The sequence below is a fragment of the Candidatus Dormiibacter sp. genome, assembly GCF_050999135.1.
Lineage (GTDB): Bacteria > Chloroflexota > Dormibacteria > Dormibacterales > Dormibacteraceae > Dormiibacter > Dormiibacter spiritus.
On record NZ_JBPCPN010000039.1, the window covers coordinates 1 to 49,063 of the forward strand.

At 67.5% G+C, this 49,063-nt stretch carries 54 protein-coding genes, 1 tRNA gene and 1 pseudogene; 28 read left to right on the forward strand and 28 right to left on the reverse strand.

Features of this window, described 5'->3' with window-relative positions; translation table 11 throughout:
- Nucleotides 1-961: glucosyl-3-phosphoglycerate synthase (locus ACR2MZ_RS10010; protein WP_434004906.1), on the forward strand; the 961-nt coding region annotated here is incomplete at its 5' end.
- Here ACR2MZ_RS10010 and ACR2MZ_RS10015 read toward each other — a convergent pair.
- Nucleotides 958-1,437 (reverse strand): hypothetical protein, encoded by a 480-nt coding sequence (locus ACR2MZ_RS10015; RefSeq protein ID WP_434004907.1) that lies wholly within the window; start codon nt 1,435-1,437, stop codon nt 958-960. The genes ACR2MZ_RS10010 and ACR2MZ_RS10015 overlap by 4 nt on opposite strands.
- A gap of 31 nt (nt 1,438-1,468) precedes the next feature.
- Here ACR2MZ_RS10015 and ACR2MZ_RS10020 point away from each other — a divergent pair, with 31 nt between their 5' ends.
- Genes ACR2MZ_RS10020 through ACR2MZ_RS10035 form a run of 4 tightly spaced genes read left to right on the forward strand, consistent with a single transcriptional unit; the run spans nt 1,469 to nt 6,471 of the window.
- Nucleotides 1,469-2,320: an FAD binding domain-containing protein gene (locus tag ACR2MZ_RS10020; RefSeq protein WP_434004908.1), complete on the forward strand. Its 852-nt coding sequence runs from the start codon at nt 1,469-1,471 to the stop codon at nt 2,318-2,320.
- Complete coding sequence (locus tag ACR2MZ_RS10025) at nt 2,311-2,784, forward strand: (2Fe-2S)-binding protein (protein ID WP_434004955.1); 474 nt, start codon at nt 2,311-2,313, stop codon at nt 2,782-2,784. The genes ACR2MZ_RS10020 and ACR2MZ_RS10025 overlap by 10 nt, the downstream gene beginning before the upstream one ends.
- Complete coding sequence (pucD, locus tag ACR2MZ_RS10030) at nt 2,784-5,102, forward strand: xanthine dehydrogenase subunit D (protein WP_434004956.1); 2,319 nt, start codon at nt 2,784-2,786, stop codon at nt 5,100-5,102. The genes ACR2MZ_RS10025 and pucD overlap by 1 nt, the downstream gene beginning before the upstream one ends.
- 7 nt (nt 5,103-5,109) lie before the next feature.
- A complete protein-coding gene (locus tag ACR2MZ_RS10035; RefSeq protein WP_434004909.1) occupies nt 5,110-6,471 on the forward strand; it encodes an 8-oxoguanine deaminase in 1,362 nt (453 codons plus the stop codon).
- On the opposite strand, the gene ACR2MZ_RS10040 is transcribed toward ACR2MZ_RS10035, so the two are convergent.
- The 4 genes from ACR2MZ_RS10040 to ACR2MZ_RS10055 form a co-directional block, all read right to left on the reverse strand.
- Nucleotides 6,468-7,379: an NAD(P)-dependent oxidoreductase gene (locus tag ACR2MZ_RS10040; protein WP_475392957.1), complete on the reverse strand. Its 912-nt coding sequence runs from the start codon at nt 7,377-7,379 to the stop codon at nt 6,468-6,470. The two genes, ACR2MZ_RS10035 and ACR2MZ_RS10040, sit on opposite strands and share 4 nt — an antisense overlap.
- Nucleotides 7,380-7,425: 46 nt before the next feature.
- Nucleotides 7,426-8,073 (reverse strand): class I SAM-dependent DNA methyltransferase, encoded by a 648-nt coding sequence (locus tag ACR2MZ_RS10045; RefSeq protein ID WP_434004911.1) that lies wholly within the window; start codon nt 8,071-8,073, stop codon nt 7,426-7,428.
- Nucleotides 8,074-8,278: 205 nt separating this feature from the next.
- Nucleotides 8,279-8,758, reverse strand: a complete 480-nt coding sequence (locus ACR2MZ_RS10050; RefSeq protein ID WP_434004912.1) for a type II toxin-antitoxin system VapC family toxin — start codon at nt 8,756-8,758, stop codon at nt 8,279-8,281.
- Complete coding sequence (locus ACR2MZ_RS10055) at nt 8,755-9,093, reverse strand: helix-turn-helix domain-containing protein (protein ID WP_434004913.1); 339 nt, start codon at nt 9,091-9,093, stop codon at nt 8,755-8,757. Before ACR2MZ_RS10055 ends, ACR2MZ_RS10050 begins: the two co-directional genes overlap by 4 nt.
- Before the next feature lie 80 nt (nt 9,094-9,173).
- On the opposite strand from ACR2MZ_RS10055, the gene ACR2MZ_RS10060 reads away from it, so the two are divergent.
- Nucleotides 9,174-10,670, forward strand: a complete 1,497-nt coding sequence (locus ACR2MZ_RS10060) for a hypothetical protein (protein ID WP_434004914.1) — start codon at nt 9,174-9,176, stop codon at nt 10,668-10,670.
- 336 nt (nt 10,671-11,006) lie between these two features.
- Here the strand turns inward: ACR2MZ_RS10060 and ACR2MZ_RS10065 are convergent.
- Nucleotides 11,007-11,080: transfer RNA gene (locus ACR2MZ_RS10065), tRNA-His, on the reverse strand.
- A gap of 163 nt (nt 11,081-11,243) precedes the next feature.
- Between ACR2MZ_RS10065 and ACR2MZ_RS10070 the strand changes: the two genes are divergently transcribed.
- Genes ACR2MZ_RS10070 through ACR2MZ_RS10095 form a run of 6 tightly spaced genes read left to right on the forward strand, consistent with a single transcriptional unit; the run spans nt 11,244 to nt 14,963 of the window.
- On the forward strand, nt 11,244-12,185 hold the full coding sequence (locus ACR2MZ_RS10070) for a Phenylacetic acid catabolic protein (RefSeq protein ID WP_434004915.1): 942 nt from the start codon (nt 11,244-11,246) through the stop codon (nt 12,183-12,185).
- On the forward strand, nt 12,185-12,502 hold the full coding sequence (locus ACR2MZ_RS10075) for a metal-sulfur cluster assembly factor (RefSeq protein WP_434004916.1): 318 nt from the start codon (nt 12,185-12,187) through the stop codon (nt 12,500-12,502). The genes ACR2MZ_RS10070 and ACR2MZ_RS10075 overlap by 1 nt, the downstream gene beginning before the upstream one ends.
- 8 nt (nt 12,503-12,510) lie before the next feature.
- Nucleotides 12,511-12,738 (forward strand): hypothetical protein, encoded by a 228-nt coding sequence (locus ACR2MZ_RS10080; protein ID WP_338176881.1) that lies wholly within the window; start codon nt 12,511-12,513, stop codon nt 12,736-12,738.
- A complete protein-coding gene (locus ACR2MZ_RS10085; protein WP_434004917.1) occupies nt 12,735-13,445 on the forward strand; it encodes a Phenylacetic acid catabolic protein in 711 nt (236 codons plus the stop codon). Before ACR2MZ_RS10080 ends, ACR2MZ_RS10085 begins: the two co-directional genes overlap by 4 nt.
- Nucleotides 13,345-13,617 carry a PaaD-like zinc ribbon domain-containing protein gene (locus tag ACR2MZ_RS10090; RefSeq protein WP_434004957.1) on the forward strand — a complete coding sequence of 91 codons (273 nt, stop codon included), beginning with the start codon at nt 13,345-13,347 and terminating at the stop codon, nt 13,615-13,617. The genes ACR2MZ_RS10085 and ACR2MZ_RS10090 overlap by 101 nt, the downstream gene beginning before the upstream one ends.
- The gene (locus ACR2MZ_RS10095; RefSeq protein ID WP_434004918.1) at nt 13,614-14,963 is read left to right on the forward strand and encodes an aspartate aminotransferase family protein; all 1,350 of its coding nucleotides are present in this window, start codon (nt 13,614-13,616) and stop codon (nt 14,961-14,963) included. Before ACR2MZ_RS10090 ends, ACR2MZ_RS10095 begins: the two co-directional genes overlap by 4 nt.
- On the opposite strand, the gene ACR2MZ_RS10100 is transcribed toward ACR2MZ_RS10095, so the two are convergent.
- Both ACR2MZ_RS10100 and ACR2MZ_RS10105 read right to left on the reverse strand, forming a co-directional pair.
- Nucleotides 14,960-15,739 carry a hypothetical protein gene (locus ACR2MZ_RS10100; RefSeq protein WP_434004919.1) on the reverse strand — a complete coding sequence of 260 codons (780 nt, stop codon included), beginning with the start codon at nt 15,737-15,739 and terminating at the stop codon, nt 14,960-14,962. The two genes, ACR2MZ_RS10095 and ACR2MZ_RS10100, sit on opposite strands and share 4 nt — an antisense overlap.
- Entirely contained in the window at nt 15,736-16,305 is a 570-nt protein-coding gene (locus tag ACR2MZ_RS10105) for a CPBP family intramembrane glutamic endopeptidase (protein WP_434004920.1), read from the reverse strand. The genes ACR2MZ_RS10100 and ACR2MZ_RS10105 overlap by 4 nt, the downstream gene beginning before the upstream one ends.
- 43 nt (nt 16,306-16,348) lie before the next feature.
- On the opposite strand from ACR2MZ_RS10105, the gene ACR2MZ_RS10110 reads away from it, so the two are divergent.
- Complete coding sequence (locus ACR2MZ_RS10110) at nt 16,349-17,149, forward strand: dihydrofolate reductase family protein (protein WP_434004921.1); 801 nt, start codon at nt 16,349-16,351, stop codon at nt 17,147-17,149.
- Nucleotides 17,150-17,278: 129 nt separating this feature from the next.
- On the forward strand, nt 17,279-17,680 hold the full coding sequence (locus tag ACR2MZ_RS10115) for a VOC family protein (protein WP_434004922.1): 402 nt from the start codon (nt 17,279-17,281) through the stop codon (nt 17,678-17,680).
- Here the strand turns inward: ACR2MZ_RS10115 and ACR2MZ_RS10120 are convergent.
- The 4 genes from ACR2MZ_RS10120 to ACR2MZ_RS10135 form a co-directional block, all read right to left on the reverse strand.
- Nucleotides 17,677-18,369: a helix-turn-helix domain-containing protein gene (locus ACR2MZ_RS10120; protein WP_434004923.1), complete on the reverse strand. Its 693-nt coding sequence runs from the start codon at nt 18,367-18,369 to the stop codon at nt 17,677-17,679. The genes ACR2MZ_RS10115 and ACR2MZ_RS10120 overlap by 4 nt on opposite strands.
- Nucleotides 18,370-18,443: 74 nt before the next feature.
- On the reverse strand, nt 18,444-19,274 hold the full coding sequence (gene fdhD, locus ACR2MZ_RS10125; RefSeq protein WP_434004924.1) for a formate dehydrogenase accessory sulfurtransferase FdhD: 831 nt from the start codon (nt 19,272-19,274) through the stop codon (nt 18,444-18,446).
- On the reverse strand, nt 19,271-20,164 hold the full coding sequence (locus tag ACR2MZ_RS10130; protein WP_434004925.1) for a pyridoxamine 5'-phosphate oxidase family protein: 894 nt from the start codon (nt 20,162-20,164) through the stop codon (nt 19,271-19,273). Before ACR2MZ_RS10130 ends, fdhD begins: the two co-directional genes overlap by 4 nt.
- 27 nt (nt 20,165-20,191) lie before the next feature.
- Entirely contained in the window at nt 20,192-20,647 is a 456-nt protein-coding gene (locus ACR2MZ_RS10135; protein WP_434004926.1) for an SRPBCC family protein, read from the reverse strand.
- A gap of 84 nt (nt 20,648-20,731) precedes the next feature.
- Between ACR2MZ_RS10135 and ACR2MZ_RS10140 the strand changes: the two genes are divergently transcribed.
- The 4 genes from ACR2MZ_RS10140 (at nt 20,732) to ACR2MZ_RS10155 (ending at nt 22,520) form a co-directional block, all read left to right on the forward strand.
- On the forward strand, nt 20,732-21,469 hold the full coding sequence (locus ACR2MZ_RS10140; protein ID WP_434004927.1) for an RDD family protein: 738 nt from the start codon (nt 20,732-20,734) through the stop codon (nt 21,467-21,469).
- Nucleotides 21,466-21,846 carry a cupin domain-containing protein gene (locus ACR2MZ_RS10145; RefSeq protein WP_434004928.1) on the forward strand — a complete coding sequence of 127 codons (381 nt, stop codon included), beginning with the start codon at nt 21,466-21,468 and terminating at the stop codon, nt 21,844-21,846. Before ACR2MZ_RS10140 ends, ACR2MZ_RS10145 begins: the two co-directional genes overlap by 4 nt.
- 64 nt (nt 21,847-21,910) lie before the next feature.
- On the forward strand, nt 21,911-22,129 hold the full coding sequence (locus ACR2MZ_RS10150) for a hypothetical protein (protein ID WP_434004929.1): 219 nt from the start codon (nt 21,911-21,913) through the stop codon (nt 22,127-22,129).
- A gap of 37 nt (nt 22,130-22,166) precedes the next feature.
- Nucleotides 22,167-22,520: a dienelactone hydrolase family protein gene (locus ACR2MZ_RS10155; RefSeq protein ID WP_434004930.1), complete on the forward strand. Its 354-nt coding sequence runs from the start codon at nt 22,167-22,169 to the stop codon at nt 22,518-22,520.
- Nucleotides 22,521-22,551: 31 nt separating this feature from the next.
- Here the strand turns inward: ACR2MZ_RS10155 and ACR2MZ_RS10160 are convergent, their stop codons facing one another.
- The 5 genes and pseudogenes from ACR2MZ_RS10160 to ACR2MZ_RS10180 all read right to left on the reverse strand — a co-directional run bounded on the left by ACR2MZ_RS10160 (nt 22,552) and on the right by ACR2MZ_RS10180 (nt 26,985).
- Nucleotides 22,552-23,499 carry a glutamate cyclase domain-containing protein gene (locus ACR2MZ_RS10160; protein ID WP_434004931.1) on the reverse strand — a complete coding sequence of 316 codons (948 nt, stop codon included), beginning with the start codon at nt 23,497-23,499 and terminating at the stop codon, nt 22,552-22,554.
- Between the two features lie 283 nt (nt 23,500-23,782).
- Nucleotides 23,783-25,042, reverse strand: coding sequence for a D-arabinono-1,4-lactone oxidase (locus ACR2MZ_RS10165; protein WP_434004932.1), 1,260 nt, complete (start codon nt 25,040-25,042; stop codon nt 23,783-23,785).
- Nucleotides 25,039-25,665 carry an aminoglycoside adenylyltransferase domain-containing protein gene (locus ACR2MZ_RS10170; RefSeq protein ID WP_434004958.1) on the reverse strand — a complete coding sequence of 209 codons (627 nt, stop codon included), beginning with the start codon at nt 25,663-25,665 and terminating at the stop codon, nt 25,039-25,041. The genes ACR2MZ_RS10165 and ACR2MZ_RS10170 overlap by 4 nt, the downstream gene beginning before the upstream one ends.
- 30 nt (nt 25,666-25,695) lie before the next feature.
- Nucleotides 25,696-25,902: pseudogene (locus tag ACR2MZ_RS10175) on the reverse strand (nucleotidyltransferase domain-containing protein); the annotation flags it as partial.
- A 30-nt stretch (nt 25,903-25,932) separates the two neighbouring features.
- A complete protein-coding gene (locus ACR2MZ_RS10180) occupies nt 25,933-26,985 on the reverse strand; it encodes a glycoside hydrolase family 130 protein (protein ID WP_434004933.1) in 1,053 nt (350 codons plus the stop codon).
- A 2-nt stretch (nt 26,986-26,987) separates the two neighbouring features.
- Between ACR2MZ_RS10180 and ACR2MZ_RS10185 the strand changes: the two genes are divergently transcribed.
- On the forward strand, nt 26,988-28,922 hold the full coding sequence (locus ACR2MZ_RS10185) for a cellulase family glycosylhydrolase (RefSeq protein ID WP_434004934.1): 1,935 nt from the start codon (nt 26,988-26,990) through the stop codon (nt 28,920-28,922).
- On the opposite strand, the gene ACR2MZ_RS10190 is transcribed toward ACR2MZ_RS10185, so the two are convergent.
- Genes ACR2MZ_RS10190 through ACR2MZ_RS10205 form a run of 4 tightly spaced genes read right to left on the reverse strand, consistent with a single transcriptional unit; the run spans nt 28,892 to nt 34,077 of the window.
- Nucleotides 28,892-30,928 (reverse strand): hypothetical protein, encoded by a 2,037-nt coding sequence (locus ACR2MZ_RS10190; RefSeq protein ID WP_434004935.1) that lies wholly within the window; start codon nt 30,926-30,928, stop codon nt 28,892-28,894. The genes ACR2MZ_RS10185 and ACR2MZ_RS10190 overlap by 31 nt on opposite strands.
- A gap of 18 nt (nt 30,929-30,946) precedes the next feature.
- Complete coding sequence (locus ACR2MZ_RS10195) at nt 30,947-31,852, reverse strand: carbohydrate ABC transporter permease (protein WP_434004936.1); 906 nt, start codon at nt 31,850-31,852, stop codon at nt 30,947-30,949.
- 2 nt (nt 31,853-31,854) lie between these two features.
- Nucleotides 31,855-32,730, reverse strand: a complete 876-nt coding sequence (locus tag ACR2MZ_RS10200; RefSeq protein WP_434004937.1) for a carbohydrate ABC transporter permease — start codon at nt 32,728-32,730, stop codon at nt 31,855-31,857.
- 60 nt (nt 32,731-32,790) lie between these two features.
- Nucleotides 32,791-34,077: an extracellular solute-binding protein gene (locus ACR2MZ_RS10205; RefSeq protein ID WP_434004938.1), complete on the reverse strand. Its 1,287-nt coding sequence runs from the start codon at nt 34,075-34,077 to the stop codon at nt 32,791-32,793.
- Between the two features lie 439 nt (nt 34,078-34,516).
- On the opposite strand from ACR2MZ_RS10205, the gene ACR2MZ_RS10210 reads away from it, so the two are divergent.
- Genes ACR2MZ_RS10210 through ACR2MZ_RS10225 form a run of 4 tightly spaced genes read left to right on the forward strand, consistent with a single transcriptional unit; the run spans nt 34,517 to nt 37,838 of the window.
- Complete coding sequence (locus ACR2MZ_RS10210; protein WP_434004939.1) at nt 34,517-35,464, forward strand: EamA family transporter; 948 nt, start codon at nt 34,517-34,519, stop codon at nt 35,462-35,464.
- The gene (pruA, locus tag ACR2MZ_RS10215) at nt 35,461-37,107 is read left to right on the forward strand and encodes an L-glutamate gamma-semialdehyde dehydrogenase (RefSeq protein WP_434004940.1); all 1,647 of its coding nucleotides are present in this window, start codon (nt 35,461-35,463) and stop codon (nt 37,105-37,107) included. The genes ACR2MZ_RS10210 and pruA overlap by 4 nt, the downstream gene beginning before the upstream one ends.
- On the forward strand, nt 37,017-37,598 hold the full coding sequence (locus ACR2MZ_RS10220; protein WP_434004941.1) for a 3-keto-5-aminohexanoate cleavage protein: 582 nt from the start codon (nt 37,017-37,019) through the stop codon (nt 37,596-37,598). Before pruA ends, ACR2MZ_RS10220 begins: the two co-directional genes overlap by 91 nt.
- A gap of 51 nt (nt 37,599-37,649) precedes the next feature.
- A complete protein-coding gene (locus tag ACR2MZ_RS10225; RefSeq protein ID WP_434004942.1) occupies nt 37,650-37,838 on the forward strand; it encodes a 3-keto-5-aminohexanoate cleavage protein in 189 nt (62 codons plus the stop codon).
- Between the two features lie 27 nt (nt 37,839-37,865).
- Here ACR2MZ_RS10225 and ACR2MZ_RS10230 read toward each other — a convergent pair whose 3' ends face one another.
- Nucleotides 37,866-39,062 carry a VIT1/CCC1 transporter family protein gene (locus tag ACR2MZ_RS10230; RefSeq protein ID WP_434004943.1) on the reverse strand — a complete coding sequence of 399 codons (1,197 nt, stop codon included), beginning with the start codon at nt 39,060-39,062 and terminating at the stop codon, nt 37,866-37,868.
- Nucleotides 39,063-39,134: 72 nt separating this feature from the next.
- Between ACR2MZ_RS10230 and ACR2MZ_RS10235 the strand changes: the two genes are divergently transcribed.
- The 3 genes from ACR2MZ_RS10235 to ACR2MZ_RS10245 are packed head-to-tail and all read left to right on the forward strand — an operon-like array spanning nt 39,135 to nt 41,404.
- On the forward strand, nt 39,135-39,809 hold the full coding sequence (locus ACR2MZ_RS10235; RefSeq protein ID WP_434004944.1) for a metal-dependent transcriptional regulator: 675 nt from the start codon (nt 39,135-39,137) through the stop codon (nt 39,807-39,809).
- Nucleotides 39,810-39,819: 10 nt separating this feature from the next.
- Complete coding sequence (locus ACR2MZ_RS10240) at nt 39,820-41,157, forward strand: NRAMP family divalent metal transporter (RefSeq protein ID WP_434004945.1); 1,338 nt, start codon at nt 39,820-39,822, stop codon at nt 41,155-41,157.
- Between the two features lie 4 nt (nt 41,158-41,161).
- Nucleotides 41,162-41,404, forward strand: a complete 243-nt coding sequence (locus ACR2MZ_RS10245) for a hypothetical protein (protein ID WP_434004946.1) — start codon at nt 41,162-41,164, stop codon at nt 41,402-41,404.
- On the opposite strand, the gene ACR2MZ_RS10250 is transcribed toward ACR2MZ_RS10245, so the two are convergent.
- The 6 genes from ACR2MZ_RS10250 to ACR2MZ_RS10275 form a co-directional block, all read right to left on the reverse strand.
- Nucleotides 41,401-42,369 (reverse strand): S1C family serine protease, encoded by a 969-nt coding sequence (locus tag ACR2MZ_RS10250; RefSeq protein WP_434004947.1) that lies wholly within the window; start codon nt 42,367-42,369, stop codon nt 41,401-41,403. The genes ACR2MZ_RS10245 and ACR2MZ_RS10250 overlap by 4 nt on opposite strands.
- Nucleotides 42,370-42,416: 47 nt before the next feature.
- Complete coding sequence (locus ACR2MZ_RS10255; protein WP_434004948.1) at nt 42,417-42,878, reverse strand: hypothetical protein; 462 nt, start codon at nt 42,876-42,878, stop codon at nt 42,417-42,419.
- Between the two features lie 42 nt (nt 42,879-42,920).
- Entirely contained in the window at nt 42,921-44,450 is a 1,530-nt protein-coding gene (locus ACR2MZ_RS10260; protein WP_434004949.1) for an FAD-binding oxidoreductase, read from the reverse strand.
- Between the two features lie 117 nt (nt 44,451-44,567).
- Nucleotides 44,568-45,233, reverse strand: a complete 666-nt coding sequence (locus ACR2MZ_RS10265; RefSeq protein ID WP_434004950.1) for a histidine phosphatase family protein — start codon at nt 45,231-45,233, stop codon at nt 44,568-44,570.
- A complete protein-coding gene (locus ACR2MZ_RS10270; RefSeq protein WP_434004951.1) occupies nt 45,226-46,140 on the reverse strand; it encodes a P1 family peptidase in 915 nt (304 codons plus the stop codon). The genes ACR2MZ_RS10265 and ACR2MZ_RS10270 overlap by 8 nt, the downstream gene beginning before the upstream one ends.
- A 106-nt stretch (nt 46,141-46,246) precedes the next feature.
- Entirely contained in the window at nt 46,247-46,882 is a 636-nt protein-coding gene (locus ACR2MZ_RS10275; protein WP_434004952.1) for a hypothetical protein, read from the reverse strand.
- A 171-nt stretch (nt 46,883-47,053) separates the two neighbouring features.
- Here ACR2MZ_RS10275 and ACR2MZ_RS10280 point away from each other — a divergent pair, with 171 nt between their 5' ends.
- Both ACR2MZ_RS10280 and ACR2MZ_RS10285 read left to right on the forward strand, forming a co-directional pair.
- A complete protein-coding gene (locus tag ACR2MZ_RS10280) occupies nt 47,054-48,220 on the forward strand; it encodes a M20 family metallopeptidase (protein WP_434004953.1) in 1,167 nt (388 codons plus the stop codon).
- 442 nt (nt 48,221-48,662) lie between these two features.
- The coding region (locus tag ACR2MZ_RS10285; RefSeq protein ID WP_434004954.1) for a helix-turn-helix domain-containing protein at nt 48,663-49,063 on the forward strand (401 nt) is incomplete at its 3' end.

Consider the following 49,063-nt stretch of genomic DNA (forward strand, 5'->3'; position numbering starts at 1 on the left):
CGTCTGCCGCTCGCCCCGCGTCCCCGCCGTCGACCTGCGCTGGGCCGGTGGGAGGGAGGCACGGCGCTACCGCGCCGGGGACGTCGAGGTCGCCGCGCTGGTCGAGCGCAAGGACGTCACGGTCAGCCTCGTCCTGCCGGCGCGCGAGGTGGCCGGGACGATCGGCCGCGTGCTCGGCGCGATCGCGCCGCTCGAGCGCGCCGGCCTCGTCGACGAGGTGCTGGTCGTCGACGCGGCCTCGCGCGACGGGACCGCCGCGGTCGCAGCCGCCCACGGCGCGCGCGTGGCCGACGAGTCCGAGCTGCTGCCGGAGCTCGGCCCCGCGCTCGGCAAGGGCGACGCCATGTGGCGGGGGCTGGCCGCGAGCTCCGGCGAGATCGTGGCCTACCTGGACACCGACACGGAGGACTTCCACGCGGGTTTCGTGACGGGCCTGCTCGGGCCGTTGCTCAGCGACCCGGGGGTCGACTTCGTCAAGGGCGCGTTCCGCCGCCCGCTGCGGGTCGGCGACACAGTGCTGCCCGACGGCGGCGGGCGCGTCACCGAGCTGGTCGCCCGCCCGCTGCTCAACCTCCACGTGCACGAGCTCGCGGGCTTCCTGCAGCCGCTGGCGGGCGAGGTCGCCGCGCGGCGCGGGCTGCTCGAGCGGCTCCCCTTCCCGGTCGGCTACGGCGTCGAGCTCGCGATGCTGATCGACGCGCTGCGCGCCGTCGGGCTGGAGCGGATGGCGCAGGTGGACCTCGGCACGCGCCAGAATCGCCACCAGTCGCTGCAGGACCTCAGCGCCATGGCGCTCGCGGTGCTGGTGGCGGCCGAGCGCCGCATCCACGGCACGGAGCGGATCGACGCCGCCGCGCCGGGGCCGCTGCTCGTCCCGGCCGGCGGGGAGCTCGAGGTCCGCTCCGTGGTGCTCGACGAGCGCCCGCCGCTCGCCCAGCTGCTCCGCGCCGCGTCTACCTAGCGGACCAGCCGCGCGCTCCAGCGCAGCCCGCGGACGCGGCAGGTGTCGACGTAGCGCCCGCGGCGGGTCACGAGCACCTTGACGCGGAACGTGCCGCGCCAGCGTTCCCGGCCGCTCGCGATCCGGCGCCCGCGCACGGTGGCGGTGAAGCGCAGCCGGAAGCCGCCGCTCTGCCGGCGGCGGTAGGTCCCCGTGTCGAAGAAGGCGTCCGGCGTGCTCTGGGCGTGTGGACGCAGGAAGAAGGTCCGGCTCACGACCCGGCCTCGGCGGCAGCGGGCGCGCCAGTTGATGCGGGCGGTGCGCAGCAGGTTGTCGGAGCCGACCACGAGCGACGTGTGCCTCCCCTGCGACGTGTCGCCGCGGAAGACCCTGGCCTCGGCGGTGGCGCCGGCGGCGAGCAGCAGCGCGACGGCGAGCAGCGGAGCAGCGACGCGCCGGAACATGAAGTGCTGGTCGCCGCGAGCGGCGGGCTTCAAACCTGAGGGCGCCCGGCCCTAAGCTGCGCCGATGGAGTTCCTGCAACCGGACGGCTGGCGCGAGGCGCTGGAGGCGAAGGCGGCCCACCCGGGGGCGCTGCCGCTGTGGGGCGGCCCCGACGTGATGGTCGACGTCAACTTCGGCCGCGCGCGCCCGGAGGCGATCCTCGACCTCACGCGGGTGCGCGAGCTGGCCGGGTGGGACGAGCACGACGGCGAGCTGCGCGTCGGCGCCGGCGTGAGCTACGCGCGGGCGATCGCCGAGCTGGGCGACCGGCTGCCCGGGCTGGCCGCGGCCTCGCGCACCGTCGGCTCCCCGCAGATCCGCAACCGCGGGACGGTGGGCGGCAACCTCGGCTCCTCCTCACCCGCCGGCGACGCGCTGCCGCCGCTGTACGCGTCGGACGCCGAGATCGAGCTGGCCTCGGTGCGGGGCACGCGCCGGGTCCCGATCGCCGAGTTCATCACCGGGCCGAAGCGCAACGTCCTGGCCGGCGACGAGCTGATCGCCGCATTCCACGTCCGCCTGGCGACCGGCTCGCAGCAGTTCTCGAAGGTCGGCACGCGCAACGCGATGGTGATCGCGGTCTGCTCGTTCGCGCTCGCCCTGGACCCGGACGAGCGCCGCGTCGGCACCTGCGTGGGCTCGGCCGCGCCGACGCCGTTGCACGCCTCGGAAGCCGAGCGGTTCGCCGCCGGGGCGCTCGACTGGGACGGCGGCGCGCCGCTCGACGACGCCTCGCTCGCCCGCTTCGGGGAGCTGGTGGCCGGAGCCGCCAGCCCGATCGACGACGTCCGCGGCAGCGCCGCCTACCGCCGGCACGCGCTGGCCGTGCTCGCGCGGCGCTCGCTGGCGTGGGCCTGGGGCGAGCAGTGCGCCTGACCTGCACGATCAACGGCGAGCGCCGCGAGGTCGACGGCCTGTGGGAGGGCGAGAGCCTGCTGCACGTGCTGCGCGAGCGGCTCGGCCTGCCCGGGGCCAAGAACGCCTGCGAGCAGGGCGAGTGCGGCTCCTGTTCGATCTACCTCGAAGGCAACCTGGTCTGCGCCTGTCTGGTACTGGCCGGTCAGGCGCAGGACAGCGACATCATCACTGTGGAAGGTCTGGCCGAGCCGGGTGCTCTCCACCCGATCCAGGCGGCTTTCCTGGAGACCGGAGCTGTGCAGTGCGGCTTTTGCACGCCTGGACTCATAGTGGCGACCCACGACCTGCTGCGGCGCAATTCAGAGCCGTCGGACGCGCAGATCAAGGAAGCTCTGGCGGGCAACCTCTGCCGCTGCACCGGCTACGCCAAGATCATCGCCGCAGTGCACCTGGCCGCCGGTCGGCTCGTGTTGGCGCCGTGATCGAAGCTCGCCCGCTGCCCACCCGCCAGCGTCCAGTGGCGCAGAGCGCGATCACCGGCGGCATCGGTGAATCCGTCAAACGCCCAGAGGGCGTGCTCAAGGTCAGCGGCGACTTCCCCTATTCCTCCGATCTCTGGGCGGAGGGCATGCTCTGGGGCAGCACCTTGCGCAGCCCCCATCCTTATGCCCGGATCCGCGCCATCGACACGACCCAGGCCGCCGCCATGCCCGGCGTGCACTCAGTCCTCACCCACGCCGACCTCCCCGGCCGGAAGGTCTACGGCCTGGAGATCGCCGATCAGCCGGTGCTGGCCTTCGACTGCGTCCGCTACCAGGGCGAGGCGGTGGCCCTGGTGGCTGCCGAGCACCCCGAGCAGGCCCGCCGAGCAGCGGCCAAGGTGAGGGTGGACTACGAGGTGCTGGAGCCACTTTCCGATCCGGAGCTGGCGATCAGCGGTGAGGGCCCAAGCCTGCACGAAGGCGGCAATATCCTGCGCCGGCTGCGCATCGAGCACGGCGACCAGAACGCTCGCGCGGAGGTCGTGGTCAGCGGCGAGTACGTCATCGGGATGCAGGATCAGGCTCCACTTGGGCCGGAGTCAGGGCTTGCCGTGCCGGATGGCGAGGGGGGCGTTGACCTCTACATCGCCACCCAGTGGCTGCATGTCGATCGAGATCAGCTGGCAGCTGTGCTGGCGCTTCCGCCGGAGCGGGTGCGGCTCACGCTGGCCGGCGTAGGCGGGGCCTTCGGCGGCCGGGAGGATCTCTCGATGCAGGCGCACGCCTGCCTGCTTGCCCTGCGCACCGGCCGACCTGTGAAGATCGTCTACGGCCGCCAGGAATCCTTCGTCGGCCACGTCCACCGGCATCCCGGCCGGCTCCGCTACGAGCACGGTGCCGATCGCAACGGCAGGCTGGTCTACGTCAAGGCGTCGATAGTGCTCGACGGCGGCGCCTACGCCTCCAGCTCAACAGCCGTGATCTCCAACGCCTGCTCCTTCGCGTCGGGGCCCTACGCCGTCCCCAACGCCACCATCGAGGGTTGGGTGGTCTACACGAACAACCCGCCCTGCGGCGCCATGCGGGGGTTCGGCTCGGTGCAGAACTGCTTCGCCCACGAAGCTCAGATGGACAAGCTGGCCCAAGCGCTGGGTCTGGACCCTGTCGAACTCCGGCTGCGCAACGCCTTTCAGACCGGCGACACCCTCGTCACGGGCCAACCGCTGGAGGGTCCGATCCCAGTCGCCGAGCTGCTCCAGCGCGTGCTCTCGATGCCGCTGCCCGAGACAGCCGATGCCAGCCGCCGTGATCTCCGCGAGCTGCCGGGTGGCGTCTCCAACACCACGCACGGTGAGGGTGTGAGGCGGGGCGTTGGCTACGCCGCCGGGTTCAAGAATGTGGGCTACTCCGAGGGCTTTCCCGACTACTCGACAGCGCGCGTGACGCTGCGGGTGGTCGAGGGCAGGGCCCAAGCCGAGGTGCACACGGCGTCAGCCGAGGTCGGACAGGGCCTGGTCACCATCCAGGGTCAGATCGCCCACACCGAACTTGGCGTCTCCCAGGTGGTGGTGCTGAATGCTGACACCCGGGTCGGCTCGGGTGGTTCGTCCTCGGCTTCCCGGCAGACGTACATCACTGGCGGCGCCGTCAAGACAGCCTGTGAGGCAGTGCGCCAGCGCGTGCTCGAGATGGCGCGCTCCGAGCTGGGAGACCAGGCTGGCAGTGGCGAGAACTGGAGGTTGGCAGATGACAGCCTGATCGACACGTCAGGTAGGACCGTCATCGACCTGGTAACGCTGCTGGGCGACGAGGTGGTGAGCGAGGAGCGGGAGTACAGGCCACGTCCGACCGAACCGCTGGACGAGCGGGGTCAGGGGAAGGCGCATCTGCAGCTCGCCTTTGCCGCCCACCGGGCGGTGGTCGACGTGGACGTCGAGCTGGGCCTGGTCCACGTGGTCGAGCTGGCCACCGCCCAGGACGTCGGCAAGGCCATCAATCCCCTGGCGGTGGAGGGACAGCTCGAGGGCGGCGCTGCGCAGGGCCTGGGCCTGGCGATCATGGAGCAGGTTCTGGTCAAGGACGGCAAGATCATGAACCCCTCCTTCACCGACTACCTGATCCCCACGATCCTCGACATGCCGCCGGTTCGCATGGAGGTGTTGGAGCTGGGCGATCCCCGCTCGCCCTATGGCCTGAAGGGCGTCGGCGAGCCGCCGGCCATCTCCTCCGGCCCCGCCGTACTGGCGGCGATCCGCGCCGCGACAGGCCGGGAGGTGAGCCACGTGCCCGTCCGGCCGGACGATCTTCTCGACCTCTAGTGACGGTATGTCGCTGCTGATTCGGGCGGCCATGATTGTCACCGGCACCGGCGAGAAGCTGGAGGACGGCTGGCTCCTGAGCCAAGGCGGCGAGATCAAGCAGATCGGCGCAGGTCCGCCGCCCGAGGCCGACGAGCATCTGCACGAGCCGAACTGCGTGGCGATGCCGGGCCTGGTCAACGCGCACGACCACATGTATCAGTGGGCGACGCGCGGCTATGAGCCGGACGGCACGCTGTTCGAGTGGCTGACCACGCTCTATCCGGTCTGGGCCAACCTGGACGCCGAGCTGGTGCGCTGCGCGGCGCGGGCCGCGATGGCGAAGCTGCTGCTGGGCGGCTGCACCCTCTCCACCGACCACCACTACGTGTTTCCGGCCGGCCGGTCGGGGATCTTCGCCGCCCTGGTCGAGTCGGCGCAGGAGCTGGGTCTGCGCTTTCATCCCTGCCGCGGCTCCATGTCGCTCGGCCGCTCCCAGGGTGGTCTTCCACCCGACCATTTGGTCGAGCCGGAGGACGACATTCTGGCGGACACCGAGGCGATGATCGCCCGCTACCACGACCCGGCCCCAGGCTCCATGTGCCGGCTGGTGGTGGCGCCCTGCTCGCCGTTCTCGGTCAGCCCTCAGCTGATGCGGGAGTCGGCCGAGCTGGCTCGGCGAAAGGGCGTCCGCCTGCACACCCATCTCGCCGAGACCCTCGACGAGGAGCGCTTCTGCCAGGAGAGGTTCGGCCTACGGCCGGTAGAGCTGATGGAGGAGCTGGGCTGGGCGGGTCCTGACGTCTGGTACGCGCACTGCATCCACCTGAGCGATGGTGAAGTGCAAGGCGTCGCCGCCCACCAGTCGGGTATCGCCCACTGCCCTTCCAGCAACCTGCGCCTGGGGTCAGGCGCCTGCCGGGTCGAAGACCTCCTGGCGGCTGGGGTTCAGGTCGGCCTGGGCGTTGACGGTGCGGCCAGCAACGAGGACTCGAACCTCGCCGGCGAGGTTCACCAGGCTCTGTTCGTGGCCCGTCTGCGGGCCGCGCTGCAGGGCCGCCTGGATGCGCCCCACGCACTGCGCGCCCAGAGCGCCTGGCGGCTGGCGAGCGCCGGCGGCGCTGCCTGCCTGGGCCGGGACGACTGCGGCACGCTCGAGGTCGGCAAGCGCGCCGACGTCGCTCTCTTCCGTCTCGACGGGTTGGCTCAGACGGGAATTGCCGATCCGCTGGTCGCGCTGGCCCTGGCGCCGCCGGCCCGCGCCGAGTCCGTGGTGGTCGAGGGCCGGGTCGTCGTCCGCGAGGGCCAGCTCGAGACCGGGGACGAAAGGGCGATCGCAGCCGACCTCCGCGAGGCGAGCGAACGCCTGCGACAGCTCTCAGGCGTCTAGCCGGCCGGAGACGTGCCGTCGCCGTTCCGCTGACGGCCCTGAACCTTGGTCCCCGCCGCGGTCTCGGTCAGCTTGACCAGGCTTGCGATGTCCTCGTCTTCAAGACCGGCGGCCGCCGTCGCCTGGAACAGGCGCTCAGCCGCCTCCCCCAGCGGCAGCGGTAGACCGACGGCCCGCGCTTCGGCGGCGATCAAGCCCAGGTCTTTGGCGAGGAGCTTGACGGAGGTCGCGCCCGAGAAGTCGCGGGAGATGAAGCGGGGAACATTGCGAGTGAGCATCCGAGAGCTGCCGAAGGAGGTGCCCAGCATCTCCAGCAGCAGGTCGGCGTCGATTCCCAGCTTGGCTCCGAACACCGCCGCCTCGGCGGCGGCGGCCGAATGGACAGCGCAGAGCAGCTGGTTGACCAGCTTCACCGCCTGACCGGCGCCAACCGGCCCGCAGAGACGAATGTTCTGGCCGTACGCCTCGAAGGCGGGCAGCGCGCGCTGAAAATCGGCTTCGGCGCCTCCTGCCATCACTGTCAGGCTGCCGGCGGCCGCGCCGTCAGGGCCGCCGCTGACAGGTGCGTCCAGGAAACCGGCGCCCGTGCGTGCGAGCAGAGCGGCGCAGGTGCGGCTGGTGTCGGGGCTGACGGTGGAATGGTCGGCGTAGAGCTGACCGCCCCTGGCGGCGGCCGCCAGCTCGCGATAGACGCTCTCCACCGCTTCTGGGGTCGGCAGAGCCGTGAGCACGAGCTCGGCCCGCTCGGCTACCTGAATGGCGGAGTCTGCGGTGACCGCTCCGGCGGCCACCAGCTCCTCCACCGCCCGCCGGGAACGGTTGTGGGCGGCGACTCTGTGGCCGGCGCTGAGCAGCCGCCGCACCATGGGCTGACCCATCTTGCCGAGACCGATGAAGCCCACTTCCATACTCTCGAATTGTCTCAGTAACCGCCCAGCCGCCGCTGCTCGGCGCTCAGTCGTTCTCCGCTGGTCTTCGAGCGCTGACGTAGAAGCGCTCAGTTTCGACCTCAAAGCCGATGTACGGAGGGCGCACGGTTATGCGCTCGACGGGAAGACCCTCCTCGGTCAGCATGGTGTTGATCTGATCCGGCTCAAAGAAGTGGAAATCGAGGTTGACGTCCACGCCCCACAAGTCCTCAACATGCCTGCGCTCGGAGCCCCGGTGGAATGACGCCAGCAGGACGCCGTCCGGCCGGAGGATCCGTCGCAGCTCTCGGACCGCCTGGCGGAGCTGCTCGGTATCAAAGTGGATGAGGGAGTAGAAGGCAACTACCGCTGCGAAGGCGGCGTCCGGAACTTCGAGCGAACGCATGTCGCCCACCTCAAATCGAATCCCGGGGTTCAGCCGCCGCGCCGCTTCGATCAGCCGCGGGGAGAGATCGATTCCCGTCACTTCAACGCCGCCTTCGCGCAGATAACGCGCAACGTGACCGGGACCGCAGCCGATGTCGCAGACAGTTCCGCGGCAGTTGACCTCCTGGACCAGCTCATCGAGCAGCCTCCTGTCCAGGGGCTTGTGGCGCAGCTCGTCATAGATATGCGCCGCGTACTCACTGGCGGCGGCGTCGTAACTCTTTCGGACGGCGTCCTCGGATGGCATGGCTCGTATGCCACAAAGCCTAGCCGGCACCGCACGAGGTTCCTGGCTCGCCGTTGTTCACGACCAGCACCGGAACGCGGCCGGTCGGGTGAGCGCTGGCCTGGTCCGCGAGCTGAGAGCGCACCGCCAGTTGGTCGGGTTGGGGGCAAAGATCGAAGCGGAACAAAGTGGCGACGAGCGTCTGAGGCGACTTCGGGGCCGGGTATCAAGGCCCAAGACGGCGCAGCTGAGGCACGCGATCGAACGCAGCGCCCGAGCTGACGATCCAGTCGCATCTCCCCTCGACGGCGTAAGCGGCGTGAAAAGCGTCCCGAGACGCGAGGCCGAGATCACTCATGAGGGACTGCGCAATGTGCATCGACGACAGGTGGCTGGGTGCCAGGTCCAGATCGAGATTGTCAAGTGCTTTCCACAACCCGGCCAGTCGGCCTCGCATTCGCTTCATCACTGTTACCGTTGAGCGGCGGAACGTGGCCAGCGCGGCTGCATCCCCCGAATCACGCAGCCAGGCAAGTACCAGCCGGTAGGCAAGCTCGTCAACAACCAGGGCACTGATCAGCGGCCGATCCGAGCCGATCTCGGCCTCCACTCGTTCTCGCCAGTACAGATATTCGGCGGGTGCCGACTGCTCTGTCTGACGCATGAGCCCGAACAGGTAATTGGTGTCCAGGTAAACCCGACTCAAAGGTCGCGGGTCGCGCGCTCGAGGCCTGTGTCCGGAAGGTCATCGATCACCTTGCCGAGAACCCAGTCCATCTCCTCCTTGGTCGCCTCACCGGCGACCCCCGCCACTGTCGCCCAACGCTCGGCGCGGGATTGTCCTGCCTGCCGCCAGAGGCCACCCGGCTCAACCCCAAGGGCATCGGCCAACCGGCCGATCGTCTCGAGGTCGACTCGCGTCGCCCTGCCAGTGATGATGTTGCGGGCGGTCTTGACGTCGACTCGGGCTTTGGCGGCAAGCTGGCGCGCGTTCCAACCCTTGCGCTCTACGAGCTCATCGACACGCCACTTGACCTCCACAGGGGAACATCCTACCACGACCGGGGAAGATGTTGACTCATGGCCTCAAGCCACGAGAGAAATGGCGAGAATGGCGGCCAGTGCGTTGGAGGATGCAGAGTAGGGCAGTCGCTGTTGGCTGCGGGCTCGCGCTCGCCGCGGCATCAGCGGGGCTGGTCTTCGCGCGCAGCACTGTCGACAGCTACGACGCGAACATCATGGTGCACGTGACCGAGTCGATGGTCCAGCGCCACAATTTGTTAGTACCGCACTCAGTCGACCCCTTCAATCTCAACTCGCCGTATTCGTTTTACGGCCTCGGTATGTCACTCTTGTTCGCCCCGTTCTACATCGCTGCTGAGCACTTACACCAGGATGCAATCGCGTGGGCAATGTCGGCGAACGCGTTCGTCTTTGCGGCGACCGTGGTGGTCCTGTTCCGGCTCGCGCAAGCCCTGGGCGGTGATCTTCGGCATGCGGTCACGACAGCATGCCTAACCGGCTTCGGGACCTTGCTCCTGCCTTATACCTCGACCGGGTTCTCGGAGCCCAGCGTGGCCCTGGCGACGGCCCTGGGGCTGCTCGGCATCTGCCTTGCCCGGTCGCGGCCGACATCGGGTTCGATGCTCGCTGGGGCCAGCGCCGGCTTGGCGTTGCTGATGCGAACCGACTCCCTGCTCCTCATCGTGCCCTTCCTCCTGATAGGCTCGTGGCTGGAAGCACGCCAGCAGGGTTGGCCAGCCGATGCCGGAAACCCGAGTCCCGATGTGAAACGGGGATCCCGCCCGCTCACCAGCAAGCGCTGGCTCAACGTCGGTCTTTTCCTAACAGCGTTCGCACCCTTCGCGTTGACTGTGGCCTGGTACAACATGCTGCGCTTTGGAGCCCCCTGGCGGCTGGGCTATGGCGCCCAGGGTTTCGGCCATCCCTGGCTGACTGGAGCGTGGGGTCTATTGTTTTCGCCGGGAGCCGGTCTGCTCTGGTACGTCCCTTTGTTAGTCCTCGCCGTTGCGGGCTGGGCATTGGCGTGTCGCAGGATGCCCGTCTTGGTCGGCACCAGTGCAGCGTTGCTGGTCGCTCGGATCGCCCTGTACGCAGCCTGGGGGGATTGGCCCGGACTAGTGAGTTGGGGTCCCCGTTTCCTGGTCCCGGCGATGCCGGCGCTCGCTGTCGGCATTGGCGAAGTAGTGCGCCGATTCCACCGCCTCCCGCTCGCAGTCAAGCTGGCCGTGCCTGCCATTGCCGCCCTCTCGTTGGCCGTCCAGCTCGTCGGTAGCAGCGTCCGCCCGGAGGCCAACCACATGATCCAGGCGGTAATCCTAATCTCCACGAACGAGCCGGGAAGTCAGGTGGGGTGCGCATCCGTTGCTGGGCCGACGCGACCAGGCCCCGATCAGGTGCTGTTCGACTGGCGATGTTTCCCGATCACCGACGAGGCCCAGCAGCTTCTGCACGGGCAGGCCCTACTGACGGGGCAATACCTTGGCCCACCGGTGGATGAGAGGCGGCTGGGTCTATTGACACTCCTATTGGCGGCGGGCCTGGATGTCGCTCTGGTCGTGAGCGGGGGGCGTGAAACGGCAGGAGAACTTCGGTAGGCATCAGTATCCCCCGGGCTGGAAGGGTTGCCTTGGTCCCGGCCAAGACGTGGATGCCTTCGTTTCCGAGCGTAAGCCGACTATGTGACGACGCGAGCGACGCCGAGGTTTGTGATGTCGCCTCCGCCGCGATACAGGCACTCGCTGGCGCTGTTGCGGGTTTAGGTGCGTTTGCCGACGAGGATAGCTCCGGTATCCGCCAGTAATCGCAGAAGCGATACTAGCGCCTCCCTGTGGTCTCGACCCTTGTTGAGGTGAGTCGAGAGACAGTGCTCGTTCGGCGTGGTTGCCAGCGGGGTTGGGGTGCTAAGCGGAGAAGGGTGACTAGCGGAGAGGGGTGGCTAGCGGGATTCGAACCCGCGACACCCAGAACCACAATCTGGTGCTCTAACCTACTGAGCTATAGCCACCGCTGAGGCCGGTCCGCCGGCACCGCCGGGCGAGGATTCTACCAGCCGCCCGGGTGCCGCGGGGTCCGCATTGAGTTCGTCCGGCGAGCCACACTCGCTCCCAGTCGACCTGAGGAACTGCCCGATGGTTGACAATGGGAGACAACCCCGAGCGAGGTAAATGATGGCGACTGCAAACCCGGCCTTTGACCAGCTGATGCGCAACGGCGAGCTCATCGAGTCGCCGAACGAGATGACGCCCGAGTACAAGAAGGAACTGCGCCACACGCTGACGGTCTCGGGTGACACCGAGCTGATCTCCGCTCCTGCCTATTACCTCGCTGCGCAGCGGGCGCCGAGCATCAACGCCTTCATGACAGGCGTCGCCATCATCCAGGACGAGCTCGCCCACGCCCACATCGCCTATCACATCCTGGAGGAGCTGGGCGAGGACCAGGAGAAGCTCATCTTCTCGCGCGACCCCAAATCCTTCCGCTACCCGTACGCGTTCGACGTGCCCTTGGAGACCTGGACCGAGCTCATCGTCGCCAATCTCTTCTACGACCAGGCGGGGTTCTGCCTGCTCGGCGACATCCACGCCGAGTGCTCCTACGGGCCCTGGAAGCGCGGCCTGAACAAGGTGATGGCGGAGGAGAACTTCCACCTCCGGAACGGCCGCACCTGGGCCAAACGGATGGCCGCCGCCGGCGGGGAGGCGCGAGCGAACCTGCAGCGGGCGGTGGACTGGATGTTCCCGCTCACAGTTGAGTGGTTCGGCCTCCCTGATGCCCTCAAGATGCACTCGACCCAGCTCGACTTTCGCCTGAAGGGCAAGACCAACGATCAGCTCCGCCAATGGTGGCTGTCGCTGGTCGTGCCCTACTGCGAGGAGATCGGAATCAGGGTGCCGGCCCACCGAGAGGAGAGCGACGGCCAGGTGACCTACGTCCTGGACTACCCCTTTCCCTGCACCTTCGACGCCGAGTTGAAGCGCTGGGACCTGAACGATCCCTGCTCGTGGGACGACGTCATGCAGCGCTGGCGCGCTCGCGGGCCCCGCAACGCCGAGATGGTCGGGGCTCTGCAGGAGGAGTTCCACAAGTTCCGCCAGGCGCACCCGCGGTGATGGAGCTTGAAACTTCGACGACACTCTGGGACGCCCTCCGCCAAGTGGAGGACCCCGAGATGCCTGTGAACATCGTGGATCTCGGCCTGGTTTACGGACTGAAGCAGGCTGACGGCCTGGTCGAGGTCGATCTCACCTTCACAGCGATGGGCTGCCCGGCCGCTGACATGATTGTGGACGACATTCGCGAGCGATTGCTGCGCGCGCCCGGCGTCCGCCAGGTGTCCATCCGCGTCGTCTGGGATCCCCCCTGGACCTCCGCCCGACTGAGCCAGGCCGGGCGCGACGCGCTCGAGATGTGGGGACTGGCTGTCTAGGACGGTAAGTGCAGTTCAAACGAGTTCACGACGACGTCAGGGCCTATGAGGTCTTTGCGCGCAAGCTCCGGCAGGAGCCGCTCAGGCAGATCGGCAGCGTGGTAGCCCCTGACGACGACCTGGCCGCCGCCTACGCCCGCGCCACCTACGACGAGGAGCGCTGGATCGAGCTGGCGGTCGTGCCCCGGGAGGCGATCAACACGCTCTGGGCACCCGGCGAAGAGGCCTCCGCGTGAGCCTCGGCGCGCTGGTCCTGAGCCTGGCTGACAACAAGCAGCTGCTCGGCCTGCGCTATGCCGAATGGGCCACCCGCGCGCCTTCGCTGGAAGCTGACATCGCGGCCGCGGCCATGGGCCTGGACGACCTGGGGCATTCGCGCGTGCTCTATGGCTGCCTGGAACCGCTGGGCGACGATCCCCGCGAACCCGAACGAGAGAGCAATGCCGCGAGGTATCTCAACCTCGCTTACTTCGACGAATCCTTCGCCTCCTGGGGTCACTTCGTGGCCGCCAACGCCGTCCTCGATACAGCGTTCAGCGTGATGCTGCAGGCGATGGTGGAAGGCAGCACTGAGGTGCTGAAGACCCGCTTGCGCAAGATGCTGATGGAGGAGCGCTATCACTTCCTGCACGGCCGCAGCTGGCTTCGGGCGGGGATCGACCAGGCGCCGCTGACGGCAGCCTGGCAGGAGGCGCTGGAGTGGTTCGGGCCGCCCGACGGCGAGGTGGCGCAGCTTCACAGTTCAGGCGCCCTGGCCCTGGGTCCTGGCGAACTGCGAGCGCGGCTGGAGGAGCGGCTGGACAGCGCCGCGCCTGAACTTCAGCTCGACTGGACGGCCTGGGATCCCGGGCGCCGGCGATCCCGACCAGGTCAGATCGACGACCGCACTTTCGGCATGCTGCGGGGCCTGGAGGAGAACCGGTACGCCGCCGCGCGAGTCTGAGCCTTCCGCCGAGTCAGGCTCGCCCCGGAGCACCCCGCGCTGCCCCCACTGCGGCTCTGAGCGCGCCGCAGTCATCTCTCTCTTTGGGACGCAGGCGATGACGCTGCAGTATCGCTGCGAGGCGTGCGGCACGCTTTTCGAAGCCGTCAAGTACGACACTGAGGAGCCATGAGCTCCCCCATCCTGGAAGAGTGGGCGGCGGCGAACCCGCGCTCTCACGAACTCTTCCTTCGCGCCAGTCAGAGCCTGCCCAGCGGCATCACCCACGACATCCGGCACGCGGCTCCGTTCCCCCTCCTGATCAGCAGAGCCGCCGGCAGCCACAAGCAGGACGTCGATGGGCACGACCTGATCTGCTACGTGATGGGCCACGGAGCCCTTCTGCTCGGCCACAACCCGCCCCAGGTGGTGGAGGCGATCCGGGCCAACGCCGATCGGCTGCTGCACGGCGGCGCCTCCCACGAGCTGGAGGCGGAGTGGGCCGAGCGCATCTGCCGACTGGTCCCAGCCGCCGAGCGAGTCTGCTTCACGAGCAGCGGCACCGAGGCCACCATGCTCGGCCTCCAGGTGGCACGCGGGTTCACGGGCCGGGATCATGTGCTCAAGTTCGAAGGTCACTTCCACGGCTGGCACGACACTGCCAAGATCGGCGCCGATCTGCCGCCCGGCAGCTCCGCCCCGGCAGGGGTGCCCGCCGCTCTCTTGGAGGTCACCCGGGTGGTCAAGCCGGAGCTGGGCGATGTCGAGACCGCTCTCCGCGACAGGCGGGTGGCGGCGGTGATCCTGGAGCCAAGCGGCGCCAGCTGGGGTGCGCTGCCTCTCTCGCGGGAATTCCTGGAAGGACTGCGCCGGCTCACCACCGCGACAGGCACGCTGCTCATGTTCGACGAGGTCGTGACTGGCTTTCGCTGGTCGCCCGGCGGCGTTCAGCAGGTGGCGGGGGTGACACCGGACCTGACCAGCCTGGCCAAGATAGTGGCCGGCGGCATGCCGGGCGGGGCGCTGGCCGGGTCGGCTCCAGTGATGGAAGTATTGAGCTTCCGCACCAGTGACGCCGTGAAGGTCAGCCACCCCGGCACCCACAATGGCCATCCCCTCTCCGCGGCGGCGGGGATCGCGATGCTGGACGCGGTGGCCGACGGCTCCCAGCAATCGCGCGCCGACGAGCTGGCCCAGTGGCTGCGGACCGAGCTGGCGGCTGCCTTGGACAGGGCAGGCGTGAAGGGCTTCGTCCATGGCGCGAGTTCCACCTTCCGGGTGGTGGCAGGCGAGCGCCCCGCCGGCGATTCCAGCGAGTGGGCATTGGGTCCCCGGGCAGCAGAGCTGAAGCAGGGCCTCGCGACCGACGTGGCCGACGCCCTCCAGGCGGCCATGCTGTTGGACGGCGTCCACATCTTTCACGGCAATTCAGGCCTGGTTTCCAGCGCTCACAGCGAAGCCGACATCGAGCAGACGGCGGCCGCCTTCGAGAAGTCGCTTCGCCGGCTGCGAGATGAGGGGCTGCTGCCTATCGATTAGCGGCGGCTGCCTGGTCGGCGTTTGCGATGCCGCGGTTCGGAGGATTGGTCGGCAGGTGGTGGAGGCGGCGGTGGCTCGCTCTGGCGCCGCCGCAGGAGTGCCAGCGGAAGCCCCGCCAGCACCAGGATGAGGATCGCAGCGGCGACTATGATCGGCAGCGTCTGGCCGCCGCCCAGCCGTGTGCCCTGCGCGTTCTGCCCTGCTTTCGCCGGATAGGCGCCCGCGAAACAGCTCAGGCCGGTGCTGCGAACAGAGATTGTGAACGGTGCCGCCGAGCCTGTGCTGCCCAGCTTCTGCCACGGCCCCTGGTCGCGATAGTCATAGATGTCAGCCGGTGCGGGCAGCTGATCTGAGTAGGTGAGCGTGATCAGCACATCCTTGCCCTGCGCCAGCGGCGCGCTGGCGGTGAAGCAGTAGACATTGGTGGCGACCTGCAGTCCGCTCGGGTTCGGGTAGTTGGCGACCGGTGCGATGCTGACAGTCACCGGGGAGCGATCGGCGGGAGCGACGAAGGCGCCAGGCGCGTAGGTGACCGAGGCCTGCCCGTCGTCGGTCGCCACCGTGCCGGGATCCACCTGGCCGTTGGCTGCCACCTTGGCCTGGGCCCGCCCAGAAAGCGGGGGCTGGTTGTTGTTCTTGAAGGCGGGCGGTGGATTGGTCCAGCGGTAGGGCTGCTGCTGCGTGAAGCCGTCGTAGAAGCCAGGGGTCACGGCCCAGGCCGCCAGGACGTAAGCAACTGCTGCCAGCAGCAGGAGGAGAGCCGGCTTTCGCTTCACAGGGCGAGATCAGCCAAGACGTGGCCCACGATTGGCCCCACGAGATCTTGGCAGGCCCAGCGCCACAGACCGAGGAGCAGGCCTGCTCCGGCGACCGCCGGCAGAAATTGGGGTGGATGCGCCAGCGCGTGGGCAATTGTCCAGAGCGCTGTGCTGCCGAGAACTGCGAGCGCGGGACCACCCAAATCGAGCAGGGCGCTGAAGAGGACGCCGCGAAACGCGATCTCCTCGCCGACCGAGACAGCTATCGCCGCCAGGGCAAGCTCGGGCCCCAGCGAGGGTCCGCCACCCCACCGCGCAGCTGCCGGAAGGAGTAGAACGACCGCCAGGCCGAGGCCGCCCAGCAGCCGCTCAGGAAGGCGATGCCAGCCCAGACCGAGAGTCGCCGGCGAACTCCGCACAGCCATCAGGCAGAGCGCCAAGCCGCCGAGCAGGAGTGACGGGCTGGCCCAACCCGGTCCCCGGCCGGCCAGGGTGCGGGCTGTCTCCAGGCCCAATACGAGCAGAGCCAGCCACAACGCCCGACGCCAGAGACCGGTCGCGGCGTGCGCGGCCAGCGAATGCATGGCTGAAAGGTAGTGGAGCCGACGTGCTGCATGCTGGGACCCCATGGACCCTCTGCTGACGCTTTTCAGTGAGCCGACAGCCGATGGCGAACTGCCGCCCGATCTGAGCCGCCTCTACGACGGTGGGCTCCAGCTGGCTGCAGGCAGCCTGAGCGCGAACTTCGTCACCAGCATCGATGGCGTGGCAGCCCTCGAGCGCCGTCGCCGCTCGGGCTCCGCGCTCTCCGACCGAAACCCTGCCGACCGCTTCGTCATGGGGCTGCTCCGGGCGCTGGCGGATGCGGTCATCACCGGCGCCGCCACCGTGCGCAGCGAGGGTGGCCAACTCTGGTCAGCGGCGCAGCTGGGCCCTCCGGAAGCCGGCGGTTATAGCTCGCTGGGAAAGGCTGATCCCCTGCTGGTGATCGTCACCGCTCGCGGGGAGATCGATCCGGCCGAACCGGCCCTTCAGGAAGGAGCGCTGGTGCTCACCAGCGAGGTCGCCGCCCCCGGCCTGCGGCGCCGCCTGCCGGCGAGGTGCGATGTGAGGTCACTGGGCACCGCGCCACTGAGAGGCAAGACCATCAAGCAGGCGGTCCTGGACCACGGTTGCCGGCGCCCGCTGACCGAGGGCGGCCCGCATCTCTTCGGCAGCCTGGTGGCGGATGGAGCGGTGGACGAGCTGTTTCTGACTGTCGCCCCGGTTCTGGCCGGCCGCCACGCTGATGCGGACCGGCTCGGCCTCCTGGAAGGCTTGGCGCTGCCGCCCAGCAGCTTCGCTCAGGCTCGCCTGCGCACCGTCAAGGCGAGCGGCTCGTACCTATTCCTGCGCTACGGTCTCCATCCTGTCGCCCAGCGCGCTTAATCGCTTCTGCTCAGCCGTTAGCTTCACGGTGCGCTTGGTGTCGGCTACGTAGATGGCCGCTGGGCAGCCTGGTCGTCCCGTCCGAAACATCCAATACTTCAACGCCAGAAGCCGGCTACTGTCCGGAGCATGAAACTCCGCCCTGCACTTATCGAGCTGGTCGTGTCTGACATGGGTGCCACCCTTGCCTTCTACCGCCGCTTGGGCCTCGACGTCCCACCGGAGGCGGACGGACAGCCGCACGTGGATGCCGAGCTCGGCGGCGGGATGCGCCTGGCCTGGGACACCGAGGAAACCATCCGCACTTTCGATCCGGGCTGGTCCCCGCCGGCGAGAGGCGGCCACCGGGTCGCCCTGGCCTTCGCCTGTGGGAGCCCGGCCGAGGTCGACGCGGCCTGGGCCGAGCTCATCGGAGCCGGCTACGAGGGCCACCTCGCGCCCTGGGATGCCTTCTGGGGCATGCGTTACGCCGTCGTGCACGACCCGGATGGCACGCCGGTCGACCTGTTCGCCGCGCTACCCGCCAGCTAGCTTGCCAGCTCCCTCAGTAGTCCGCCCGGCGTCGTCTTGGCCAGCGCCCGCATCTCCCTCGACAGGTGCGCCTGGTCGACGTAGCCGCACCCTGCCGCGACCTGAGCCAAGGGCAGGCCCATCCGCACCTCGCCGACCGCTCGGCCCAGCCGCAGCACCCGCGCCAGCCGCCGAGGCCCATAGCCGAAGAGGGGTAGGCAGCGGCGATACAGATGCCGGGGGCTGAGACCCAGCCGCTCGGCCATCACCGCGATCGGTGTTCCAGCCGCCGCCAGCCCGAGGACCTGCGGTCCGAGCGGGTCCACCTCGGAACACCCGGCGCATTCGATCGCCCATGCCTCCAGGGCGGCCTCGGGGTTCTCGGCGACCCGCTCGGCCAACAACCGCGCCTGGCGCGAAGGCCATAACTCCTCCAGGTTCGGCGTCTGGTCGCGGACCTCGTCAGCCGGCACGCCGAGCAGGGCGGGACCGGTCCCCCCAGAGAAGCGGAGCCCGACATACGACGCGCCAGCTTCGCTCTGGTGCCGGCGGGCTGCAGTGTCTGGTCCCGCGACGAAAAGGCGGCGCCCGTCCCACAAGAGGTCGAGGCAACCGTCCGGCAGGATTCGCGTCAGCTCGGGTGCGGCCCCGACGCTGCGGCGCCAGAGCACGGCGCCCGCCACCGGGGTCGGGCGCTCGTGGTAGGGCATCGGCCAATGATGCCACCGGCAGGCCAGCCTGAGACCTGAGCACAGAACGTGCCGCTTGCGCAACCGCGACTGGGCTAGTCCGGCTCGAGTCGCTCCGGGGCGCTGTAGACGTTGAAACGACCGTCGCGGAGGAAGCCGACCAGCGTCAGCCGAAATCTGTCCGCCACCGCAACTGCGAGGCTGGAGGGAGCGCCAACCGCGGCGACGATCGGAATGCCGGCGGCCACCGCTTTCTGGACGATCTCGTAACCACCACGGCCGCTGACGACAAGAACCGAGTCGGCGCAGGGCAGGCGGCCGTCGAGGAGCGCTCTGCCGACCACCTTGTCCACCGCGTTGTGACGGCCGATGTCCTCCCGCGCCATCAGCATCCGTCCGGCCCCATCGAACAGCGCTGCCGCGTGCAGACCGCCTGTGCGCTGAAAGCTCGGTTGACCGCCGCGGAGCTCCTCGCCCATCCTGAGCAGCGCCGCAGGGTTGAGGCACAGGTCCGAATCAATGACAGGAAAGTCCTGAGCCAGGTCCGCCAGCGAGGTGGCGCCGCAGACTCCGCAGGCGGAGCTGCTGAGAAACGATCGCTCGGGCCGGCGGCCGGCGGCGCCCAAGAGCGAGACGTCCACTCGATTGGACTCCAGCAGAACCGGATCACCAAAACCGCTCCGGTCGCCGGTTTCGGCACTCAGGCGGACCGAGCTCACCTGCTCACGCGCAGTCACCAACCTCTCCGCCCAGAGCAGGCCCAAAGCCAACTCCACGTCGTTTCCTGGCGTGCGCATAAGAAGGGTCAGCGGGCTGCCTTCCAGGAGGAGTTCGAGCGGTTCCTCAACCGCCACCAGGTCGGCTCGCTCCTGCCAACCTTGACCCGTCCACCGCACAGTGACTGCTCTGGCCTCACCCTCTCTCATGAGGTCTCCTGCACAGCCGAGAGCACAGGGAGCGTGCCCACTCCAAACCCGCGCCACCAGCTGACCTTGACCAGGTCCAGGCGATAGCCCCGCCCTTGGCCCAGCTCCTGGGCTGGATAACGCACCGCCACACGCTCGCCTGCCTCGTCGTCAGGTGCCAGGTGACCCCTGAGGCAGACTCCCAGCTGGCGGCTGGCCCGAAAGGGATGGCGGTGCTCAATCACCACTGCGGCAGCAAACGGCCCGCGGCCGGCCGGGCCGTTGGCCCAGAGCAAGGCGCCGTCCGGCGCGGCCGCCCACAGCGCTGGTGTCAGTAAGAGCCCCCCTGCTCCCCACCAGGCAAGAGCGGCTTCTCCCTCGCCGGCCAGCGGAGAGGCGAAGCCAGGGGGTAGGTGCTTCAACCTGGCCGGTAGGGCATCCTCGGCCGATGCTTCCAGATCGGCTTCCCGCGCCCGCTCGGGCGTGAAGCGGAGGAGTATCCGGTTCTGCGGCCACCAGCGTCCCGGCACGGCTGGGAGGTCGAGCAGATAGCCGCCGGCGTAAGCGGCCTGCTTCAGCGCATAGCCGGCCAAGCCCAGGGCGAAACCGGGTCCCTCCCGAGCAGCCCTGAGCTGGCTGCGCAGGTCCAGCGGATCGAAGATCTCGAGCCGGCCTTGAAAGCTGAGCGCCCGCTGGCCGGAGGAGACGAGGAAGGCCGCCCTAGGCTGCCGGCGCGCCAGCCGCAGCTTGACAGCGTGACGCGAGGTGGTCATGAGGATCCGCCGGCCCGCGAAGTGGAAGGCTGTCGGGTTCACGAGCGGCAGCTGCTGGCCGCGGACGGCCAGCATGCCGAGCTGAGCTCCGGCCAAGAGCTCATGAGCCTGGGCATCGAGATGCACGGCTGCGGCCACTCTGGGGAGACTACCGCTGGCAGCTGCTCACGAGGGCTGCGGGGACTCCAGCTGCTGGCGCATGTGTTCCAGCGCTCTGCGCAGCCGCCCCCGCACTAGACCGTCCGCTCGAGCGGCCAGGAGCCCACCCAGCGCGCCGCCCGGGGGTTCGTAGGCGATCTCCAGCGAAACTTCGGTGCCACCGCCGAGTTCGCGGAAGCGCCAGCCGCCCCGCTGGGGGACCAGGCCGCGTTCCGAGTGCCAGCCGAGACCATGAGGACGGTCCCAGGAGTCGAGGACCAGCGTCGTCTCGTAGCCGACGCCCAGCGGATTCATCCTCACCCGAAAGCGAGCGCCCACACCTCGGGTTCGGGCACCGACTGGCTGCCACTCGCCGATGCCCTCCAGCACTCGGGGTGCGTTCCGATAGTCAGCGACCCAGTCGAACGCCACCTCTGGTCGTACGCCGATGACGAGTCTGGCGGTGAAGCGACGTTCGGCCATCGGGGCTGAGTGTCACTGATCAACCTCCGCTGGGTGGCGCGGAGGCCCGTGGTCGACCTTCGCCGCGCCCATCATGGATTACCAGTGACAGCCAGCGAAACCGTCACAGTCCTCGATGCAGTCGCCTCCCGCCAGCCGGGGGCCATTCCCAACGACTACCTGCCCGCCATGCAGCGGCTGACCTGCGGACTGGTCAGGGCGAGAGGCGACTGCCTCAGGCTAGGCCCGCTCGCACTGCTGAGCTTCGACTCTGCCTCCCGGCTGGCGTCTGGTTGGCAAAGAGTGATCCGGGGTGGACTGCTGGCCCGACAGCCAGGAGGCACGCTGAGCGTTGGCTGGCAGGACGGCCGGCTGGTCGGTGAAGTGGCCGGCTACTCACCCTGGCTGCCGCGCCGACTCTATGAGCTGACCCAACTGCCTCTGCACCACGCGCTTATGCGCCTGTACCTGCTGGGTCTGCGCGGCCGGGTGCCGCCGCCCGGCCTGCCCGCGGGACCGGCCCAACGGCTCGCCGCCGCCTCACTTGACCTCGCGCTGTGCGGCGCTATCACAGCGCTGGCCGCGCCGCCGACCCGACGCTTCATGCCGCTCCTGGCATGTGTGACGAGCGTGTATCACATCGGCTTCTGGTGTCTCGCCGCCTCGACGCCCGGCGGACGCGCGCTCGGCCAGCGCGTGGTCGGCCTCGACGGACGTCGGCCGAGCCTGCTCCAAGCGGTGCTCCGGCTGACAGCACTGCCTTTGGCTGTCTGGGCGCGGCGGGCGCTCCACGACGAGCGCGCCGGCACCGAGGTGATCGAAAGCGCACCATCTAGAGCATGAAGCACATCACGATTGAGCAGGCGGATTCGGCGGCACAGTCCATGGGCACCGAGCACTTCTCCGGAGCCGCAACGGGAGCGCCGCTGCACCGAAGCGACGCGCCGCATGCTGTCAACGCCAGCTTGGTGAGGTTCGAGCGTGGGGTTCAGAACAACTGGCACCGCCACGAGGGCGGCCAGCTGCTGCATGTTGTGGAGGGTGAGGGCTGGGTCCAGGCACGCAGCGCGGCGCCGATCCGCCTCCGCCCCGGCGACAGCGTGTCCACCGCGGGCGCCGAGGAGCATTGGCACGGGGCGACCGCCCAGTCGTCGATGGCTCACCTGGCCTTCTCGCTGGGCGAGACGGAGTGGCTGGAGCCCAGCCCGCCGCAGACGTGACCCAAATCAGCCAGGCGTCGCGCCGGCCCGGCCAGAACGCCTGCGTTGTGGACTATCGACGCTCGTGAGTCAGATAGCTCTCTTCCATTCAGTCCTCGGCGTTCGGCCCGGCGTCCAGGAAGCTGCGAAGCGGCTGCGGGGCGATGGGCACCGCGTTCGCGTGGTCGATCAGTACGAAGGAAGGGTCTTTGCTGACTACGCGGTGGCCGCCGAGTACGCCGAAGGGTTGGGCTATCCCCTGCTAATTGCAGCGGGCCCAGGAGGCTGTGGCGGACCTGCCTGACGGGTTTCTCACCGCGGGATTCTCGAACGGGGCTGGAATGGCAGAATTCGTCGCCCTCCGGCGCCGGGTGTCAGGCGTCCTGATGCTCTCGGGGGCTCTGCCGCTGGAGATTCTGCGCGCCGACGCCTGGCCGGCAGGAACACCTGCGCAGATTCACTACACCCACGATGACCCCTTTCGCCGACAGGAGGCGATCGACACCCTCGCAGCGACCATCCGGGCTGCCGGCGCTTCCCTTCAAATGTTCGACTATCCCGGCCGCGGCCATCTGTTCACCGACCCCTCGCTGCCGGAGGAATACGACGCCGACGCAGCCGAGCTGCTCTGGCGCCGGGTGCTCGACTTCTGCGCCGGTCTGCCGCCCATCGGTACAGCGCCGACCCGCGGCTAGCCCTCGGCAGGCGTCAGGCGGTTTCGGCCGGTTACGCCGGCAGGCGCCGGCTCAGGTTGAAGTCGACCAGGCCGCAGAGCAGGTCGCAGAACAGTTCGTTGCTGGCGGCTGGAATACCATCCACCGCCGGGATCGGTGCTTCGGCCGCGCTGTCGTGGCCGCCAGCCTCACAACAGGCGTTCAGCATGGCCTTGTGCAAGCGGCCGTCGACGAGCAAGCTCAGGTCCCGCCGCAGCCCCGCCATGGCAGCTGCGATGCCGAAACCAGCCCAATTGGAGCAGGTGGCCACTACCGGCACGTCGCATTCGGTGACCGTTGCGATGAGCTCCCCCAGTGGCTGAGCCGCCACCGCCGTCGAGCGGATGCCGCCCAGTCCTATCTCGTTACCCAGGTCCCCAACCCCGATGGTCGGCACGTTTCGGCGACGCAGCTCGGCGACAAGAAGATCAATCCGAGCCAGGTGCCCGCTGACGTCCTGGCCGCCGGCGCGGCGCAGGCTGCCGTCAGGCGTGGGACCGATCTTCTCGATCACGAAGAGCGCGCCGATTTGAGGTGGCAGCGCCTGAGCCTGCGCCTGGGCCAGCTGGGGATCGATCGGGAAGGCGCACACCTCGCAGGTGTCGCCGGCCCCGGCCGCGTCAATGGTCGCCCTGACCGGCTCCAGTCCGGCCTCCTCAGTCAGCACCACCAGGCGGGCGGAAGTACTCAGGGAGAGGGCCCGCGCCACAGCGGCCAGCCCGAGCGGCCCGTCGGTTTCCCCCCGAGGCAGCGAGTGTGGGCTCACGACGCCCGTCGTCAGATAGACAGGCAGTCCGGCTTCCGCGACCTGGAGCAGGCGGACCGCTGCGGTCCAGGCCATGGGTCCCCCCAGTAGCCGGCGAGCGGCCTGCCAAAGCGGTTCGATCACCCCATCGCGGAACCCATCGGGGCGGAACTCCACCGCCAGCAGGTGATCGATCGCCTCAGGTAGCCCGCGCATGCCCAGTGGACTCTAGCGTCGGTGGCAAACGCGACAGCCAGCCGCAGAACAGACCAGGGAAGATTTGTTCCAAACCGGCGGCGCGTACGTAGTGGATTTTCAGAAGGCGCCCGCCTTCCCGACCGAGATCTCCCCCTCCCTACCCGGCGGCCCGGTTCTAAACCAGCCGGGTCGCCACTACATCTCGGCTAAGCCCGACCGCTGGCCTCCCTTACTGAATGAAACTGGAGGGTCCCCAAGATGGTCGCCTCCGCGCCATAAGGTCACCTGTCCGCTTCCGGAGTTAGGCGCCGAGCACGTGCTTCTCTAACCAGGGGTTACGGAAGGCTGCGCGCGAGTCCAAACGCTGGATCAGACGGACGAAGTCGGGCTGCCGTTCGTACAGCGGGGCTGTCGCGTCTGCTCCGGCGAGGAAGACCTTACCCCAGTGCGGCCGGCCCTCCAACGGCGCCAGGGCCGCCTCGACGTCGACGAGCACCCGCTCGACCGCAGCCTGGTCCGGCTCCCATGTGAAGTGGATGCCGACTGTGTCCCGCCCGTACTGCGGGCTCATCCAGAGGTGGTCGGCGGCCACAGTTCGGATCTCGCTTACCTGCAACAGAGGTCGTAGTCGATCCGCCAAGGCACGTACCGACTCGATCGCAGCGATGCCTTGCCGCCGAGGCACGAGGTACTCCGATTGAAGCTCCTCACCGCTGCTCGGCGTGAAACCCACGCGGAAGTGCGGGAGGCGGTCGGACCAGAGACCGTTCCGGCCGAGTTGGGCTGTGCAGTTGATCGGATCGAGCCCGAGGATTGGATGCGTTTCCACAGTGGTGGCCACCGCGCCGAAGAGGTCGGCCGCCACATGTTCGGACGCATCCGTCACGCGGCTCTTGACCCACACCTGGTCGACAGTGGGGCCCCAGGTTGTGAACAAGCTCACGCTGTAGCCGTACGCGGTGATTTCGTCAAAGTGCTCAAAGAGTGAGTCCCAGGCCAATCCTTCGAACACTCGCTGCCGTATCTCGTAGGCCGGTTCCACGTCCAGCGAAAGCCGAGTGACAGCGCCGACCGCCCCCAGCCCAACCACCAACCCATCGAATTCGGAGTGACCCCGTGCTGCTCGGACGATCTCGCCGCTCGATGTGACCATTTCAACCGACGACACGGCGGTCGCGAGGTTGCCGTTCGTGTCGCCCGACCCATGTGTCCCACTGCTGACGGCGCCGGCGACGGAGATGTGGGGCAAGGATGCCAGATTGTGGAGGGCAACACGTTCCGGCCTCAACGCCTCGGCAAGCTGGCCGTAGGTCATGTTTGCGCTCAGGGAGACGGTGGCAGCCAACCGGTCGACCGTCACGTCGTGGGGCAGCTCGGCCAGCGTGATCAACTCGTCGGAGTCGGCGATACCGTTGAACGAGTGCCGGGAGCCGAGCACCCGCACCTTGGCTGCCTGGGCGATGATCTCCTGCAGCTGCTCAACTGTGGACGGTCGGTGGAGCTTCTTGGCCTGGTACGAATAGTTCCCCGCCCAGTTGGTCAGCTGGCGAAGCGCGCTCACGCCTGGTGTTTGTGCGGCTGGCGCGAACCCCGTCCTGCCATGTCAGCTTTCTCCGGCTGGGAGATCCAAGACGGCCGACTTTGAGCTAGGGCGTAGCGCAGAAACTCCAGCGTTTCGGTCATATCACCCTCGGTGTGATCATGCCGCCACTGCCAGGCTCGATCCAGGTGAGGAATCCACTTCATTTCCAACCTCTGGCGAGCCCACTCGACCGCCCGCTTGGACACCAGGGTTCCGCACTCCAGCATGTTCAACGCCCGGCAGAGAGTCAAAGTGGCGAAAGCCTGATAAGCCCGAGGACGAAGCCAATCCGCTCCATCGACCTGTCGCTGCCAGAAGTCCCGCAGTAGATCGGTGACTGCTATCCGAAGTTCTCGCGGACTCACACTGTCTATCAGCATCGTCGGCGAGGGGCCCGACACCACCACACCCTGGCGGCTCAGTGAGTGTCGCTCCAGCACCCACGCCGGTCCATGGTGACCAACACCGAACTCCCAGTCGACGCCGATCGATGGGTGCGAGGCGTTCGAGTTGTCGTAGCGGCGCAGTGCCTTCAGTGGGATGTAGGAGCCCTCGAGGCGGTTGGCATACGTTGTCCCACCGATGCCTATCTGCCGGTGCATTTCGCGAAGTCGAGCTAGCACTGCCCTTGAGAGCTCTGCCTTGGTGACAACTAGGAAATCAATGTCGCTCGCTGCCGGGTCGAAATCCCCGGTTGCGAGTGAGCCATGGAGATACATACCCACCAATCCGTCCCCTAGGATCTGGCGCACATTTCCCAACAGCAAGCTCACAATTAGATTGACATCCGGGTATGGCGTTGCCTCGACCAAACCGTAACCGTGCGATCTATGATGCACGCCGCTCAAGTTACTCCGGCCGCATTGTGGTCAGGTCAGGTTGGCCAGAATCTCTCGGATCGACATGGTCGCTCCGCAGATCCATTCGTCGGCGGCGCCGTAATAGACAGTGATCTCATCGCTCGCCGCCATGGCGCCCGTCGCGAAAACGACGTTGCCGTAGAAACCGCCGCGTTCATATTCGGCCAGCGGCTCCATGATGGGGGCGGCCGAGCGGCCGACGACGAGGGCCGGATCCTTCAAGTCAAGCAGGACCGCTCCCAGGCAGTAGCGGTTGTTGTCGTCGACGCCGTGGTAGATCTCCAACCACCCTTCTTCGATGCGGATGGGGGGCGCACCGGCTCCCACCTTCGCTGAATCCCATGCGCCCCGCCGTGTTCGCAGGACGCACCTGTGGTCTCCCCAGTGGACCAGGTCGGGCGAGCGTGCCAGCCATATGTACTTGCCGCCCAAGCCCTCACTGACTGGCCGGTGCAGGGCCAGATAGGAGCCTCCTATCTTCTCCGGGAACAGCACGCAGTCCTTGTTGGGTGGCGCGAGGATCATGCCGTGGCGGTCGAGCGTTCGCCAGTCCGCTGTGCTGGCGAGACTGACGCCGAAGCCGTAGGGTGACACAGCGGTGTAGGCGAGGTAGAAGCGGCCATCGATTTCGGCCACGCGCCCGTCCTCGATCCCGTAGCTTTCCAGCACCCCCTCCCCCTCCAGTGCTGGCTCGGCCTCTACCTTGAAATGCATGCTATCTGCGCTCGAGGCAAGTCGGAAGTGAGAGATGGTGGTCAGATAGCTATCGCCGGACCAGACGAAGCCGCGAGGATCGCTGCTGGCGACGAGTTGAGGATCGCCGTGGGGTACCTCGATGATCCGCATTCCCCCCGGGGCGGCGGCGTCCAGCAGCGGTGCGCTGACACCTGCCGCACCGGCAGGCACTCCCTCGGCGACCCGAAGCAAGAGATAGGTCTTCTCGTGGAACCGAAAGGAGGCGGGGTTCAGGACGCCTATGACACTCAGTCCGGGGCGCGACGGCGGCACGTCCTTGGGACCGATGAGCGGATTGGAGGGAAACCGTTTCGCGAGGTCGCTCATCCGTGCTTCACTCAGTATGGATGGTGGACCGGCCGGCACCCAAGCTGAAGGACATCTGGGTCGGGGCCAACTTCTGGTCGCGGGTGGGCGGACCGCTGATGTGGCGAAGCTTCGACGAAACCGTGATCCGGGAGGAGTTGAGGGTGCTCCGGCGCCATGGCCTCACTGTGACGCGGTCCTTCTGCTACTGGCCCGACTTCATGCCAGCGCCGGACACCATCGCAGAGCCATTCGTTGAGCGCTTCGGCCGCTTTCTGGACCTGACGCTGGCAGAAAACATGCTCACCATTCCCACCTTCATCGTCGGCCATATGTCGGGTGAGAACTGGGACGTCTCCTGGCGCGCCGGCCGGGACCTATACCAAGACGGCTGGATGCTTGCGCAGCAGGCGTTCTTCATCCATGAGCTGGCCAGTCGCTTCTGCCGCCATCCCGCCATCAGCGCCTGGCTCATATCCAACGAGATGCCGGTCTACGGCGGAGCCACCAGCGCTGAATACGGTCGGAGCTGGGCGCGGCTGATGGTGCAGGCCGTCAGGGCGGCTGGGGCGCGACAACCGGTCTCCCTTGGCGACGGTGCCTGGGGCATCGAGCTGACCGGGGTCGACAACGGCTTCAGGCTCCGTGACCTGCGCCGCATCGTGGACTTCATCGGGCCCCACGCCTATCCGATGACGAACGACCCGGTACGGCAGCACCTGACGGCGGCGTTCGCCTGCGAGCTGAGCCACTTCGGTCTTCCAGTCGTTCTCGAAGAGTTCGGCCTCAGCTCGGACCACGCCGCTGACCCCGCCGCGGCCGACTATTACCGGCAGGTCCTGCATAGCTCTCTGCTGGCTGGCGCGACCGGGTGGCTGGCTTGGAACAGCACCGACTTCGACCTGCCCGCCCAGGACCCCTACCGGCACCACCCCTTCGAGCTGCACTTCGGGCTCACCAGGGTGGACGGCTCGGTCAAACCTGCGCTGCTCGAGCTTGAACGGTTCGCCGAACTGCTCAAGACGATCGACTTCGCGGCCTGTTCTCGTGTTCCCAGCGAGATAGCTCTTGTCATCCCCTCCTATTTCGACACCGAGTACCCTTTCACGCCGACGTCCCAGCGACCGCTGATCGGCGCCATATCGCTCCAGGCCTACATCGCGGCACGGGAGGCCGGCCTGTCGCCGGCGCTCGTGCGAGAGCTTGACGGCATACCGGCTGCCTCACTCATCCTGGTCCCCTCGACCCAGGCCCTGACGGCTCCGACCTGGAGCCGGCTCGAGGAGCTGGCCAACTCCGGTTCCACCGTGTATTGCTCGTATTTCAGCGGTGGCGCCGACGTTCAGCGAGCATCCTGGCACCCCGACTTGAACCGCTTCTTCGGCGTGGAACACCAACTCCGCTACGGGTTGCTCAACCCGGTTCCTGAGCAGACTGTGACCTTTACCTTCGAAGCAGCTTGGGGTGACCTCGAGGCAGGCACCACACTCTCGTACGCGGCTGCCGGCTCTGACAACGGTCGCGCCTTCTTGCCCGTCAGGCCGCGTCAGGCGCGTGTCTTAGCAAGCGACCAAAACGGCCGACCAGCACTTCTAGTCCGCGATGTGGGACGGGGAAGGATCGTGCTGTCGACCTACCCGACGGAGTACTTCGCCAGCGCGCGACCGATGGTCAATCCGGAAGACACCTGGCGCCTCTACCATGCCGTTGGCGCCATGGCGGGCGTCGAGCAGCCCGTCGCGAGCGGCAGGCCGGATGTCCTGGTGGACGCGCTTCAGCACTCCAGTGGAAGCCGCTACGCCTGGTTCATCAGTGAGGCCCCAAGGGCCCTCAGCCTCGCACCGATCATGACGGGCGACTGGCGGCTGTCGAGCCTCGACGGTCAGCCTGTTGATGGCATCGAGCTGCCTGCCTACGGAGTCGCGGTCTATCGAGTAGAGGCGATCACCGAGCCGTAAGGCGGGATCTGCAGCCGCACGTGCCCGTCCTCGTCCTCCGTCACGTCCTCGCCGTCGCGGTTGTACACGCTGACTCGCCACGACCGTCCCGGAGGCAGCTGGAACGGCGCCGGTTGACCGGCCAGGCTCTTGTAGAGGGCCAGCTGACGGCCACCGTCCTGAAGCACCTTCGACTCGACTTCTGGCTGCAGCAGCACCGCGTCGATCTTCGCGTGCAGCGCACCCGTGCCCGCATAGCTGAGGGTGATGGTGTGTCTGCCGGCGCTCAGCGCACCGGGCAGCTGCAGACCGTCGATCCAGAGATAGTCCGGGTTGGGCGAGACGCCCTGGCTGCCCGCGCCGCCCTCGTGATCGACTCCCGCCGGCTTCCCGTCCACGCTGACCGACACGCCAACGGCGGCGGCATCGCCTGGCTGCTTGTCAAAGACGATATACAGCAGGTGGCGACCCGCAGTCGCCGCTTGCACGGGAATGTCAACCCTCCCGCCCGGGCCCAGATCGACGTACGCCCCGGCACTCCAGATGGCCTCGCCGGTCCAGGCGGAGGCCGGCTTGACAACCGTCGCATTCCCGCTGACCGCCCCGGCTTCGGCTTCGACCTTTTGATAGCTGGTGTGCGCCAGAACGTGCCCATAACCGACATAACCACGCGCCACAGGGTCATGGACGGCGTTCATCAGCGCCAGAAGTCCTTCGATTGTCGACTCGGCACCGGAGTTGCGATTCACAGTGCCGTCCCCGTTGATGCCGTCGAATACCACTCCTGTCGCCGGCTGGTACATCGGCGTCCCGGCCGGGTTGTCTCCGAAGAGCCAGCTCGCAGCGATGCCAGCCCAGCGCTGGAAGACGTCGTTCCCACTTGCCCTGCCAACGGCTAGCAGGCCGTCAACAGTGGTCTCATCCCCGTAGGCGATCTGCGAGAGGTCGTCGGGCGCCGGCTCCAAGCCGTTGATGGGGCCGAAGCTGAGCTGCTGATGCAGCTCGAATGAGCTTGCGTCCAGTCGCGCCGACTGGAGCCATCCAGGTTTGCCAAGCGGCCGCGCGCCTATGGCCAGCGCCATCGACATGTGGGCGCCCCAAGCATGCCAGTCGCTGACGGATCGCGTCCAGGGCATAAGCGCGCCCCAGGGCCAATCGCGGCCGCCGCCCAATTGATAGCCGGCGATTCCTGTGCCCAATTCAACGGCAAGGTCGCGAGCCGGTACATCGCCCGTTGCCCGGGTGAAGGCCGTCAGGCCGAGGAGCGCTTCGGAGGAGGCGTCGGCGCCGTCGGCGATCAGCCAGGCTGGCGTCCGATAGCCGTGCAGCGTGTAGTAATGACCGAAGTTCGGCGCCAGTAGCTCGGCGTCGAGCCTGGTCATGGCCAGCCGCATCCGGGCGGCCAGCACTGAGGCGAAGCCTGGGTCGGACTCACGGAAGGTGGCGTAGCCCTCGCCGATGGCCCAGATCGACCGCGCCATCCAGTACGACGCCGCCGCGTCCGCGGGGTTGGGCTGGTCGGGCGGCGTGGGGTTCAGGTTCAGAGCCCCGCCCGGCTGCATCCAGAGCACGAAATTCCCCGCGTTAGGGCCTGAGATTGTCTGCATGTAGAGCACGAAACGAAGTGCGCCCCGCGCCATCTCAAGGCTGTGGCGATCGTGGTAGTACCTGTAATGCGTTAGGTAGACCACCGCTGCGCGGCTCACGTCATCAGTGTCGAAGGCCCCCTGACCATATGTGTTCGTGCCAGGGTCATACGCGCCGCCTCCGGTCCGAGTGTAGGCGCCAGTGGTTGGATTGAAGTTGGCGTAGACCCACCACGTGTCGATCGGTGAGCCCGGATCGGTGGTCGAGTGGCCTGGTAACCCAGCTGGATAGGGCACCGAGTCGTGGAGGAAGTCGAGATGCCCCAGGTTCACCACGCCGGGACCGACGGATCCAGCCGCGTCCTGAGCAGCGGCCGAGGTGCCCCCGAGCGCGCCCACCAGAACCGCAAAAGCCGCCGCGAGAGGTAGCCCCAGGCGCATGCTCGTCGCTCCTCTCTCTTAGCCCTTCACGGCCGAGCCGATCGAAGACTCCACGAACCGACGCTGGAAGATTAGAAAGAGGATGATCACGGGCACCGCCAGCACGGTGGCGCCGGCCAGGATCGCCCCATATGGATTGGGGCCCCGCTGGGCTGACGTCGAGATGAAGTTGGCCAGCGCGACCGCCAGCGGTTGCAGAGACAGCTTCTTGGTGATGAGGAACGGCCAGAGGAACTCGTTCCAAGGACCGATGAAAGTAATCAGCAGAGCAGTCAAGAGTGCAGGCCGCGTCAGCGGCAGAACCACCCGGGTCAGGATGGTGAGCTCTGACGCACCGTCGATGCGCGCCGCCTCGAACATGTCCTTGGGAAGCTGCAGAAAGAACTGGCGGAATATGAATACTGCAGTCGGGTTGATGGCGAAGGGCAGGATCATTCCGACCAGGGTGTCGGCAAGACCAAAATTACGAGCGATCAGCACGTAAAGCGGAATGATCAGCAGCTGAAAGGGCATGACCAGCAGCAGGATCATCGTGTAGAAGACGACCTGCCGGCCGCGGAAGTGCAGCTGCGCCAGAGCGTACCCGGCGAGCACACCAAAGATCAGTGTGGCAAGCAGTACGCCACCAGTGAAGAGGCCCGAGTTGAGTAGAGTTTGCGGCAGGTTGATCGCATTGTTGATGTTGATCAGATTGTCCAGTGACAGCTTGTTGGGATTGGGAAAAGCCCCCGAGATATTCGGGTTTGGGTCCTTCTGCAGGGCGCTCACAACCATGTAGTAGAAGGGCAAGATGAACACGAGTGCCCCGATGAAGAGCGGGATGAGCCTCACCCAGCGCAGCCAGCCGCGCTCGCCCTGCTCGGGCGTCTGGACCGGCTCGGGTCGTGTTGTGACCGTCAGCTCCGGCGTCGTCGCGGTCGCCATGGCTACTCCCTCTCCAGGACGAATCTGTTGATGGCGGAGACGATCAGGACGCCGACGACCAACAGGAGCCCCATCGCCGCCGCGTAGCCGGGGTGATTCTGCTCAATACCCTGGCGGTACAGCAGGAACACGGGGGAGACAGATTGGTTATCAGGGCCGCCCCCTCCGGTCAGTAAATAGGGCTCGGTAAAGAGGTTGGCGCCAGTGATTACCGAGGTGATCACGACCAGTAGAGTAGCGGGCCGGAGTCCTGGCACCGTTACCACGAAGAAGCTCCTGATTCGGCCGGCGCCGTCCACGCTGGCCGCCTCATAGAGCTCCTTGGCGATATTCTGCAGGGCGGCTAGGTAGAGAAGGATGTAGAGGCCGAGGCCCTTCCAGGTCACATACAGTGCGATGATCGGCATCACCCAGAAGGCATTGACGAGCCAGGTGGGGTTTGGAGCGAGCGGTCCGACGACCTTGTTGACCAGCCCGGGGCCGCCGAACAGCCAGAGCCAGATGCTTACGGCGGCGACGCTGGCGGTGACGTAGGGAACGTAGTAGGCGGCCCTGAAAAAGCTGCGCAGGGGGATGGCGGCGTTCAGCGCGGTGGCCAGCACCATGGCGACCACCACTGTGACAGGGACATTGATGAGCAAGAAGATGACCACATTGCGGAGGGCGACGTGGAAGAGCGGGTCCTGCAGGGCGCGGCTGTAGTTGGCGAGGCCCACGAAGGGTCTGTCGACAATAGCTCCTGGGGCCGCGAAGAAATAGTCATAGAAGGACATGTAGATCGAGTAAAAGAAGGGATAGGCGTAGATGGCGACCAGGAAGATCACGAAAGGCGCGACGAACAGGTAGCCGATCGGCTGGTCACCGAGCAACGTCTGCAATCTGGGTCGACGGGATCCCGCTGGTGCTGGTGCCGAGGCGGCCAAGCTAAGCCCTCCTGCTCACTGGCTCACCAGCGTCTTGATCTGGTCGGACGCCGCCTTGAAGGATTGGTCCACGCTTTGGTTGCCGAAAATGACCGACTTGGAGTACGCGGCGCGAAAGTCCTGCCACATCTCGACCGAGTTCGGCACGTTTGGCACCTCAACTGTGCGGGAGGCCTGATCGGCGAACAGCTTGTACTCGGGGTGTGACTGGAAGTAGCTGCTGTAGGTACCGGGCAGGTCAGTCCGCATCGGCATCTGACCTGTCAGCTCCAGCAGCTGGCCGTCATTCGCGCTGCTGGTGGTGAACTTGAGGAAGTCCCAGGCGGTGCCGCGGTTCTTGCAGCTTGAATACATGCCTACCGATTTCTGGTCGGAAAAAGTATGAATCTGGGCCGGATCCATCCCGTCCTTGGTCGGCACCGGAACCACGCCCCAGTTCACCTTGCCAGTGTATTGAGCGATGGCCCAGGGCCCAACTATCGCCATGGCCGCCTGCCCGGTGGCAAAGGCGTCACCCTGGGCGGCCTCCTTCGGGGCCAGATTCCCGGCATACATTTGACGCCAGAAGTTGGCCACCGCGATACCGTCCGAAGAATCGAACTGCGGCTGCTTGTTCTCGACCAGCTGCTTGCCTTTCGTCTGGGCGATGAAGAGGGGATAGAAGTCGAACCACGGCTGGTAGAACTCGGAGCTCGGGGCCGGCCAGATGGCAGCCCTGACACCTCCCTTCGCCACTACAGCCTGCGAGGTGCTCAGGAACTCGGTGTAGGTCTTTAGCGGCGGGTTGCTGACGTCGAGCCCGGCCTTCTGAAAGACGTCCTTGTTGTAAAAGATCATCACTGGGTTGGTCTTCCAGGGCATCTGGTAATACTTTCCGTCCGGCGACTTGTACTGCGCGGCCCGGTTACCTGTGCGGGAATCGATGTACGAGTTGGCGCCCGAAAAGTCGCTGAGCGGGACGAGGCCGCCCTGCTTCTGGAATTGCGGCACCGAGGCGGGAGAGGTGTTGAAGATCAGGCAGGGCGTTGTACCCGCCGTGATCCCAGCCCCGATCACTTCTTCAGAGCTCTTCCCGGCGGGAATCTGTTGGCCGGTCACCTGGTCTTGGGGATGGTCCTTGTTCCAGCCCGCAACCATCGCCTCGCCCCATTTCACCTCCTCCGGGTTGTTGGAGTACCAGATCTGGATAGGACCCTTCGCGCCTGCTGCCTGCGAGCTTGTCTGGCTGCTCCCCCCACACCCGGCCAGGGCCAGGATCAATGCCAAGGCGCCGCCCAGCGAAACCCAACGAATGCTTCTCATCTCACAACCTCCTGCTTACTCATCGGCGGAGCCGCGGCGGGACCTCCGGTGGGCCTAAACATACTTCCGGCGCACTATCGCCGATGATCTCAGGGCCGCCACCACCATGACGATGTGACGGTCGCGCATGGGTGCCGAGTACGGGGACCGATAGCGTTTCAATGGATCCTCCCGCTGCGATTGCCGCCTGCATGTCTCCCGGGCTACTCGGCTGGATGTGTTTCCCATCTATACGCTTGCGCGTCGGTTGAGTCCAACTTGACGTCTATCGGCGGGTAAGCACTTTCGCTGCGTCGAGCGGATCAAATGTCGCGGCAGAGCTGGGCCGCGGCTCGGTAGGCACGAAGGCAGGAGCGACCGCCTCCGCCCCCCCTTCGCCCCGCATCGCTGGTCCCGGTTTCCGGAGAACCGCTAGCCTGGGCTTGGTGCGGTCGGGCGTTTGAGCAAACGGGCCAGCGGTTGGCGCGTCTGGAGCGCCCTGCTGATCGTCTACATCCTCTGGGGCTCGACCTATTTCGGCATCCGGGTGATGGTGGAGACGATGCCGCCACTGCTCACAGCGGGTCTCCGGTTCGGGGCGGCCGCGCTGGTCTTGAGCCTGATCGCCGGCCTCAGAGGGGAGTGGCGAACAGGCTTGAGCAGGAGCCAGATCCTGAGCTGCGCCCTGGTCGGCGTAGCTCTGTTTGCGGGTGGCAATGGCCTACTAGCGCTCTCCGAGCAACGGATCCCGAGCGGCGTCGCCTCCCTCGTCATTGCCTGCTCGCCCCTGCTGGTGGCATTGATGGGGCTTGTCGCCTTCCGCACGCCGATCGGCGTCTTGCAGGGAGCAGGCATGGCGCTGGGCTTCGCCGGCTTGTTCATCCTCGGTCGCCCAGGCGGAGGCGCCCACCTTGATCCCATCGGCCTCCTCGAAGTGCTCTGCGCCGCCACCTGCTGGTCACTCGGGTCGGTCATCGCCAGCCGGTCACGTCTGCCGGGCACCCCGCTGGCCGCGGCCAGTCTCCAGCAAGCGTTCGGCGCTCTCTCGCTGCTGCTGCTCGGCCTGACAAGCGGAGAACTGAATGGGTTCCAGCCCGGCCACGTCTCTGGGCGCTCCCTGCTCGCCGTCGCCTACCTGATCACCTTCGGCTCGCTCGTCGCCTTCACCGCCTATTCCTGGCTGGTCACGACGGCGCCCCTATCGCTGGTCTTCACGTATGTCTACGTCAACCCGGTTGTCGCGGTGGCCCTGGGCGCGTTGTTCATCGGTGAGCGCGTCACCAGCACCATCCTGATCGGAGGCACCGTCATCCTGGCGGGGGTGGCGATCATCGTGAGCGGCCAGACGCTGGCTCAGCGACGGACTGCGGCTGCAGTCGCCCGGGTTGAGGCAAACTCAGAGCCGTGAGCGCACCTGGAATCTTCCAGACCCCTGACCCCTACAACGAGCCGATCCGCTCCTATGCTCCCGGCAGCCCTGAGCGGTCCTCCCTCCAGGCGAAGCTGAAGGAGCTCTCCAGCCGGCAGACCGAGATGCCGCTCATCATCGGCGGCAAGGACGTCAGCACCGGCCGCACCATCGAGGCCCGGATGCCGCACCGGCGCAGCCACGTGCTGGGCACCGTGCAGCGGGGCGGCGAGGCCGAGATGCACCAGGCCATCGCAGCTGCGCGCAAGGCTTGGCCGGAATGGTCTCGCCTGGCCTGGACCGAGAGGGCAGCGATCTTCCTCCGCGCAGCCGAGCTGCTGGCGGGCCCCTGGCGCGATGTAATCAACGCCTCCACCATGCTCGGGCAGTCCAAGACGGCGCACCAGGCCGAGATCGACGCCGCCTGCGAGCTCTGCGATTTTCTGCGCTACAACGTGGCCTTCCTGGAACGGATCTACGCCGAGCAGCCGGAGTCCTCGCCGGGCGTCTGGAACCGCCTGGAATACCGTCCGCTGGAGGGCTTCACGCTGGCGGTCACGCCTTTCAACTTCACCTCCATCGCCGGCAACCTGCCGACTGCGCCGGCGCTCATGGGCGGCACCGTCATCTGGAAGCCTGCCGAGACAGCGGCGCTCTCCAACCACTTCCTGATGCGGCTCTGGCAGGCCGCGGGGCTGCCGGACGGGGTGATCAACCTGGTCCACGGGCCAGGCGCTGAGCTGGTCCCCGTCGCGCTGCAGAGCCCGGAGCTGGCCGGTATCCACTTCACAGGCTCGACAGCCGTATTTCGCGACATCTGGCGCCGCACGGCAGAGAACCTGGACTCCTACCGGAACTATCCGCGACTGGTGGGTGAGACCGGCGGCAAGGACTTCATAGTCGCCCACCCTTCGGCGGAGCCGGAGGCGGTGGCCACAGCGATCCTGCGCGGCTCCTTCGAATACCAGGGCCAGAAGTGCTCAGCCGCCTCCCGCGTCTTCGTGCCGGAGAGCCTCTGGCAGCCCATCCGCGAGCAGCTGGCGGATGAGGTGGCCTCGATCCCGGTAGGCGATGTGGCTGACTTCCGCAATTTCATGGGCGCCGTCATCAACGAAGCCTCGTTCGAGCGGCAGAAGGGAGCCATCGAGGAGGCGCGCGCCAAGAGCGGGCATGAGGTGCTGGTCGGCGGCAAGGTGGACGATAGCGAGGGCTGGTTCGTCACGCCCACCGTGGTTGTGACCAAGGACACCGGCTCCCGCCTGCTCCGCGACGAGCTCTTCGGCCCTGTCGTGACTGTGAACGTCTTTCCCGACGGGCGGTACGCGGAGACACTCGATCTCATCGAAAGCTCAGCGCCATACGGACTGACCGGCGCTGTCTTCGCTCAGGATCGGAAAGCTGTTGGGTTGGCTCAGGACCGCCTGCTCTACGCCGCCGGCAACTTCTACGTCAACGACAAGCCGACAGGCGCAGTGGTGGGTCAGCAGCCGTTCGGCGGCAGTCGCGCTTCAGGCACCAACGACAAGGCAGGCTCGATGTGGAACCTGACCCGGTGGGTCACGCCGCGGACTGTGAAGGAGACCTTCGTGCCCGCCACGAACTACAGGTACCCCTACATGGACGCCGACGAGGACAGAGCCTGACGGCGGCCCAGCTCGCATTCAAGGCCTGCCTGAACGGGGGCCGTTCGACGGCCGAGCATCCCGCCGTGCCGTTGACACCCGATGCGATCGCGCGCGACAGCCGAGAGTGCCAGCAGGCAGGGTGCTTCGCGGTCCATGTCCATCCGCGCGACTCCGAGGGACAGGAGACCCTGGTGGCTGACACCTGCGAGGCAGTCGTGCGAGCCGTGCGCGAAGCCTGTCCCGGCCTGCTGCTGGGCTTCAGCACCCGGGCGGCCATCGAACCCGACTGGGAGCGGAGGCTGCGCCTGATCCGGAGCTGGCGGGTCCGGCCGGACTTCGTTTCGGTCAACTACTGGGAGTCCCATCCGCTGGATTTGAGCCGAGCGCTTGGCGAGCTGGGAATCGGAGTCGAGGCAGGACTGTCCGGTCCGGCCGACGCCCAAAGCCTGCTGGCTTCCGGCCTGCAACCTCAGCGTGTGCTGGTCGAGATCTCGGAGCCCCAACCGTAGACCGCTGTTGAGCTGGCCGCCGCCACCGACCAACTGCTGGACGAGGGCGGATTGTCCTGCCGGCGCGTTCACCATGGCTATGACCTGACTACGTGGCGGGTCATCGCGGCAGCCGTCGAACGAGGCCACGACTTCCGGATCGGCTTGGAGGACACCCTGCTCCTGCCTGACGGCCGGCTGGCGCGGGACAACCTGGAGCTGATCCAGGCGGCTCGGAGCGTGTTAGAGCGAGCGGTCTAGGGTTCTGGCCCCGGCCGGGCGCGGACGCTAAGTGCTGGCTTTGAAGACGATGCCGAGCAGGAAGGTGGCACCGCCCACTATCACTCCCGCCAACGTCATCTCAAGCCCTGAACTCCACCAGCTGCGGAGCGTGAATAGCGACTTGGCCGCGCCGACCAGGAAGTGCGCCACGAGGGAGACACCGGCCGCCCAGACGACCCCTGTCGTGCCACCGACGAAGAAGAACGGGATGACAGGGATGATCGCGCCCACAGCCGTGCTGACGAAGCCCGCGAGGCCGGCGGTCCACGGGTTGCCGCCCGGGTCCAGTCCGCCGAACTCCTCGGCCGCCAGCGTCTGCAGCATTGCCTCAGGATTGCGAGCCAGCTTCTCCACCAGCTCGTCAGCATCCTTCCTGTCCAGTCCTTTCAACTGGTAGAAGAGCGAGAGCTCCTCCTTCTCCTCCGCCGGGTGTTCCTCCAGCTCTCGGCGCTCGTGGGCAAGGTTGGCGGCCGCCACCTCGCTCGTGGAGCGGGCGGCCAGCCAGGCCCCAACCCCCATTGAGAGCGCTGAGGCGCTGGCGCCGGCGAGGCCGGCGGTGAGGACGAACCGGTCCTGGGCGTTGGTTGCTCCGCTCACGCCCGCCACGATTCCGAAGACAGCTGCCAGCCCGTCATTGGCCCCATAGATGGCGTCGGAGATCCAGCCCGATCCTGTGCGATGCCAGCGCTCGCGGCCCAGGATCCTGTCGAGGCGGCCCTGCGGCCCGGGGGCGGCGAGTGGCTGGGCGTCGGGAACCGGGCCGTCCAGCATGGCTCCGACCTCCTTCGAGTGGGCTGCCTCATCGGCCCGAATGCCCTGCAGCACCGCGTCGGTCGCCGCATCTCCGGTCGAGGACCCGTAGACACCGAACACCTCGTCGTCCTCCGCCGCCTCCCGGGCGCGCAGCAGCTTGTCCTGCGGCGCCAGCCGGGCCTGCAGCTTGAGCCAGGGCGAGATGCGAACCGACCTGGGGTCGGGCAGGGGCTCCCCCAGCTCGCCCAGCCTGGCCTCCAGGCGCAGCCGATGCTGCATCTCGCCTTCCGCGATCTGACGCAGAATCAACTGCCGGCGCTTGTCCGACTCGCGGCGCGCCAGCGCGTCGTAGACATAGCGAGCCTCGATCTCGCCGCGCCAGGCCTTGAGCAGCCGAGCAACGGGCTCGCCGGAATCCTGATCTTGGCCCTTGGTCGCGTTGCTTGACACTTCGCCGATTATATAGCTAGCTTAGGCGTGCCTAAGACTTGGACTCGGATAAGCCTGTGCTAACATCTGAGCATGTCTAAGCTAACAGCGCTGGCGCGCCATACCTCTAGCGCCCAGGAGGACTACCTGAAAGCGCTCTACGGGCTGGGTGCGGTCGAGGCGGCCGTACCACCGTCGAGGCTGGCACGCGAACTGGACGTGAGCCCTGCTTCGGTAACCGACATGCTGGCCAAGCTGGCTGTGCTCGGGCTCGTCACTCATGACCGCGCCCACGGAGCGCGTCTCACTCCCACCGGGCGGGGCGTCGCGCTCGAGATGGTGAGACACCACCGCCTGCTCGAGGCATACCTCGTGCAGGCTCTCGGCTACCGCTGGGACGAGGTGCATGACGAGGCGGACCGGCTCGAACACTGCATCTCGGAGGTGCTGGAGCAGCGCATGTTCCAGGCGCTCGGCGGCCCCAGCTTCGATCCTCACGGCGATCCGATTCCGAGCACCAGAGGCTCGCTGCCTCGCGAACACGACAGGTGCCTGCTCGCCTGCAAAGCCGGCGACCGGGTGCGCCTAAGCCGGGTCTCGGACCGCGAGCCGGAGAAGCTGCGCGCCCTGCGCGCTCTGGGTCTGGAGCTCGGCACAGCCTTTGAAGTGGTGGGCGAGAGCCGTTGGGAGGGCCCGCTCGAACTGCGGCTGAACCAGAGGTTGGTCCAGGTGCCACTGGGACTCGCCAGGATCGCCTTTGTTCACTGAGGCCGAGCCAGTGCTCGGGGCTGGCTCTCTCAGTCCGGAGGATGTCCAGCGCTCCCATGACCGCCTGCGGGTGCTGGCGGCACGCCACCGGGGCCGCCGCCTGCCTCTGCTCTGGCTGCTCGCCGGTCCCGGGCTGCTCGTCATGCTGGGCGAGAACGACGGGCCCAGCATGCTCTCCTACGCCGCGTCCGGCGCCACCTACGGCGTCGGCTTCTTCCTGCCTTTCATAGGCGTGACCTTCCTCGGCGCGATAGTGGTTCAGGAGATGGCCATGCGGGTGGGAGCCGTCACCCACCGCGGCTACGGGGAGCTTGTCTTCCAGCGCTTCGGCCGCTTCTGGGGCTGGTTCTCGGCAGTGGACCTGTTGGTCACCAACTTCGTGACGCTGATCACAGAGTTCATAGCCATCCGGGTGGGCTCCAGTTTCTTCGGCGTTCCTGCCTGGCTTTCGGTCCTCGCCGGGTTGCTGCTCGTGGGCCTCAGCCTGGCCGGCGGCCGCTACTGGCGCTGGGAACGCGCGGCTCTGGGTCTGGCCGCCTTTAACCTGCTCTTCCTGCTCGCGGCGGTTTTCTCCAAACCCGACCCCGGCGCCATCGCCACCGCTTTTGCGACGTGGCAGCCGCTGCCGTCGGGTTCGCTCCAAACCTTCCTGCTCCTGGTCGCTTCCAACGTAGGGGCCACTGTCACGCCCTGGATGCTCTTCTTCCAGCAGAGCGCTGTGGTCGACAAGGGCCTCACGCCGCGCGACATCGGACAGGGTCGCCTGGACACCCTGCTCGGCGGCCTCCTCGCCTTCGCCACCGGCTGCGGAGCCCTGCTCGTGGCGGCGGCGCTCTTCTCCCATCACATCCCCGCCACGACTGTGCAGGGTGGCGCCGGGTTCGCCGAAGCTCTGCGCCCCGTCAGTGGCTACCCGGTTGCCGCCCTCTTTTCGCTCGGCCTGGTCGAAGCCGGGGCGCTGGCGATTCTCACCATCTCCGCCAGCACCGCTTACGCGGTTGGCGAGGTGATGTCAGGCCCCCACAGCTTCAATCGGCGGCTCCGGGACGCGCCGTCTTTCTACGGCTTCAACCTCGGTCTGGCGATCTTGGCGGCAGCGGTGGTGCTGGTCCCGGGCGCGCCCTTGCTGGCGATAACGCTGAACGCAAACCTGCTGGCGACAGTGCTGATGCCGGCGGCGCTCGTTTTCCTGCTGGTGCTGGCCAACGACAGGGAGATCATGGGTTCCCGGGTCAACCCCCGCCTGCTCAACTGGGCAGCCGCGGCGGTGGCCCTGATGGTCGCGCTGGCTGGGACTTCCTACGCGGTGGTGGCCTTCGTCAACGTAGTCACCGGGCGGGCTGGCTGAACCAATGGCGCATCCAGAGTTCACGCCCGAACACCTCCGTCACCTCTACGAAGGTGAGCCTGACGACGACCTGATCGAGGGCTTGGAACCCGACCAGCTCGTGGTCGAGATGGACCGTCACCTGCCGCAGCGGCACCTTTCAGCGGCCGTCCTAACCGGCTTCTGGACGCTCCGCCTGCTCGTCCTGCTGATCAGCGCCGCAGTGGTCTTTGTCTTCGTGAACGGTTTGCTGCGCGCCTCCCACTAGCGGTGGGTCGGCGTGACAGCTAGGCGCAGGAAGGCTTCTCCTCGCACCACCTGCAGCTCCAGGGGCTGGTTCGAGCTCTCGCCGATCATCCTGTCCTGCAGGTCCGCGGTGCGGCCGACGGGTCGGCCGCCGGCGGCGACAATCAGATCCCCCGGCCGGACCCCCGCCTTGGCGGCGGGACTCTCCGCCACCACCTCCATCACTCCCACCGCCGCCTTGCGGCCCAGGCTGGCGGCCCACTCGGGAGGTAGGGGCTGGGTCACCCCCGCCACCCCCAGATAGCCGCGCTGCACGCGGCCCATCAGGTGCAGCGATTCCAGGATGCGGCGAGTGGTCGCGTTCAGCGGCACCGCCAGCCCCAGACCGGCGCCCGCGACTGCCGTGTTGATGCCGATCAGGCGCGCGTGGCTGTCGGCAAGCGCGCCGCCCGAGTTGCCAGGATTGAGGGCGGCGTCGGTCTGGATTACGTTCTCCACCACCCGCTGCTCGGTGCCCTGGCGGGTGGGCAGCGACCTGCCCAGACCGCTGACCACACCTGCCGTCACCGATCCCGCGTAGCCGAGCGGATTGCCTACGGCGACGACGAGCTGGCCGATCCGGAGTCGATCCGCGTCGGCCACGGCGGCCGGCCGCAGGTCGCCTCCGCCGGCTCGGGTGAGCGCCAGATCGGAGAGGGGATCCTTGCCCACGAGCTCGAGCTCGTGCTCGCTGCCGTCGGCGAAACGCGCTTCGCCGCCCGTCATGCCCTCCACCACATGCGCGGAGGTGACCAGGATGCCGTCGGAGCTGAGGGCGACCGCTGAGCCCGCGCCGTCGGAGCTCCAGCGACCGTTGCTGCGACGAACCCGAAGGCTGGCCACGCTGGGCAGCAGCCGCTCAGCCACTGCTGTAACAGTTGCGGAGTACGCGTCCAGCGTCTCAGCGTCGTCCGCCTGCGGCTCCGCAAACAGCTGCCTCAAGACCATCTCTTCTTCTCCTCCGGGCTCCTCGCCGCGATGGCGGATGGCTATCTTTAGAAGTTCTGCCAGTCGCCCCGGAATGCCCCGGTCCGGCTCCAGGCACGAGGGCCCCCGAACCGGCGGCCACGGCCCCAGCGGCCGATCACCACCTGCTTCGGCTGCTCCTTCCCCTCGCCTTGACCGGATCTGCGACCCGAGCCGCCGGGTGTGAACGTCAGCTCAGTACCGCCGCACTTGGCGGCCCAGGTGACAGGAACGCCGAAGCGGTGCTCAGCCTCCTGCGCGACGGCTATCCGGTAGCCGCGGGTGTGCTCGCGGAAGCGAGCTATGCGACCCGCCTCGGCGCCAGCCCGCAGCTCGGCAGGGCTCCCTGCCGGGACCTCTGGCGCAGCGACCTCGCCCAAGACTGTGATCTGCTGGTCATCGGCGGTCACTTTCGGAGCTGCCGTGAACCAGCCTTCGGGCACCCGGCCGGCGAACCAGCCTTTGACTTCGTCGGGTTTCTGTGTTTCCATGCTTACAACATTACACGCCATTGCGAAGCTTGAAACATCGAGCTATCCCGGCGCCGGGATCGCCTGGGAGAAGCGGAACAGTCCGTTCGGGTCGTAAGCTGCCTTGACCTTCCGCAAGCGGGCAAGATTGGCGCCGTAGTAGGCGTTCGACCAGTCGCTCAGCTCGGGGTCGATGTAGTTCTGATACGCCTTACCGCTGGTATAGGGCCGCAGCGACTGCCAGAGGTCGCCCAGCCAGCGGCGGTTGGCCGCGAGGCCGGCGCTTCCCGCCGAGGCGGGCCAGTAGGCGTCGTACTGGGCGGAGAAGCTGGCGGTTCGGTGTACGAAGGCCGTGGCCTCAGGCGCCATCCGATTGATCGCGCCACCATAGGCGTCAAGTCCTATCCCGGCGGCGGCCAGGGCAGGATCCGCCTGGCGCCTGGTGATCGCCCCGACCAGCAGGTCGACTCCCGCCTGGGGCAGGGGCCGGTTGAAGTAGTCGGACCGCGCGCTGAAGGCCTCCCGTTTCAGCGTCCCCTGAGCGGAGTCGTCCGCCAGCTGGCACTGCTCCACAGTCTTGCCGAAGCAGCCTGCCTCGAGCAGCATCGCGGGCAGAAGCTGCCGATCGGCGAGCGATCGCGCCGTTGGCGGGGCGGCGATCCTCCTGACCAGGTCGGCAGCCAGCGGGTTCAGCGCCGAGGAGCCGCCGCAGTACACACCGCTCACGGAGACGGAGGGCGCGGCTCCCTTCTCAGCCTTCGCGCCCAGGACGCAGTTGGACCACAGTTCGTCGGGCGCGCCCGGCGCCCATGACTGCCACGCCGTGACCACCTGCCCGGCCAAGCTCCAGGGCCACTCCAGGTAGAGGGTGGCGACGCTCGCCTGTCGGAAGACCCGGAACGTGAAGGATGTGACTACCCCGAAGTTGCCGCCACCCCCGCCGCGCAGCGCCCAGAACAGGTCTGGCTCATGGCTGGCGTCACAGTTAAGCACCCGGCCGTCGGCGGTCACCACGCGGGCCGATAGCAGGTTGTCGCAGAGCAGCCCGTACTTGCGGCCCAACACGCCAACGCCTCCACCCAACGCCAGCCCGGCGACGCCGACAGTCGGGCAGGAACCGCCAGGCAATGCCAGGCCCGTCGAGGCCAGCTTCGCGTAGGCATCAATCAGCGTGGCGCCCGGTTCGATGGTGGCTGTGTTCTGCGCAGCGTCGACGTTTACCGAGTTGAGCGAACTCAGGTCCAGGACCAGGCCCTCGCCGGTCGAATAGCCGGCATAACTGTGGCCGCCTGAGCGAACCGCCAGCCCCACCGCAAACCGGCCGGCGAAGCTGAGAGTTGACTGCACGTCGGCTTCGGCTCGGCAGCGCGCCAGAGCGGCCGGCCGCACCGAATCGAACTGCTGGTTGTAGAGCAGGCGCGCGCTGTCGTAGCCGGAATCACCCGGCCTCAGCAGGCCTCCGGACAGTGCCTGCTTCAGCGCGTTCCAATCCGCCTCATTCGGCGGCCGCTTCGGAGTCGGTGACGGCCGGCCGGGGCTGGTCCGCGGTGGCTGCCCGGCCCCCGGCCCGGCACAGCTCGTCAGCAGGGTCAACAAAACGGGCGTTGAGACGACCCCCCATCCGACTGTACGGAGAAACTGGCGCCGGTTCACTGCGGAGTGAACGCCCCAACCCAGGCGAGCATTACACCCTGGCCCTCGTCGGGGAGCTCAGTCCAGCGGCATGCCACTCAGGTGAGTCGCGTCAGCGATGGACTGAACCACATATCGCCCATCCTTGGCGGCGACGACGCTGAGACTCGTGAACTGCGGCATCACTCGCAGCTGCGGCCACTCCAGTCCGAGCAGGCTGTGGAGAAAAAGCGAGATGGCTGCGTTGTGGCTGGCGACGACTGCCCGCCGCGGCTGACTGTCGTAAGCCTCGAGGCGCTTGACTATGCAATCCAGGGCCTCTCGCATGCGGGCGGCAACCTGGGCCATCGGCTCCGGGAAGGGGTACTCCTGCGGGTCACCCAGCGCCTCGATCCGGCCCTCATCCCAGTAGGTGCGCACTTCCCGCAACCGCTCATCGGTCTGGACTTCCAGGCCCCTGCCCACCGCCACCGCGTGCGCGGTGGCAACCGCCCGGCGGAGATCGCTGGCCCAGATCTCATCGAAGTGGACCGGCGCCAGCCGGGCTGTCAACAGCGCAGCCTGCGCCTCTCCCTCAACCGAAAGCGCGGGGTCGATCAACCCGTCGTTCAGCTGCTCCAGGCCGGCGTAGGCGTCCGCGTGGCGCACGAGCCACAGCTCGGTGCGATCGGGAACGCCAACCAGATGCCGCTCGTGCAGGGTCGCCAGCATGTTCAGAAAGGCTGAGTGACGGGCGTCAGCCATCAGCTCCCACGGCTCCCCGAATGGCGCGCGCCATCACGTCCACCGCCGCCGCGCTGAGCAGGTTCAGATCGGCGGCCTTGTCACCAGTGCTCACAGCGAAGACGGTGTCACCGTCGAACATCGTGTGGACCGGCCGGATGGCCAGCGCCATGCCGTCATGGCCGACCTCGGCCAGCTTCTGGCACTGCGCCTTGTCCAGCCTGGCATCGGTGGCAATCACACCCAGCGTCGTATTGGAGGCCGGGAATGGCCGGGGCAGGCGCTCGCCGCTCAGCATCGTGCGCCAGCTGTCGAGGAAGCGCCCGTCAGCCCGGGCGCCGGCGATGATTCGCTCGCCTTCGACGATGTCGCCGAGAGCGTTGACGATGGCGAGTGCCCCCACCATTGCACCGCCAGGGATCGTGAGCGCTGCGGAGCCGCAGCCGCCGGGCTGGGAGTGCTCGAAGCCGAACAGCTTGCCGACGGTGGCGCCTGTGGCCGCTCCGACACGCCCGCAGCGCAGAGGCTCGCCGCGCTCGGCGTCGAGGCAGGCCGCGTAGCCTGCTTCGGCCGCGGGAAAGGCCTCCGGCCGGCCCGAATTGAGATCGAAGATGACAGCCGCGGGCACTATGGGAACCAGCGCCGGCCCGGTGTCAACGCCCACCTTGCGCTCACGCAAGAAGCGCATCACGCCCTCCACGGCGGCCAGTCCGAAAGCGGATCCGCCACAGAGGGCGAGAGCATGGATGCGCTCGACAAGGCGGCCCGGCCGGAGCAGGTCGGTCTCCCTCGTGCCCGGCGCCGAACCTCTGATGTCGACTCCCGCCACAGCTCCCTCGGGTTGGAAGAGGACCACAGTGCAGCCGGTCATGGCCTCCTGATCAGACCAGTGGCCCACTCGCACGCCAGCCACATCCGTGATCGTCACCTGCTGAGGCTACCTAGTTGCCCATAGCGGCCGAATCGGCCATCGCCCGCGGCAGGCGCCCGCGCTAAGGGCGCCGGTCAGGAGGTCGAGGCGAAGGCAGCCACGCTCAGCCGGGGACGCGACGGCAAGCCCAAGGGCCGAACCGTCGGTAGGCCACTATCATCCAGATGAACACGGCCAGCCAGGCCAGCGCGAGCAGGACGTTGACGGCTGCGCTGGCGACGGGCACGTGCAACGGCGGTGCGCTGGGGCTGGCCCGTATAGTGCGTCCACTCAGCGCCAGCACGTTTTGGGGCAGAGACAACACGGCCAGACCCGCCAGCACCAGCTGGACCCAGAACCACCATGTCCAGCGATGCAGCGTGCCGATGGTGGCGAGAGCGAAATACGCAAGGGCCAAGACGATTCCTACTCCGAGCGAAACCGTGAAGATCATCTGTGCCAGCTGCCGGGTCTGCTGACGAATCTGTTCGACCTGCGCCGGGTCGAGGTTGGGACTGAGCTGGGCTTGGCGGTCGATGCTGGCGTTCATCGCCGCCTGCATATAGTCTGGCAGCCAGAACAGCACTGCTACCCCGTTGATCAGGCCCACCACCAGCAGGGCGATGATGGCGATCTGGAGCGGCCGCGTCCAGGCCGTCGGCACCCGGCGCGTCGCCGGCGAGCCGGGCGGCAGTCCATAGGGCTGCCACTGCCGGCCATCCCACCACCACCGCCCGTCGGGAGAGATTTGCCCAGCCATCTCGAGCTTCGCCGATTATCGGCCCCGCCGCAACTCCTGGGGCGGGGACAGCGCCAGCAGCCGCTCGATCACCACCTGCCGATTGTCGCCTGGCTCGCCACCCAGCGCGGCTGAGATCGGACGTGCGAGCTCTCCATATCTCGTCCTGATGCAGGCACCTAGACTCGGCCTGTGCCAGAAATCGACCACGCGGCGCTGATCCGGTTCACGCAGGAGCTGGTCAAAATCCCCAGCGTGCACGACCCCGTACGCGGCCTCAACGAGAAGCTCGCCGCTGACCTCGTGGCCGAAACCATGCGCAGTTTTGGCTGGCAGCCCGTCGTCGAGGAGGCCGCTCCGGGCCGGCCCAACGTCATGGCCGTGTTGGAGGGACAGCGGCCGGGCCGCACGCTGCTGTTCGAAGGCCACACCGACGTCGTGACCGAGGGCGACCGCTCGCGCTGGACCCGCGATCCTTTCGGCGCTGAGATCATCGACGGGAAGCTCTACGGCCGTGGTTCAGCCGACATGAAGGCTGGTGTGGGGGCGATGTTGTTTGCGGCCAAAGCGCTCACCGAGCACGACTTCCCCGGTCGGATCATCGTCGCGGCTCTAGCCGACGAGGAGGGCATGATGCTGGGCGTCAAGGACTTCGTCCGCCGCGGTCATGCCGCGCAGGTGGACGCTGCCATCGTCTGCGAGCCGGAGGGGCGGGAGCTCTGCATCGCCCAGAAAGGCGCGATCCGGATCCGCGTCGACGCCCGCGGCCGGATGGCGCACGGCGCCATGCCGCAGCACGGCCGCAATCCGATCCCCGCGCTGCTGAGCTTCCTCGCCGGCTGCGCCGACCTGCAGGCGGAGCTGCAGAAAGAGCACGGCGAGCATCCGCTGCTGGGCTGGAACTACATCACCCCGACTGTCTTTCGCGCAGGCGATCCTGAGCAGATCAATGTGATCCCCGGCGCCGCCTGGGCCGCGCTTGACGTGAGGACGACGCCGGAGGTGAACCACCACCAGCTGATCGCCAGGCTGCGCGCGATGTGCCCGCCTGATGTGACTCTCACCGTGATCGATGACAGGCCGCCCACGGAAACGCCGCCTGACCATCCGCTCGTGCGCGCGCTCGCCGCAGCTCACGAGCGCGTTCACGGCCGACCGCCGGTCTTCGGCGGAGTGCCGGGCGCGACCGACGGCACCATCCTCTGGCGCGACGCCCAGGTGCCCATCGTCACCGACGGTCCCGGCGGCAAGTGGATAGCCCATCAGGTGGACGAGTACGTCGAATTGGAGGACCTCACCAGCTCGGCCGAGGTATACCTGCAAGCCGCCCGGCTCTTCCTCGACACCTCTTTCAGCTAGTCGCCTGCACCAGCGTGCTCAACTCAGCCGCTCTAGGTTGTCCGGTCCGCGAGTAGCTGAGACGCTCTTGGTTGAGGTCGTCCTCCCCCCGCCCCGGGGGGAGGCAGGTGGGGGGCCTTGGATTGCAGCTTGGACCAGAGCCGCCATTTCGGTCCTGGGCATCTCGCTGCAGCTCCTGGGCGCTCGAGAGGGGTTTGACGGATCTTGGACGCAAGGGTCTCACCACAGAGTGGCGGGGGCAAGGCGGGCCGCTGACGCCCCCCTCCGAGCCTCCCCCGCCTGCGGGGGGAGGACGCAAAATGCCTGCTCGGCTTCTCAAGATCTGGAGGACCGGACACTCTAGGTTGAACGGCTCACAAGATCAGGCGACACCTGGGAGGTAGCGCCAGGACGTAGGACGACCCCATCCTATGGGTGCTCAAACCACTCAGGAGGGGTCGCCATGACTAAGGATGACCGGTTCTACCTGAACCGCGTTGCTCTCTTCGCCCATGTCGAGCGGGTCGGCGTCAGCCAGGCCTGTCGTGACTTCAAAATCCACCGCTCGACTTACTATCGCTGGCGCCGGCAAGTATTGCGCAATGGCTTGGAAATCCTGCGGCCGCGGGAGCGGCGCTTGCCCCGGATGCCCAACCAGTTGCCGGTCTGGACCGAGCAAAAGATCATCACCTTGGCACTCGCTCAGCCCGGACTCGGGCCGCGCCGCCTGGCCGCCCAGCTGGCTCAGCCGAACCCGCTGGGAGAGCTCAGCGTCTCGGCCTCTGGCGTACTCAAGGTGCTTCACCGGCACGGCTTGGGAACCAGGCCACGGCGGCTCGCCCTCGTCGCCGGCTACGCGGCTCC

What these genes read in the sequence shown, in the direction of transcription:
- ACR2MZ_RS10105 (WP_434004920.1), bottom strand. Translation starts at nt 16,305, where the DNA reads ATGCATTCGCTGGCCGCGCACGCCGCGACCGGTCTCTGGCGTCGGGCG.
- ACR2MZ_RS10205 (WP_434004938.1), bottom strand. Translation starts at nt 34,077, where the DNA reads ATGAGAAGCATTCGTTGGGTTTCGCTGGGCGGCGCCTTGGCATTGATC.
- ACR2MZ_RS10070 (WP_434004915.1), top strand. Translation starts at nt 11,244, where the DNA reads ATGGCGACTGCAAACCCGGCCTTTGACCAGCTGATGCGCAACGGCGAG.
- ACR2MZ_RS10245 (WP_434004946.1), top strand. Translation starts at nt 41,162, where the DNA reads ATGGCGCATCCAGAGTTCACGCCCGAACACCTCCGTCACCTCTACGAA.
- ACR2MZ_RS10155 (WP_434004930.1), top strand. Translation starts at nt 22,167, where the DNA reads ATGGCAGAATTCGTCGCCCTCCGGCGCCGGGTGTCAGGCGTCCTGATG.
- ACR2MZ_RS10115 (WP_434004922.1), top strand. Translation starts at nt 17,279, where the DNA reads ATGAAACTCCGCCCTGCACTTATCGAGCTGGTCGTGTCTGACATGGGT.
- ACR2MZ_RS10045 (WP_434004911.1), bottom strand. Translation starts at nt 8,073, where the DNA reads ATGCCATCCGAGGACGCCGTCCGAAAGAGTTACGACGCCGCCGCCAGT.
- ACR2MZ_RS10250 (WP_434004947.1), bottom strand. Translation starts at nt 42,369, where the DNA reads ATGGTCTTGAGGCAGCTGTTTGCGGAGCCGCAGGCGGACGACGCTGAG.
- ACR2MZ_RS10020 (WP_434004908.1), top strand. Translation starts at nt 1,469, where the DNA reads ATGGAGTTCCTGCAACCGGACGGCTGGCGCGAGGCGCTGGAGGCGAAG.
- ACR2MZ_RS10275 (WP_434004952.1), bottom strand. Translation starts at nt 46,882, where the DNA reads ATGGCTGGGCAAATCTCTCCCGACGGGCGGTGGTGGTGGGATGGCCGG.
- ACR2MZ_RS10145 (WP_434004928.1), top strand. Translation starts at nt 21,466, where the DNA reads ATGAAGCACATCACGATTGAGCAGGCGGATTCGGCGGCACAGTCCATG.
- ACR2MZ_RS10195 (WP_434004936.1), bottom strand. Translation starts at nt 31,852, where the DNA reads ATGGCGACCGCGACGACGCCGGAGCTGACGGTCACAACACGACCCGAG.
- ACR2MZ_RS10110 (WP_434004921.1), top strand. Translation starts at nt 16,349, where the DNA reads ATGGACCCTCTGCTGACGCTTTTCAGTGAGCCGACAGCCGATGGCGAA.
- ACR2MZ_RS10120 (WP_434004923.1), bottom strand. Translation starts at nt 18,369, where the DNA reads ATGCCCTACCACGAGCGCCCGACCCCGGTGGCGGGCGCCGTGCTCTGG.
- ACR2MZ_RS10190 (WP_434004935.1), bottom strand. Translation starts at nt 30,928, where the DNA reads ATGCGCCTGGGGCTACCTCTCGCGGCGGCTTTTGCGGTTCTGGTGGGC.
- fdhD (WP_434004924.1), bottom strand. Translation starts at nt 19,274, where the DNA reads ATGAGAGAGGGTGAGGCCAGAGCAGTCACTGTGCGGTGGACGGGTCAA.
- ACR2MZ_RS10180 (WP_434004933.1), bottom strand. Translation starts at nt 26,985, where the DNA reads ATGAGCGACCTCGCGAAACGGTTTCCCTCCAATCCGCTCATCGGTCCC.
- ACR2MZ_RS10235 (WP_434004944.1), top strand. Translation starts at nt 39,135, where the DNA reads ATGTCTAAGCTAACAGCGCTGGCGCGCCATACCTCTAGCGCCCAGGAG.
- ACR2MZ_RS10160 (WP_434004931.1), bottom strand. Translation starts at nt 23,499, where the DNA reads ATGCGCGGGCTACCTGAGGCGATCGATCACCTGCTGGCGGTGGAGTTC.
- ACR2MZ_RS10170 (WP_434004958.1), bottom strand. Translation starts at nt 25,665, where the DNA reads ATGCACCGGCAGATAGGCATCGGTGGGACAACGTATGCCAACCGCCTC.
- ACR2MZ_RS10135 (WP_434004926.1), bottom strand. Translation starts at nt 20,647, where the DNA reads ATGGCCGAACGTCGCTTCACCGCCAGACTCGTCATCGGCGTACGACCA.
- ACR2MZ_RS10035 (WP_434004909.1), top strand. Translation starts at nt 5,110, where the DNA reads ATGTCGCTGCTGATTCGGGCGGCCATGATTGTCACCGGCACCGGCGAG.
- ACR2MZ_RS10265 (WP_434004950.1), bottom strand. Translation starts at nt 45,233, where the DNA reads ATGGCTGACGCCCGTCACTCAGCCTTTCTGAACATGCTGGCGACCCTG.
- ACR2MZ_RS10255 (WP_434004948.1), bottom strand. Translation starts at nt 42,878, where the DNA reads ATGGAAACACAGAAACCCGACGAAGTCAAAGGCTGGTTCGCCGGCCGG.
- ACR2MZ_RS10075 (WP_434004916.1), top strand. Translation starts at nt 12,185, where the DNA reads ATGGAGCTTGAAACTTCGACGACACTCTGGGACGCCCTCCGCCAAGTG.
- ACR2MZ_RS10095 (WP_434004918.1), top strand. Translation starts at nt 13,614, where the DNA reads ATGAGCTCCCCCATCCTGGAAGAGTGGGCGGCGGCGAACCCGCGCTCT.
- ACR2MZ_RS10040 (WP_475392957.1), bottom strand. Translation starts at nt 7,379, where the DNA reads ATGGAAGTGGGCTTCATCGGTCTCGGCAAGATGGGTCAGCCCATGGTG.